Origin of the sequence: Bifidobacterium santillanense (assembly GCF_018555385.1) — a bacterium.
Lineage (GTDB): Bacteria > Actinomycetota > Actinomycetes > Actinomycetales > Bifidobacteriaceae > Bifidobacterium > Bifidobacterium santillanense.
This window is the reverse complement of the sequence record NZ_JAFEJS010000009.1, coordinates 1-57671: the sequence shown is the minus strand read 5'-3', so window position 1 is coordinate 57671 and position 57671 is coordinate 1. Positions and strand designations below refer to the sequence as shown.

Below are 57671 nucleotides of genomic sequence, written 5' to 3'. Positions count from 1 at the left end.
CCTCGCGCAGCGCCCCGACGCCGTAGGTGAACGGCAGGAACGGGTACAGCAGCCGGTAGAAGCGGGGCATCATCTCGATCGGGTACATGCCGCCCGCTCCCGGCACCTGCAGGATCAGGAAGATCACGCTCAGCGCCATGCCGATGTGGCGGAACATCATGACCAGGCCGTACGCGATGGAGATGTAGGTCATCGAACACACCATCGCGCCGAGGTAGTACGCCCACGGCACGTTGCATTGGATGCCGATGAGGAGGTTGCCGGAGGCGATGACGATCGACTGGATCGCCGCGACGGCCATGATCAGCAGCCAGCGTCCGAGGAACGCCTGCTTGGGGGTGAGCCCCTCGATGCCGTCCGAATCCGCGTCGTTCCTGATCAGGGTGAGCGCCACGAACGCGCCCGCCCAGCAGGCGAGGTTCGTGAAGAACGGGGCGATGGCGGTGCCGTAGTTCTTCATCGGGTAGTATTCGCGGCTCTCCATGCCGACCGGGGAGGCGAGGAACGAGGAGACCTGATCGGCGTCCACGTTCGCGAGCCCCTTGACGCCGGCCCATGCCTCGCCCGCGCGCAGTACGGCGAAGTCGGCCTTCGTGCGTTCGACCGAGGCGCTCACCCTCCCGAGCGCCGCGTCGGTCCGCCCCATCACGTCGGATGCCGAGGCGAGGGTCGCGTCGAGCTGGACGAGACCGGAGTCGAGTTGTCTCAGGGATGCCGCGGCGCCGCCCACCGTCCCGGACAGGCCGACGAGTCCGGTGGCGACGCCGGCGAGGTTCCGGTCGATCGATGCCGACGTGTTCGAGGACAGGGTGGACAGCACGTCGGTTCCGGCATCCAACATGCCCAGCGAGTCGGAGAGCTTCCCGTCGGCGGTCCGCATCGCGGCGGGGATCGCGTCGTTGATTCGCCGCATGGAGTCGATGTGCGCGGCGAGATCGTCGTGATGCCGTTTCGCCTGCGCGAGGGCGTCCGATCCGGCGAGCTGCGGATCGGCGTCCATCGCGTCGATCGCGTCGCCCAGGGCGTCGTTCGCCGCCTCGAGCGTGGACAGCGAGGAGTCGACGCGGCCGGAGATTGCCTCGGCGTCGCCGGCGATGCCGGACTGCGCCCCCTCGATCCGTCCGGACAGCGCGCCGAACCCGGTCCTCGCCTGGGCCGCGGACGCGTTCATGGACTGCTGGAACGTCGTCAGCCCCGTCCGGGCGGTGTCGACGGACGACGCCGTGTCGTCGATGCTCGTCGACAGCGTGTCGGCGCGGGCCGCAAGTCCCGCGAGGGTCCGGCGCGCCTGCGCCATGGTCGCGCGCGACTCCCTGATGGCGGATTGGGCGGCGACGATCTTCGCCCGGGCCGACGCGATGCTGGATCGGACTTCATCGAGTTTGACGTCTAACTGCTTTGCCGTCGAATCGAGCGAATCGTTCGCCTTGCCCGCCTCCTTGGCGAGCGTCTTCGTGACGGTAGCGCTGACGGTGGTGACGAACGATGCGTTGATCTGCTGTTCGAGGGCGTTGGCGCCGGACTGCGTCACGCGCGGCGCGAGCGTGTTGACCTTCTCGTTGACGTGGAAGGCGAGTTCGGGGCGGACGAATCTCCCGTTCAGCACGCTGGTCAGGTCCGCGCTGAAGTCCTCGGGGATGACGATGGCGGCGTAGTATTCGCCCGATTCCACGCCGTCGAGGGCGCCCGTCTCGTCGACGAAGCTCCATCCCAGATCATGGTTGCCTTTCAGAGCCTTCACGGTCTGGTCGCCCACGTTGAGTTCGGCGCCGTTCACCGAGGCTCCCCTGTCGTTGTTGACCACAGCGATCGGCACGTTGCCGGTGTTCGCGTACGGGTCGAGGTTCGCCGCGACGTTGAACCACGAGTACAGTCCGGGCACCACCGAGGACGCCAGGACGATGACCACGGCGGCGGGCACCGCGCATATGCGCTTCACGTCGCGGATGAAGACGCGCAGGACGTTGTGCATTGCTTATCCGTCTCCTTGCTGATTCTCGTGTCGTCCGGCCGTTACCGACCGGACACGTCCCGATCCGGTTCCGGGCCCGCGACCGCACCCGCGGCCGCGTCGGAATCGGCCTCCACGGCATCGCCCGCCTCCGCCGAGGCGATGTTGCGGGCGAGCATGCCGAACCCGAGCATGTGCGTGTTGCCGGCCGCGATGTCGGCGGCGAGGTCGACGGGCTCCACGCGCCCGCGTCGGTACCATTCCTTGAGCACGCCGATGACGCCGGCCGCGAGGTAGGCGAAGTGGTAGTCGCGCACGGCCGCCGCGGTCCGGCCGTCCGTCCCGCGATCCGTGTGCGCCGCGGCGATGGGGTCGATGAGTTCGTTGCAGTACGCGCCGATCGCGGCGATGAGGTCGCCGGAGAGCGTGTCGCCCGACCTGCCGACGACCAACAGGGACGTGGACTCGTCGGTGGCGGCGAACGTGAAGATGTCCCGGATGAGCGGCGCGTAGTCGTCGCGGAGGATCTCCTCGCGATGGCGGGCGATGATGCCCTTGTACGAGTCGACGAGCTCGCGTTTGATCTGCTCGAAGATGGCGTAGATGTCCGTGTAGTGCACGTAGAACGTGGCCCTGTTGACGTCCGCCAGTTCGGTGAGCTCACGCACCGAGATCCTGTTGAGCGGCTTGGTCTCCAGCAGCTTGAGCAGTGCGCTTTGCAGCAGCGTCTGCGTGCGCCGCGACCGCCTGTCCAGGGGCTTGCCCGCCGGTCCGTTCTGGGATCTCCCGCCCCGATCCCCCACGGTTGCGCCGTTGCCCGTCGCAATGTCCGATTCCGTCATGCCGATGCCTCGATTCGTTGCCGTCCCGCGCGGGCGGCGGCTTGCGATGGCCGCCGACGCCTGCACGTGTTCCTCATGTCGCCGACATCATAGCAGACATTCATCGACAAGTGTCGATAAACCATATTACTGTCGAAGATTGTCGACGGTCGGAGAGAGTAGTCGGGAACCGTTCCGGAAGGCCCGCGAAGGCCCGAAAACGCGCGAAACCCCAGCCGAATGGGCTGGGGTTTCGCGCGTTTTCGGTCCGGAACGACGATCCTCACCGTCGCGTCAATCGGATCGGACGGAAGCCGGGCCGGGGCGTCATTGCAAACGCTTCGTTCGGGGCTCAGGCGCCGTACTGCTCGAGGTAGGCGTCGGCGGCGGCCTTGATCTCCGGGGTCACGTACGGTTCGCCGGAGGCCGTCTCGATGTGCTGTCCGGCCTCGAAGATCTCGCGCACGTTGGCGATGGCGAACACCGGGAAGCCGAACTCGGCCTCGACGGCCTTGACGGCGGAGGTGTCGGAGTCCTTGGTCTTCTCCATGCGGTCGACGGAGAGCACGAGGCCCACGACCTCGACGTCCGCCTCGGCCTTGAGCTTCGGGATGACCTCGCGCACGGCGGTGCCGGCGGTCATCACGTCGTCGACGAGCAGCACCTTCATGCCGTCCTTGAGCTGGGTGCCGACCATCATGCCGCCGTCACCGTGGTCCTTCTTCTCCTTGCGGTCGAAGGTGTAGCCGATCTCCATGCCGTGCGCGGAGGTGAGTGCGATGGCGGTGGACACGGCCAGCGGGATGCCCTTGTATGCCGGGCCGAACACGGTGTCGATGTCCTTCGGCAGGCGTCCGGCCTCGATCTCGGCGGCGACCTTCTCGGCGTAGAACGCGCCGAGCGTGGCGATCTTGGTGCCGTCGTTGAACGCGCCGGCGTTGATGAAGTACGGGGACTTGCGGCCGGACTTCAGCGTGAACTCGCCGAATTTGAGGGCCTTGGCCTCGAGCAGGAACTGCGTGAAGCGGATGTCGAGCGATGCGGTGTCAGTCATATCAATCCTTCCTTGGTTTCACAGAGATCGACGCACGTGGGTCAGCGCCAGGTCTCGCCCGCGGCGAGCTTGGCGGCGAGCTCCGGGCGATCGTCGAGCAGGTCGTCGAGCTCGCGCGCGACGCGCAGCGGCGCGACCGGGTCGAACAGCGCGGCGGCGCCCACCTCGACAGCGTTCGCGCCGGCGTACAGGTATTCGAGCGCCTTCTCGCCGGAGTCGACGCCGCCGATGCCGATGATCGGGATCTCCGGCAGCGCGGTGCGCGTGCGGTACACGGCCACGAGGCCGACCGGCAGCACGGCTGGGCCGGACACGCCGCCGGTGACGTTGGCGATGATCGGCTCGCCGGTGCGGATGTCGATGCGCATGCCGAGCAGGGTGTTGATCATGCTCAGCGCGTCGGCGCCGTGCTCGACGGCCGCGCGCGCCGGCACGGTGATGTCGGTGACGTTCGGTGTGAGCTTGATGATCATCGGCTTGTCGGTCATCGGGCGCAGACGGTCCATGAGCTTGGCGAGGGCGACCGGGTCGGTGCCCACGCTCATGCCGCCGTGCGTCACGTTCGGACAGCTCACGTTGATCTCGAGCATGTCGGCGTCGGAGTCGGCGAGTTTGGCGACGACGGCCGCGTAGTCGTCGTCGCTGTGGCCGGCCACGTTGGCGACGACCGTGGCGCCCGCCTTCTTGAGCTTGGGCAGGTCGTCGGCGAGGTAGTGGTCGACGCCCGGGTTCTGCAGGCCGACCGCGTTGATGTTGGAGGCGGGGCCCTCGGCGGTGCGCGGCGAGGGGTTACCCTCCCACGGAATCGGCGAGCAGCCCTTGGTGGAGACGGCGCCGAGCTGGCTCACGTCGTAGAACCAGCGCACGGCCGCGTACTGGAAGGTGCCGGAGGCGGTGCCGACCGGGTTCTTCCACGTGACGCCGGCCACCTGGGTGGGATGCTTCCACTCGTGCGCCTCATACAGGTTGATGTGCTTGTCGTTGACGTCGGCCATGTTCACTCCCCCCATCCGAGCTGTTCGCGGGTGAACACCGGTCCGTCGGCGCACACCTTGAGACGGCCGTCGACGGTGTCGACGGTGCACAGCACGCAGGTGCCGTAGCCGCAGCCCATGCGCTGCTCCATGCTCAGCTGGCAGGCGAGGTCGCGCTTGGCGGTCCAGGCGGCGACGGCCTTCATCATCGGCAGCGGACCGCAGGAGAGGATCACGGTCTCGAGCCCTTCGACGTGCAGCGCGCCGGAGGCCTCGAGACGGTCGAGCAGCGTGATGACGTTGCCCTCGGACTCGTCGATGCTCACCGCGGCGTCGGCGAACGGCTCGACGAAGCGGTCGGCGAAGTGCTCGTCGCGGTAGCCGAAGACGGCGGTGGTGCGGGTCGCCGGGTCGCCGGCGAGGCACTGCGCGGCGTAGATGAGCGGCGGCACGCCGAGGCCGCCGGCCACCAGCACGTAATGGGCGGCCTGCTTGGTCCTGAACGGGCGGCCGAGCGGGCCGAGCACGTCGATGGAGTCGCCGGCGGCGAGTCGCGCGAATCCGGCGGTGCCCTTGCCGACGACCGCGAAGATCACGCTCACCTCGTCACCGTGGACCTCGCTCACGCCGAACGGGCGCGGCATCGGCATCAGGGGGTCGTCGGTGAACAGGTTCACGAACTGGGCGGGGCGCGCGTGCTTCGCGATATAGGGGTCGCGGAAGGTCAGGCGCACCACGCGGTCGGCGAGCTTCTCGACTGCGGTGATCAGGGCGGGGTGGCGCGGCGGGAAGTATCCGGCCGCGACGGCCTCGTCCACCACGTCGTAGGTCGGGGTGAAGGTGGCGGTCATCATGCTCCTTGGTCGAAGAACGGATTGGGATGCGGCGTCACGGCCGCGGGTCACAGCACGGCGCGCAGATCGTCGCGCATGGCGACGGCGGCCTCGCGCGCGGTGTCGAAGACGAGGGCGAGCGCGTCGTCGGCGGACATGGACTTGGAGTAGCCGCCGTTTTTCTTCCACGCGCCGATGATGCCGCGCGAGGAGTTGACGATGGCGCCGGAGCCGTCCCGGTCGAACATGCCGCGCACGTCGGCGGCGGTGCCGCCCTGCGCGCCGTAGCCGGGCACGAGGAAGAAGGTGTGCGGCATGCGCGCGCGCAGCGCCCTGCCTTCCTCGGGGTGGGTGGCGCCGACGACCGCGCCGACGCGCGAGTAGCCGTGGGATCCGATGGTGTCGGCGCCCCAGCCCTCGACGAGGTCGGCGACATGCTCGTACACCTTGGAGCCGTCGGCGAGGTCGAGCATCTGCAGTTCGCTCGACGACGGGTTGGAGGTGCGCACCAGCACGAACAGGTCCTTGTCGCTCTCCTTGGCGGCGTCGACGAACGGGGTGATGCCGTCGGTGCCGAGGTACGGGTTGACGGTCACGGCGTCCACGTGCCACGGGTCGTGGCCCTCGACGCCGGAGAGCATGTGCGCGTAGGCGGCGGCGGTCGAGCCGATGTCGCCGCGCTTGACGTCGGCGAGCACGTACAGGCCCTGGGCCGCCGCGTATTCGCAGGTCATCGTGTACACGTCGACGCCGGCGGGGCCGAGCGCCTCGTACATCGCGATCTGCGGCTTGACGGCGGGCACGATGCCGCGGATCGCGTCGATGATCGTGCGGTTGAATTCGTAGAAGGCGACGGCGAGCTGCGCGGCGGGCACCTCCTCGGGGGTGTCGACGGAGTCGCGCACCTCCTCGGCGAAGCTCGCGACGACCTGCGGCGGCACCAGCGCCTCGGTGGGGTCGAGTCCGACGACGCTGGGGTTCTGCGTCGCCTCGATCGCGTCGATCAGACGGTCCATGATGTTCCTTCCTTCGTGAAAAACTTCGCGGGTGCGGGCCGGGGCGAAGACCGGGACCCACACCATGGTCCGGCCCCGTGGCCGGTGTCTACAGACGGCTGAACGCGAGGTTGCGGCCGATGATGGTGGCGAGCGGGAGGCCGGTGACCTTCCATCCGCCGAACGGGGTGTTGCGCGCCTTCGAGTGGAAGCGTTCCGGGTCCACGGTCCATTCGGCCGCCGTGTCGAGCACGACCAGTCCGATGCCGTCGGCGGTCTCATCGCGTACGGCCGACAGGTCGAGCACACGCTTGGCGTCCGGCTCCTGCGAGGCGTCGGTCTCGCGGTCGAGCAGCGCGGTCACGTCGGTGGGCTCGTGGCCCATCAGGCGCATCGGCTCGACGCTCATCAGCTCGATCAGGCGCTTGTCGGAGATGAAGCCGCCGTCGACGAGACGCGAATGGCACACGCCGTACGCGCATTCGAGGCCGATGATGCCGTTGGGGGCCTCGAGGAAGCCGAGGGCCTTCTCCTCCATCGTGTGCGGCGCGTGGTCGGTGGCCAGCAGGTCCACCGTGCCGTCGGCGATGGCCGCGACGGTGGCCTTGCGGTCGGCCTCCGAGCGCAGCGGCGGGTTCATCTTGGCGAGGGTGCCGTATTCGAGCAGCGCCTCGTCGCTCAGGGCGAGGTAGTGCGGCGCGGTCTCGCAGGTGATCGGCAGGCCCTCGGCCTTGGCGGCGCGGATCGCCTCGAACGAGATCGCGGTGCTCACGTGCTGGAAGTGGACGTGGACGCCGGTCTCGCGGGCCTTGGCGATGTCGCGCGCGACGACCTTGAGTTCGGTGTCCTCGGGGATGCCGGGCACGTTCAGCTCGCGCGAGACCGGTCCCTCGTTGACGGCGCCGGTGTCATGGTGCTCGCAGTGCTCGATGAGGGTGAGGCCGCTCGCCTTGGCCAGCGCGAATACGTCGTCGAGGATCTCGGGGGTGACGGCGGAGCCGTCGTCGCTGATCGCGGTGACCGGATGCGCAAGCTGGTACGTGTCCTTCGACCCGTCGTCGACGCCCGGCATGTAGCGGCGCCAGTGCTCCAGATCGGTGGCCTCGCGGCCGGCGCGGCCCTTGGACGCGCACACGCACAGGTCATAGCGCACCGGCAGGGTCACGTCATGGGCGGCCCCGTAGTGCTGGAGGTAGTCGATGACGCTGTCGTAGCCGGCGTCGAGCACCTCCCTCGCGCCCGGCGCGCCCGGGTCGGCGATCGTCTCGCCGTCCATCGCCGGCACGGTGTTCGGCATGATGAGCACGTCGGTGTAGCCGCCGGAGGCCGCCGCCGCGCAACCCGAGACCATCGACTCCTTGTAGGTCTGGCCGGGATCGCGGAAGTGGACGTGCGGATCGGCGAAGCCGGGCGCGAGCGTCAGTCCGGTGGCGTCGATCTCGACGTCCCCGGAAACGGCCGAGCCGTCGGCGCCCCTCGCGCCGTCCTCGAACAACGTTCCGTCCGCGGGCACCTTCAGGTCGATGATCTCGTCGGTGTCCCACACCTTGATGTTGCGCAGCGTGAGCATTGGGTCTCCTTAGCGGTCCCCGGGCATGCGCCCGGAATCGGTCTTACAGCTTGGCTTCCTCGTCGCAGTAGTCGCAGCGGTACTCCTGGCGCTCGGAGTGCGTCAGGTGGAACATCTGGTCGATCCCGCGCTCGGTGGTGGTCACGCAACGGGGGTTGCGGCAGGTGAGGATGTTCACCACGTGCTCGGGCAGCGTCGGGGTCTTCTTCTCGACGATGTGGCCGCCGCGCACGATGCCGACGGTCGCGGTGCGGGCCACGAGACCGAGCACGTCGAGGTCGATGCTCGGGTTCTCCTCGCCGTCGCGGTCCTCGATCTTGATGATGTCCTTCGAGCCGTACAGATGGCTGTCGGTGTTCATGATCAGGGCGAGCTTGGTCTTGGCCGGATCGATCTTGAGGTAGTCGAGCACCTTGAGCGCGGTGCCGGCCGGCACGTGGTCGATGATGATGCCGTTGACGATGCTGGTGACTTCCATCAGGCCTGGACCTCCTTGGTCTCGAGCGGTTCGTATCCGGGCAGTTCGTCGCCCACCACGGTGCTTTCCAGGGCCATGCGCATGAGCATGCCGTTCTTGACCTGCTCGAAGTACGCGGCGCGCGGGTCGTCGTCGACCTCGACGGCGATCTCGTTGACGCGCGGCAGCGGGTGCAGCACGGCCATGTCCTTCTTGGCGTGGGAGAGCTTGTCCTCGTCGAGGATGTAGGTGTCGCGCAGACGCAGGTAGTCGTCCTCGTTGAAGAAGCGCTCCTTCTGCACGCGGGTCATGTACAGCACGTCGAGGTCGCCGATCACGGAGACGAGGTCCTTGACCTCCACGTAGGAGCAGGACGGGGTGGCGTCGATGCGGTCGAGCACGTACTGCGGGGTCTTGAGCTCGTCGGGGCTGATGAGCACGAAGTTCACGTTGCCGAAGCGGCACAGCGTCTCGATCAGGGAGTGCACGGTGCGGCCGAACATGAGGTCGCCGCACAGGCCGACGGTCAGGTTGGTGACGCGGCCGAAGCGCGACTGCAGGGTCGCGAGGTCCGCGAGCGTCTGCGTGGGGTGCATATGGCCGCCGTCGCCGGCGTTGATGACCGGCACGCTCGCGGCGCGGGAGGCGACGAGGGCCGCGCCCTCCTTCGGGTGGCGGATCGCGACCACGTCGACGTAGTTGGAGACGGTCTTGAGGGTGTCGGCGATGGACTCGCCCTTGGTGACGGACGCGAGCTGCGCGCCGGCGAAGCCGATCACCTTGCCGCCGAGACGCAGCATCGCGGTCTCGAAGCTCAGACGCGTACGGGTCGAGGGCTCATAGAACAAAGTGGCGAGCACCCTGCCGTCGCAGGCGTGCGCCACTTCCCTGCGGTGGGAATCGATGTACTGCGCCTTGTGCAGCAGGTCCTGGATCTTGGGGATGGAAAGGTCATCGAGGGAGATGACGCTCTTACCGATCATCGGCGTCTCCGCCGGCTCTTGTGGAGTTGACACGGCTCACCTTTCGTGCGTTGAAGCTGTTGAAGGTGGCCACTAACGTGACCTATCCGACTATAGACCATTTCGAAGACTCGCGCCGCACCTCCCGTTCCCCGCGCGTCACCCTCCGTTCATCTTCGGCCCGACCCTCAGCCGGCCAGCCGTCGGCCGATGACGTCGAGGAAGGCGTCCGCGCCGGCCTGTCGTCGCGACGCATCGGGACGGGACGGGGTGTCGTCGAACACGTAGACGTCGAAGGTGGGCAGCGTCGCCCCCGTCACCGGCATGAACGCGATGCGCCCGTCCCGCTCGACGGCGACGGACGCCATCAGCCCGACGGCGATGCCGGACGCGATGATCGACCTCATCGTGCCCACGTCGGCGACCTCGATGATGTCCGTGGGATCGATGTGCGAGCGGATGAACGCGCCGGCCGCCTTCGAGTGCACGAAGTCGTCGGACAGGGTGACGAAGCGCATGCCCTTCATCGCCTTCCCGTCGGACAGGTCGAACGTCATCCTGCCGGCGAGCGCCGCCGCGGCCGCCCCGGCCTTCGCGTAGGCGAGTCCGAACGGGCACGAGGCGATGCGGAACGTGCGGGCGCCGCCGAACGTCGGCGACGCTTCGACGGCGGCGACCGCGCCGAAATCGACCTCATGCCGTTCGATCTCGTTAAGAAGCCGCCGCGAACCGACGGACTGCACGGCGACGTCTCCGTCGAGTTCGCCGGACAGGGTGCACGCCAAGGCGTCGATGGTCTCGTCGCCCAGCAGGTATGCGGAGATGATCGGCGGCAGTCCCACGGAGTAGGAGACGGTCCGCTCGCCGCGCACCGGAGCGTCTTTCCGCCCGGCGCGCGCGATCTCGTCGGGCAGACGGTTGATCTCATCGAGGATCGCGGCGGTATGGCGGATGAGGGCGAGGCCGGCCGGCGTGAGCGTGGCCTCTCCCCCGGCCCCGAACCGATGTCGTTCGATGAGCGTCGCGCCGAGCCGGCGTTCGAGGCGTTTGACCGCCTGCGAGACGGTGGGCTGCGAGACGCGGGCGGCCGCGGCCGCGTCGGTGAAGCTGCCGAGCTCGGCGACGAGCTGGAAGAACTCCAGATCGCGGATGTTGTCTATCGATGCCATAAGCCGCCTTGCCTCAGGGGAACGATGCACCATTGTATCGTGAGTCCACGGGGCAGGGCGGCTTGGCCGGGGCGGACGGATGGCGGGCGGATGACGCCGACGGCTCAGTCGATGCGCCAGGTGTTCGCCTCGACGGCGGCCTCGACGTCCGGCACGGGTTCGCGGTTGAGCCCCTCCGCGATGGCCTGCTCGGCGACGGCGACGGCGACCCTGCGCGAGATCTCCTTCAGGTCGCTCACGGGCGGCAGGACGGCGGCGCCCGGTTCGTCCACGTCGATCATGCCGGAGATGGCGTGCGCGGCGGCGAGCAGCATGCGGTCGCTGACGAGACGAGCCTTGCCGACGATGGCACCGAAGCAGATGCCCGGGTACATGAGCGCGTTGTTGCCCTGTCCGATGCGGTAGGTCACGCCCTCGTACTCGACGGGCTCGGACGGGGTGCCGGTGATGACGAACGCCTTGCCTTCGGACCATCGGATCACGTCGGCGGCCTTCGCCTCGGCCAGTTCGGTCGGATTGGAGATCGGGCACAGCAGCGGACGCTCCACGTGGGCGCACATGGCGCGCACCACGCGCTCGTCGAACGCTCCGGGACGGGTGGAGGTGCCGATGAGCACGCTCGGTCGGAACGCGTCGACCACGGACGCGAGGTCGGTCGGGTTCCCGAGCGACGGGAATTCGCCGGCCTGGCGCGCGTACTTGCGCTGGCCTTCGGTCAATCCCTCCTGGCCTTCGACGACGAGGCCGTACCGGTCGACGAGCGCGACGCGGCCCATCGCTTCGGCGCGGTCCATGCCGCCGTTGACGACGAGATCGTCGACGAGCTGGTCGGCGATGCCGACGCCGGCGGTGCCCGCGCCGAAGACGAGGATGCGCGTGTCGTCGTAGGAGGTGCCGGCGATGCGGCGGGCGGCGACGAGCGCGGCGAGCACGGTCACTCCGGTGCCCTGGATGTCGTCGTTCAAGGTAAGCACGTCATTCCGGTAGCGTTCGAGGATCGGCGCGGCGGTGGGACGTCCGAAGTCCTCCCAATGCAGCAGCGCGTCCGGATAAAGCTCGAGGCAGTCGTGGACGAACGCGTCGATGAACGCGTTGTAGCGTTCGCCGCGCACGCGCGGGAAGCGGTTGCCGACGTAGCGCGGATTGTCGAGGAGCTCCCGGCGGTCGGTGCCCACGTCGATCATGACGGGCAGCACGCGCGAGGGGTCGATGCCGGCGGCGGCCGTGTAGACGGCGAGCTTGCCGGTGAGGATCTCCGCGCCCTGCGCGCCCCAGTCGCCGATGCCGAGAATGCCTTCGCCGTCGGTGGCGACGATCAGGTCGATGTCGCGGCCCTCGGCGTACTGGCGCAGCGCGTCCTTGATGCGCTCGGGGTGCTCGATGGACACGTAGGCGACGTCGGATCCGAAGTAGTACTCGTCGTACCGCATGATCGACTGGGCGACGGTGGGCGCGTAGACGATCGGCATGTATTCGGTCAGATGCCTGGACATGCCGCGGTAGAACAGACGGCGGTTCTCGCGGCACACGCCCATCAGGAACAGGCGCCTGCCGAGGTCGTCCGGAATGGACCGGAAACGCTCGTATACGGTCTCCTCCTGCATGTCGAGCGACTGCACGGCGGCGGGCAGCAGGCCGTCCACGTCGGCGGCGACCCGCTCGTCGATCGTGGCGGCGAGTCCGCGGGTGGTGAAGGAATCCTTGAGTGTGGCGAATCCGGTCATGATGTCGTTCCTTATGCTTGGACGTCGATTCGGGGCGCGGCGCCGTCGATGTCGTCGTCGTGCCGTCTCACACGATAGAGGCGAGTCGACGTCCCCTCAAATAAACGAAACCACTATGACAACACGCCTTGTCCTCCAACGCTTCCGATGATTCGCGGCCGCACGCCGACCCGTGGCGGAACCCGATGGGCGGCATTCATGCGAGGCTGCGACGACGCCCGCCGCATCTCTGTCGCATCGGTCGCATCTACACTGGAGGAGGATGAAGGAGACCGGGTGAGACGGAAAGGAACGACCATGCGTCTGAGCTCAGTGAACCGGATCGAGACGGATATCGCGGTCGACGACCGGCTGTTCGTCATGTTCCACGGGTACGGCAACGACGAACGGGAGATGGTCCGCGTCATCGACGCCGTGTACGCGGGAACCGGCCGCGAGGCGAGCTACCTGTCGTTCCACGGCACCTATGACCGCAGGTACATGGGCGGAGCCTACTGGTATCCGGACGGCTGCGGCGTCGACGAGCGCCGGCGCGAGTGCTCGGCCGTCGGCGACGCGGTGGCCGGACTGCTCGATTCGCCGATGTTCGCCCCGCGCCGCAGGATCCTCGTCGGCTTCTCGCAGGGCGGCTACATGTCGTACCGCATCGTGCGCGAGCATCCCGACATATTCGACGCGGCGATCCTGATGAGCCCATCGTTCAAGGGCGAGGAGGAGACGGACGGCGCTTCGATCGAAGGGGACACGCGGTTCCTGCTGCTCTACGGCTCGCGCGACCGCACGATTCCGCTCGACGATCAGCGCACCGCGCATCGCGCGCTCGGGGAGACCGGCCGTCTCGAGTCCCGCGAGTACGCGGGGATGGACCATGCCATCGCCGACGCGGAGATCGCGGACATCCGCGCGTTCGTCGGACTCGACGCGCACTGACGTTCGACACCATCCGACACGGGATCATTCGCATCGCGGTCCCTCCCGTCCTTCGCGCCGATCGGCGGAACCGGACCTTCCTCAGATCAACCCGAAGTGACGGAACGCGACGGCGATGCCGTCGGCGTCGACCGGCGCCGTGGTCCAGTCGGCGATGGCCTTGATGCCGTCGGTGGCGTTGCCCATAGCGACGCCCACGCCGGCGGTCTCGATCATCTCGGTGTCGTTCTCCGAGTCGCCGATGGCGATGGTGTCGGCGATGTCGACGCCGTAGAGGTCGGCCACGTACTTGAGGCCGGTCCCCTTGTTGACGCCCGGCGTCATGCCCTCGCCGTTGGTGGGAGCCTCCAGTCCCATCGATCCGCTGACGATCTGCAGGTCCGGACCGATCGCCTCGCGGATGTCGTCGAGCGTGAGACGCGACGAGGCCGGAGCGAAGAACGTGCACTTCGAGCCGGGCACGAGTTCGCCCAGCGGCACCTTGTCCAGCCAGGCCGCAGCCTTGGCATCCTCGAGCACACGCCACCAGTCGCCGCCGTAGCTCGCATGCATGGTGCGACGCACCCATTCGACGTGCGCCATGTACCCGGCCGACGCCCACAGACCCTTCGACGACTGCCACATGTAGTTGACGCCGATCTCGTCGAAGACGCGGCACGCCCGGGTCACGACGCCCGGGTCGATGAAACGGTCGAGCAGGACCTTGCCGTCGATCTCGACGTACGCGCCGATCGCGCCGACGATGCCGTCGAAGCCCGGGTAGAGCACCTCGTCGTCGATCTCCGGACGGGAGCGCCCGGTGTCGATGAACACGAGATGCCCGTTGCGCTGTGCGGTGTGGATCGCGTCGAGCGTGGACGGCGCGATCACATGGTCGCGTCCGAACAGGGTGCCGTCGATGTCGAGAAAGACGATTCTGCGGTTCACATGTGCTCCTTCGTTCGTGTTCCGTCTCCTGATTTCCGTGTCCTACGATACGACGAAATCCTCCCCTCGCATGCGCGTGAGGGGAGGATTCCTTCAGCCCTTCGGAACGGTCGCGCTCACGCGGTCACAGCTCCTCGCCGTTGGTCTCGATGACCTTCTTGTACCAGTAGAAGGACTTCTTGCGGCTGCGCTTGTATGAGCCGTGTCCCTCGTCGTCGCCGTCGACGTAGATGAGACCGTAGCGCTTCTTCATCTCGCCGGTGGTGAAGCTCACCACGTCGATGCAGCCCCAGACGGTGTAGCCCATGACCGGCACGCCGTCGAGGTCGATGGCCTTCCTGACCTCCTCGATGTGGCTCTTCAGGTACTCGATGCGCGAGTCGTCGGCGATGTAGCCGTCGGCGTCGGGCGTCTCGTACATGCCGACGCCGTTCTCGACGATGAACAGCGGCTTGTTCCAGCGCTCGTACATCTCGCACAGCGAGTAGCGCAGGCCGACCGGATCGATCTGCCAGCCCCAGTCGGTGGCCTTGATGTACGGGTTCGGCACCAGACCGTCGAGGCCGTGCTCCATCGCATCGAGCTTGGAGCCCTGGGAGCTGACCGCCACGGACATGTAGTAGCTCAGCGAGATGAAGTCGACGATGCCTTCCTTGATGACGTCGAGGTCGCCCGGCTCCATGTGGATGTCGATGCCCTCTCGCTCCCAACGCTTCCACAGGTAGCGCGGGTACTCGCCGTGGACGTACACGTCGCCGAACAGGTAGCGGTTGCGCATCTCGGTCTGGGCGAGCATGACGTCGTCGGGACGGCAGGTCTCCGGGTAGATCGGCACGAAGGAGAGCATGCAGCCGATCCGGAAGTCCGGGTTGATCTCGCGGCCCTGCTTGACGGTGAGCGCGGCGGCGACGAACTCGTTGTGGATCGCCTGCCAGACCTTCTGCTCGACGGTGTGCGGATCGTCGTCCGGGTTCGGGATGATGCCGGAGTTGGTGTACGGGAAGATCGGGGTGTGCATGTTCATCTGGTTGTCGACCTCGTTGAAGGTCAGCCAGTAGGTCACCAGATCCTTGTAGCGCTCCATGACCGTGGTCGCGAACTTCACGAAGCAGTCTACGACCTTGCGGTTGGTGAAGCCGCCGAGCTTGGCCAGGTGCAGCGGCATCTCGAAGTGCGAGAGCGTGACGACCGGCTCCATGCCCTTGGCGCGGTAGTCCTTGAACAGCTCCTCGTAGAACTTGAGGCCCGCCTCGTTCGGCTCCTCCTCGTCGCCGTTGGGGAAGACGCGCGACCACGAGATGGAGGTGCGGAAGCACTTGAAGCCCATCTCCTGGAACAGCATGTCATCCTCGCGGAACGTGTGGTAGTAGTCGATGCCGCGATGGTTCGGGTAGTTGAGGCCTTCGACCACGCCGTCGGTGATCTTGCGGGCGACTCCGGCGGCGCCGCCGGTCAGCACGTCGCAGATGCTCGGTCCGCGGCCGTCCTCGTTCCATGCGCCTTCGAGCTGGTGCGCGGCGACCGCGCCGCCCCACAGGAAGTTATCGGGGAATCCCATCGTTCGTGTCCTTTGTTGCGTTTGCGTTCTTGTCGACGATGCCGCGCGGCCGTCGCGCCGCCCACGGCATCGTCCCGGGTGAGACGGCCGGGGCCGGCCCGCCGATGTCCCCCATGGAACGTTCAGCGGGCCGGCCCCGGTGCGGGGCGAGGAATCAGACCTCCTCGCCGTTGGTCTCGATGACCTTCTTGTACCAGTAGAAGGACTTTTTGGGCTTGCGCTCGAAGGTGCCGTGGCCCTCGTCGTCGGCGTCGACGTAGATCATGCCGTAGCGCTTCTTGAACTCGCCGGTGCCGGCGGAGACCAGATCGATGCAGCCCCAGACGTAGTAGCCGCGCACGTCCACGCCGTCCTCCTCGACCGCCTTCTTCATCTCCTTGATGTGGGCGGACAGGTATTCGATGCGGTTGTCGTCGTGGACGGTGCCGTCCTCCTCGACCTTGTCGTAGGCGCCGAAGCCGTTCTCGACCACGTAGATCGGCATCGCATAGCGGTCGTAGAGGCGACGCAGCACGTAGCGCAGGCCCTGCGGGTCGATGGTCCAGCCCCAGTCGGTGGCCTTGAGGTACGGGTTGGGGACCTCGCCGGCCACTTGCGTGGTGGGCGTGATCTCCTTGGAGGCCGTCGCGGAGACGGTGGCGGACATGTAGTAGCTGATGGAGATGAAGTCCATGATGCCGCCGGCGATGATCTCCTCGTCGCCGGGCTCCATCTCGATGGTGATGCCCTCGTTCTCCCAGCGCTTACGCAGGTACTCGGGGTACTTGCCGTGCGCGTAGACGTCGGTGAACAGGAACTTGTCGCGCATGCGCTCCTCGGCGTAGATGGCGTCCGCCGGGTTGCAGGTGGCCGGGTAGACCGGGGTGAACGCGATCATGCAGCCCATCTGGAAGTCCGGGTTGATCTCGTGCGCCTTCTTCACGACCAGAGCGGAGGCGACGAACTCGTTGTGCACGGCCTGCCAGATCTTCTGCTTGCGCTCCTGCATCGGGGTGTTCTCATCGAAGTACACACCGGAGTTGGTCCAGCCGAAGAACGGCATGCCCATGTTCATCTGGTTGTTGACCTCGTTGAAGGTCAGCCAGTACTTGACCTTGTCCTTGTAGCGCTCCATGACCGTGGTCGCGAAGCGGACGAAGCAATCGATCGCCTTGCGGTTGGTGAAGCCGCCCATCTTGGCCAGGTGCAGCGGCAGCTCGAAGTGCGAGAGGGTGACCAGCGGCTCGATGCCCTTGGCGAGCATGTCGTCGAACAGGTCGTCGTAGAACTTGAGGCCCTCCTCGTTCGGCTCGGCGTCGTCGCCGTTGGGGAAGATGCGGGTCCAGGCGATCGAGGTGCGGAACGACCTGAAGCCCATCTCCTGGTAGAGGGAGTGGTCCTCCTGGTAGTGGTGGTAGTAGTCGTTGCCCCAGTGGTTCGGGTAGATCTTGCCGTCGACGATGCCGTCGGTGATCTCGCGCGGCACGCCGTGGCGGGCCGCGGTCATCACGTCGGCGACGGACATGCCCTTGCCGCCCTCGTTCCATGCGCCCTCAAGCTGGTGGGCGGCCACCGCGCCGCCCCAGAAGAAGTTCTTCGGGAAAGCCATCGTTCAGTTCTCCTTGTTCTCGAGCTTCTTGTAGACGTCGATGAGCTCGAGCACCATGGTGCGGATCACCTCGGCGCTCATCATCTGGTCCTCGACGTGGGTCATGAGCAGGGTCGGGGTGATCGGGTTGCCGGCGGCCTCCTGCTGGACCATCGCGGAGTGCGCCTCGTGACCGCCGTTGTAGCTTTCCAGACCGCTGGCCAGCAGCTCCTCGGCCTTGGCGTAGTCGCCGGCCTTGGCGGCGCGCAGGGCCTCGATGTAGTCGGACTTCGCGGTGCCCGCGGCCGTGATCATCTGGAAGCAGGTCATCTCGTATTCTTCTTGCGTCATTGCAGTCATGCCTTCTTTGTCGTTGTCTGTATGGTGGTTCTCGATGTTTGCATGCCCGGAAACGGTCCGGTGAGCAATCCGGCCGGGGACGGACTGGACCGCGTTCGTCGCGTCGCGTCCGTCGCCGGCCGGAGGTTCGTTCTCGTTACTTGGCGATCTCGATGGCGTGGGCGAGGACCTTGTCGCCGCGCATCATGCCGTAGTCGCGCGGATCGATGGCGTCGACGCCGGCGCGGTCGCCGAAGTTGGACTTGACGTTGGCGAGCTCGTAGCGCACCTGCGGGCCGAGGAGGATGACGTTGGCGTCGGAGGCCTTGACGTCGAGCTCGGTGACCGGGCAGGCGCTGATGTTCACGTCGACGCCCTTCTTGACGGCGGCTTCCTGCATCTTCTTGACGAGCATGCTGGTGGACATTCCGGAGGCGCAGCACAGGACGATCTTCATGGTGGTTTTCCTTTCGGTTTCGGCCGTCATCGGCCGGTTTGGTTGATTGGGGGTATTGGTGTTGTGGTGTGTTGAGTTATGGATGGAAGTGTGGGCGATCTATCAGGCCTCGGCCTCGGCGGCGGCCATCTCGGCCTCCTCCTTGACGTAGATGCGGTCCTGCATCTTGACGAACGGCAGGTAGATCAGCGTGGACATGGCGGTGATGAGGATCTGCAGCAGCGAGCCCTTCCAGCCGGCGACGATGAAGCCGGAGATGATCGGCGGGGTCGTCCACGGCACCTGGACGGCGCCGAACGGGGCGATGAAGCCGGTGATCTGCACGAAGTACATCACGACGATCGCGGCGAGCGGGGCGAGGATGAACGGCGCCAGGAAGTACGGGTTGAAGCAGATCGGCAGACCGAAGATGACGGGCTCGTTGATGTTGAACAGGCCGGGCACGAAGGACATCTTGGAGACCTCGCGCAGCTGCTGGGAGCGGCCGACGATGAACACGGCGATGAGCAGGCCGAGGGTCAGGCCGCAGCCGCCGAACTTGTTGAACAGGTCGTAGAGCTGCGGGGTGATGATGTGGGCGCCGTTGTCGCGGGTGAGGGCGACGCCGGAGTCGATGAGCTGCTGGTTGGCCAGGGAGTTGGCGGTGGCGAGCGGCAGCAGGATGCCCTGCATGACGTTCGGGCCGTGGATGCCGCACCAGAACATGAGCGGCGGCAGGATGGCGAAGATGATGGCGCCGGCGAGGTTGTCGGTCAGGCCCTGCAGCGGGGACTGGATGACCTTGAAGATCATCTCGGTCAGGGACACGCCGCCGAAGATCTCGCACAGCTGGTAGGCCAGGGCGGACGCGCACAGGACGATGAAGCCGGGGATGAGGGCGGAGAACGCGTTGGACACGCCTTCGGGCACGGAGTCGGGCATCTTGATGCGCACGTTCTTCTTGATGCACTTGGTGAAGACCCAGGCGGAGAACAGGCCGCAGATGACGGCGGAGATGATGCCGTTGCCGCCGACCCACGTCAGCGGGATGACGTTGGCGACCTCGGCGGAGGAGCCCTTGGGCAGGGCGTCCACGGTGCTGTGGTCGATGCCGAACGACGACGGGGAGACGCAGAAGAACGAGACCATGGCGAGGATGGCGCCGGAGATGCCGTCCAGCTTCTCGTTGTGCACGTAGGAGTAGCCGACGCCGACCGCGACGACGATGGCCAGGACGTTGAAGGTGGCGGAGTACGCCTGGTTGAGTCCGATGGCCCAGTTCTCGGTCAGGTACTTCGACATGAAGTCGGAGTAGCCGTTAATCGGGATGTTGGCCACGAGCAGGAAGATCGAGCCGAGCAGGGTGACCGGAAGCGTCAGGATGAACGCGTCCTTCAGGGCCACCACGATCTTGAAGGTGCTGAACCGAGCGAAGCCCTTCATCATGGCATCGCCGGCAGCTTGGAAATGCTCCTTCATTGGATTTCTCCTTGTTCCTCCCGTCCCACATCGCTGTGAGGCGGTTTCCATTCCTTTTCAGCAAGTTCGATTTTTCTTAAGTTGTTCGAACTTCTTGGCTATAGTATGCACTTGTTCGAATAACTTGTCAACATCGCGACACGCCGGGAATTACGGCGTTTCTTTAACTTCATCGCAGCAACTATTAACTTCGTTAACGCTCACAACGGCGAAAACTGGCCAAAGTTGTACGAATAACTTTTTCTGATATCGAACAACATGAAAGTGCAACTTTTTTCGTCGGGCCCCGAAGCCGCGGAACATCCCGACAACGGGCGGCACGCGGGGCGCCCCGCACCCACCTCACCGGACCCCACGCGCAACGCAGAACGGCACCGCCCCATCGGGGCGATGCCGTCACGTCCTCACGATCGCGGCCGACCGCGGATCGGACGCCGATCCTCTCGGACGACCGCGCTCAGCTCACGTCGTACATGCTGAAGAACTTGCCGAGCCGGTAGTTGTAGTAGCTTCTCGACACGTCGAACACCACCCCGCCCATGCTGTATACCTCGTCCTCCACGACCAGCGTGGGCTCGCCGGGCGTCAGCCCCATCGCGCGCGCCACGCCCTCGGGCAGCGCATCGGCGCGGAACGACTTGTCCACGAACCGCACCGCGACGTCCTGGCTCTCCTTGAGGTACTTGAAGATGGATCCGGCGGCGATGTGTTCGTCGAGGTACTTCACCACGGATTGCAGGAAGAAGGCGTGCTCCAGCAGCATCGGCTCGCCCTTGAGCGAGCGCAGACGCAGCAGTTCGTACACGCGGTCGCCGGGATCGCACTTGAGCCGCTTCGCGACCTCGTCGCCCGCGTCGCGCAGCCCGATCGAGAGCACCCGGGAGGTCATGTCGCCCGGGGCGAACGACGCGGACAGGCCGCTCACGTTGACGCTCACGTATCCCTCGCGGAATCGTTCGTGCACGTACATGCCGCCGCCGCGCACCGAATAGACGCGCCCCTGGGTGACCAGTTCGGCGATGGCCTTGCGCACGCAGTACCTCGTGACGCCGTACTGCTGCATGAGTTGGTTCTCGGTGGGAAGCTTGCCGTCGGGAAACGCCTTCGCGTCGATCGCCTCGGCGATCGCGACCGCCAGTTCATGGGACTTCATCGTTGTTGCCCTCCTTCGTATGCCGCGTTGCGCACGTCAGACCAGTCCGAGCCGTTCGAACGCGTGCGCCAGTCCGTCGTCCTCGACGTCGTCGGTGACGAGGTCCGCCGCCGCCTTCACGTCCTGGGACCCGTTGCCCATCGCGACGCCGTAGGCGCAGTAGTCGAGCATCGGCACGTCGACGGTCGCGTCGCCGAAGGCGATGGTGTCGGCGCGGTCGGCGCCGAGATGCGCGAGCAGCTCGTCGATGGCATGCGCCTTGGTGATGCCCGGGACGCCGAAATCCCCGAACAGTGCGGTCGCTCCCCTGCCGCCCCATGTGCCGTTCTGCAGATCGGGGAACGCCTCTCTCGCGTCGAGGAAGTCCCGATACGAACCGAGCACGTAGCTGATCTTGTTCACGTCGTCGCGGTACAGGTCACCGTCGAAGACCATGTCCGGGAAGTGGTCCCGTATGGTCTTGTCCGGCGTGGCGTCGCCCTTGCGCGCGGAGTACTCGCGGAAGGCCCGCAGCGCGCCGGTTTCGAAACGCTCGCTTGCATACAGGCCGCTGTTGCTTTCCAGATAGAACTCCAACCCGCGGTCATGCAGCCAGTCGACCGCACGACGGCACTGGTCGAGCGTGAGCGTCCGGTGCATCACCACCTCGCCGCCGCTCTCCACGTAGCTGCCGTTGCCGCCGATCATGCCGTCGAGGCCGATGTTCCACAGCGACGGGTAGATCTCGGCCCTGCTGCGTCCGGTGCAGATGTAGACCCTATGACCGTTGGCCCTCGCCGACCGGACGGCGCCGACCGCGGAATCGGGCAGACGCCCCTCATAGTCGACCAGCGTGCCATCGATGTCGAGCAGGATGATTTTGGACATCGTCGTCCCTCCTTGTTGTTTCACGTCGCGGTCCGCGTCCCCGCGTCAGTCCACCGAGGACCTGGCGAAGAACTTGACCTTGCGGTAGTCGCCGATGGTGACCGACGAGTTGAACAGCCTGCCGCTGTCGAGGAAGGCGTCCGTGCTCAGACACGGGGCGAGCTGCCCCTCCTCGAGCCCGAGCTCCTTCGCGGTGTCGGCGTCGAGCTCGCACACCTCGAACACCTTGTCGGCGTAGCCGAAGTGAAGACCGAGCACGTTGCGCGCGTAGCCGAACAGCGACCCCTCGGCGATGCGCAGGTCCAGATACGGCACCACGTCCTTGGGGAACCACGATCGCTCATAGAATCTCGGCTCGCCGTCGATCAGGCGGATCCTGACCACCTTCCACACCTGATCGCCCTCATTGCAGCGCAGCTGCTGGGCGATGTCCGGCGTGGCGCGCAGGAGGGACAGCTCCCGCACGATGGACTCCACCTTGCGCCCGGCGTACTCGGACGACAGGCCCCGCATGCTGTTGATCGGCATGTAGTCGTCGTTCTCGCGACCGTCGCGCACGTACACGCCGCTGCCGCGCATCGCGAACACGACGCCCGTGTCCGCCAATACGCCCAGCGCCTTGCGTATGCCGTACCGGCTGGAGCCGTACTGCTCCATCAGCTGCTCCTCGGTGGGCAGCTTGCCGTTCCTGCCGAACTCGCCGGCCTCGATGCGCGATCGGAGATGCCCGACGATAACGCGGTAGTCGCGTGCCATCGCTCCTCCTTTCGCCCGTGGGACCGGGAATACGACATCCTCATCGTCGTAGCCGGAGGCACCCGCCGCCGACCACATTCATCATAGTTCATGATATCTCATAACTGGAATGTGTTCGAACTTCTTGAAGTTGTCGGCGTGTACATTCGTACGCATCGGTTCCGATACGGGCGCCACGGAGGCGCTGCGGGAGGCATCGTCCGAATCTCACCCCTCCAGCTGCGCGATCCTGGCGCGGACCTTGTGCAGCTTCGCGTAGATCTCGTTGCGCCGGGCGGGATCCCTCACCCGCTGATGGTCCTTCGCGAGCTTCGCCTCGTCGGCCTTCAGCCGCGCGAGCTCATCCCGACGGGCAATGCGCGCGTCGAGCCCCGAGCCGTCGATGTCATCCAGGATCGCCTGCGCGCACAGCGAATCCCACAGCTCGTCCATCGTCTCGCCGAACGGCTCCAGCTGCGCCTCGCCGGCCGGACGCCACCGACCCGCGTACACCTTCGTCACGGCGGGACGCCCCGGCTTGACCGGCACGTTGCGTCGCACCGCGAACGCGCATTCCTCGCGCGTCGACCCCTCGTACGGGACCTCGCGCACGCAGGCGAACACGATGCCCGACCTGGAGCGGATCGACGAGATCAGCTCGACGAGCTCGGCCGGCACCGCGTCGGTCCTGCCCGTCAGCCGCAGGCCGATGACCAGGATCTCCGGCGTCCTGCCGCCGTCGGCCGCGGTCCCCGTGTTGGCGGGACGCAGCAACGCGAGCATCGTGATCGACTCGACCTCGGTCTGCAGCCGCTGCTTGAGCTTGGCTGAGATCGGCAGTTTCAGGAACATCGCCTTCGGCAGCGTTCCCTTCGCCTCCGGCACCGCCATCGAGACGGGCAGACCCAGCGTCAGCGCGGACACGGAACCGCAATGCGCAACGGCAACGGTCATCATCGACCTTCCTTTCACTGTTGGATGTCTCGTATCGGCCCGTTCATCACGCCAGACCGAGCGTCGCGAACGCGTTCGCCAGCCCGTCGTCGTGGATGTCGGTGGTGACGATGTCGCAGAAGTCCTTGATGCCGTGGATCGCGTTGCCCATCGCGACGGATGTGCCGGCGGCTTTGAGCATCGCGGTGTCGTTGTCGGAGTCGCCGATGGCGATGGTGTCGGCGATGCCGACCCCGAGCGCGGCCGCCACGTCACGCACGGCGGTGCCCTTGTCGACGCCGTTGATGAGCAGTTCGCCGTTGTTCGGCGAGATCGCGTCGTACGAACCGTGCACGGTCTCGAACCACGGCGACAGGTCGCGCTTGGTCTGCTCGAACGTCACGTCCGGGTCGGGGCCGGTGAAGTACGATCCCTTGCTCACGTGCAGCACCTCCCCCAGCGTCGACCCGCGCGGCACCTCGATGTCGTCGATGAGGTGCCAGAACTGCGCGAACTCGCCGCGGTTGAACGCCTTGCCCTTCGATTCGAGGTGACGGCGGTAGCCTTGCGAGATGTACATGCCCGAGGCGCCCTGCCACTGGTAGCTTGCGATGCCATGCTCGCGGAAGTACGCCATGGCCGCGTCGATCGCCTCGGCCGGCACCTCGTGGCGGAACAGTTCGCGGTCTCCGACGTTCGCCTGCGCGCCCGCGACGGACACGACGCCGTCGAAGCCGAGATCGAGGATGCTCCGCTCGATCTTCGGCATGGAGCGTCCGGTGCAGATGAACAGCCGGTGCCCGTTCGCCTGCGCCCTGCGGCACGCGGCCTTGGCCGATTCCGGCACGACGTGGTTCTCGTCCGCCAGCGTGCCGTCGATGTCGATGAACACCAGTTTGCCCGTGTTCGCGCTCATGTCCTCTCCCCCGGTCATTCGTCGTATATACGTATGTATGAGTCCGCCGCGGCCGCCGCTCAGCGCCCGTAGAACAGACGGTCCGTCACCTCGCGCGCCTTGCGCATCACGGCGAGCAGGTCGTTCTCGAAGTGCTGTCCGCGGTTCGCGTCGTACCCCAGATACACGGCGATGCCACCGAGCGAGTACATGTCGTCGGGCAGGATGTCCGCCTGACGCGCGCGTCCGCTCCACAGGTAGTTGCCGTTGCGGGCGGCCGTGCACATCGTCCAGGCGCGACGCAGCGTGAACGCGTCGGCCGCGGAGATGATCCTCCTCGACTCCAGCACGTCCAGCGCCGGCAGGGTGCCGTTGACCCGCAGGTCGGCGATGTCGCCGGCGTGCTCGAGCTGCATGAGCTGGATGGTCCATTCGACGTCGGACAGGCCGCCCTTGCCGAGTTTCAGGTGCCGGTCGCGGCGCACGCCGCGCGGCAGGCGTTCGGCCTCCATGCGCGCCTTGAGCTTGCGGATGTCGCCGATCTCGACGTCGGTCAGGTCGACGTGCGGGTAGCGCAGCGGATCGGCGATGTTCGTCAGGAAGTCGTGCGCGAGGACGGCGTCGCCGGCCGCGTACCGGGCGCGCAGCAGCGCCTGGTGCTCCCACGTGCTCGCCCACGAGCGGTAGTACTCCTCGCACGAGGCATAGGAGCGCACGAGCGGGCCGTTCTTGCCCTCGGGGCGCAGGTCCAGATCGAGTTCGATCTGCGGCTCGAGCGTGGTGGGCCCCTGCAGGATGGCGCGCAGGTCCTCGATCACCTTGCGGGCGAACAGGTTCGCCGCCCCCTCGTCGGCGCCGTCGGCGGGACGGTAGATGAGGATCGCGTCGGCGTCGGAGCTGAAGTTGACCTCGCGTCCGCCGTAGCGGCCCATGCCGATGACGGCCAGCGTCGCCGGCGCCTCGGCGAGTCCGCCCTCACGCACGCGGCGGGCGACGGCCCAGGTGAGCGACGCCTCGATGATCGCGTCGTACACGTCGGTCATGCCGTTGAGGGAGGCGGCGTCGTCCAGCACGCCGCTCATCCACGCGAGGCCTATGCGTTCGATCTCGTGGCGGCGCATCGCGCGCATCGAGGTAGCGAAGTCGTTGATGTTCTCGGCGTTGCGTTCGAGCGACGAACGGCACTGCACGTCGAGGCTCGCCCGCGTGCGCGCCTTGAGCCGGTCGTCGTTGCCGAGCCAGGTGACCGATTCGACGGACTTGTTGAGCGCGTCGCCGAGGAACCTCGAGTTGGACAGCACGTGGCACAGGCGCTGTGCGGCGGAGTTGGAGTCGCGCAGGAAGCCGAGGTACTCGTTCTCGGTGCCGAAGTTCTCCTCGAGCTTGCGCCAGTTCAACAGGCCCATGTCCGGGTTCTGCCCCTGTCCCAGCCATTCGAGCACGGCGGGCAGGATGATGCGGTTGATCTTGGCGGCACGGCCGATGCCGGCGGTCAGGGCCGTGACGTGGCGGATGGCGGCGTCCGGGTCGCCGAATCCGATGGAGCTGAACCGCTCCTGCGCGGCCTGCTTGCTCAGGTCGATCTGGTCGTCCTCGAGCTGCGCGGAGACGGGCAGCATCGGACGGTAGTAGATGTCGAGGTGCAGGTGGCGCACCTCGCGGCGGGTCTCGTCGTAGCGTTCGACGAGCTCCTCCGGATGCATATGGAATGCGCGCGCCACGCGGCGCAGCTCCTGGTTCTGGTTGAGCAGGTCGACGTCGACGTCGCGCTTGCGCTCGAGACCGCCGAGGTTGGCGGCGGCGCCGAGGTCCGGGAACAGATGGGTGCGCTTGAGGGCCCACATCTGCTGGCGGTGCTCGAGCACGCGTTCGAAGCGGTAGTCGGCGGACATCCTCACCGCCTGCTTGCGCGACACGTAGCCGCCTTCGGCGAGCCTCGCCAGCGACTCCAGCGTGGAGCGGGTGCGCAGCGTCTCGTCGGAGCGGCCGTGGACGAGCTGGAGCATCTGCACGGTGAACTCGACGTCGCGCAGACCGCCCTTGCCGAGCTTGATCTCGCGGTCCTTGAGCGGCGCGGGGATCAGGTCCTCGACGCGTTTGCGCATCTGCTGGCAGTCGTAGACGAAGTTGTCGCGCTTGGAGGCGCTCCACACGAACGGACGGGTCATGTCCATGTACTCGCGGCCCAGTTCGGGATCGCCGGCCACGGGGCGGGCCTTGAGCAGCGCCTGAAACTCCCAGTTCTCGGCCCACTGCTCGTAGTAGCCCTGGTGGGAGGCGATGGTGCGCACGAGCGGGCCGTCCTTGCCCTCGGGGCGCAGGCCGCCGTCGATCTGCCACAGGACGGGTTCGGCGACGCCCATGATGACGGACTGGCACACGCGCTGGAGCGTGGTGGCCATCTTGGTGCCGGTGCGCAGCAGCGTCTGGCGGTCGACCTCCCTATCGGCCGGCTCGACCGCGTAGATGAGGTCGACGTCGGAGACGTAGTTGAGCTCCTGGGCGCCGAGCTTGCCCATGCCGATGATGACGAAGCGCACGTGCTCGCTGCCGGGCACCTCGCGCCGGGCGATGGCCAGGGCGCCCTCGAGCGCCGCGTCGGCCAGATCGGACAGCCCGCGGCTGATGACCGGCTGGATCTCGCACGGGTCCGGAGCGGTCGCGTCCTGGGCCATGATGGCGGCGAGCTGGCGGCGATAGGTGCCGCGCAGGGCCGTGGCGGCCTCGGCCAGCTCCTTCGTGGCGACGGGCGCGACGGGATCGTCCGGATCGGCGCCGACGGCCCTGAGGATGTGGGCGCGACGCTGCGCCTTGTTGTACAGGTGGCTGTTGCAGGAGTCGATGGACGCGGCCTCGACGAGCTCCGGGCGGAAGCGCATGAGCTTGCCGAGTTCGTCGGAGACGCCGAGCACGGTGATGAGCCGTTCGAAGGCCGCGGCGTCGGGGACGATGCGGTCGAGGTCGCGCCCCTGGCTCTGCACGGCGTTGGTGATGCTCACGAGGTTGGCGAGCGCGCCGTCGGGATCGCACGCCTCGGCGAGCGCCTTGAGGACGAACCGCAGACGATCGGCGGGCACGCCGTCGGCGGCGAGGCGGTCGAACATGCCGCGGGCTTCGTCGAGGTTCTGCAGTCCCGCGCGGATCAGGTCCATCGCGGAGGGTCGGAAGGCGTCACTTGCGTTCATACTTAGCTAATGTACACGGTCCGGGCGGGATACGGGCGGCTTATTTCTTAGCGTTTCCGGCGTTCCCGGAGCCTTCGTCGCCGTCCTCGTCGTCGTCCTTGGCGTTCCATCCGGTGATGGCGTTGTAGGAGGTCCATCCGATGACGACGAGCAGGCACAGGGAGAAGACGATGGTGGCCCAGTTGGTCAGGGATCCGTCGGCGTTGGCCTCCATGAGCGACTGGACGAGCCATGCGGCGCAGGCGACCGCGGTCACGGCGTAGAGGCGCGCGGAGGATTTCTTGTTGAGGTTCATTGCAGTGGTTCCCTTCTGGCTGCGGACATGCAGGGCCGGTCGTCCGGAACCGGCCGCGAGACGGAAGAATGGGGCCCGCGGACGGACCGAAGCCCGGGCGCGGACCCCATTCTAGGAGGAGGAGTGGGATGAGGTTATGCGGTTCAGCTCTTCTTCTTCTTGGACATGATGTCCACGGCGACGGCCAGCAGGAGCACGAGGCCCTTGATGGTCTTGACGACCGCGGTGTCGACGCCCATGATGGACAGGCCCTGGTTGATGACGCCCATCACGAACGCGCCGACCACGGCGCCCGGGATGGTGCCGATGCCGCCGGTGACGGCCGTTCCGCCGATGAAGCAGGCTGCGATGGCGTCCATCTCGAACTCCATGCCGGCCTGGGCGGTGGCGGAGGCGAGGCGGGAGAGCATGCAGACCGCGGCGACGGCGGACAGGAAGCCCATGTGGACGAAGAGCAGGAAGTCCACGCGGCGGGTGTTGATGCCGGAGAGGATGGCGGCCTTGCGGTTGCCGCCGACGGCGTACACGTGGCGGCCGAAGACCGTCTTCGTCAGGATGAAGTTGTAGACGAAGACCAGCACGCCGACGATGACGAGCATGATCGGGGTGCCGCCCTGGTCGGCGTTGCCGGAGGAGGCGAGCAGGTAGGTGACGAAGAGGATCACGACGGTGGCCAGGACGATCTTGACGATGGTCAGGCTCATCGGCTCGGGCACGAGTCCGACCTTGGCGACGCGGGCGCGCTTGCGCAGCTGGCTCCAGGCGAAGGCGACGATGCACAGGACGCCCAGGACGATGGTCAGGCCGTCGAACGGACCCCACCAGCCGAGGATGTTCGGCAGGTAGTTGCGGGCGATGCCGCGGAACTCGAGGGAGGTGATCGGGACGGACTCGCCGACGATGACGGTGGCGAGGCCGCGGAAGATGAGCATGCCGGCCAGCGTGGTGATGAAGCCCGGGATGCCGACGACGGCGACCCAGAAGCCCTGCCAGACGCCGACGATGAGGCCGACGATCAGGGCCACGAGGATGGCAACCATCCAGTTGACGCCCTGACGTTCCATCAGGAGGGCGCACACGCCGCCGATGAAGGCGACGAGGGAGCCGACGGACAGATCGATGTGCGTGGCGATGATGACCATCACCATGCCGATGGCGAGGATGATCACGTAGGCGTTCTGCTGGATCAGCGACACGAAGGAGTTCGGCTTCAGAAGCACGCCTCCCGTGAGGATCTCGAACGCGACGACGATGACCAGCAGCGCGCCGACGATGCCGTACTGGCGGGCGTTGTTGGCGACGGTGGCCAGCAGGCCGACCTTCTCTTCCTTCTTAGCAGGTGTTGCGGTTGCGGCGCTCATCAGGCTGCCACCTCCCTTTCCTTGGTCATACCCTTCATCAGGTATTCCTGGGTGAATCCATTCTTCTCAACGTTGTCGGTGACTACACCGTAGGAGACCGTGTAGATGCGGTCGCAGATGCCGATCAGCTCGGGCAGCTCGGAGGAGATCACGATGACGGCCTTGCCGGCGTCGGCCAGCTGGTCGATGATCTCGTAGATCTCGTACTTCGCGCCGACGTCGATGCCTCGGGTAGGCTCATCGAGGATGAGGATGTCCGGCTGCGAGATGACCCACTTGGCGAGCAGCACCTTCTGCTGGTTGCCGCCGGAGAGGGTGGCGACGTTCACATCGATGTCGTGGCACTTGATGTTGAAGTCCTTGCGGTACTGCTCCACCTCCTTGCGCTCGATGTTGTCGTCCATCACCCCGTGCTTGCTCATCTTCTTGAGGCTCGCCAGCGAGGCGTTCTCGCGGATGTTCTGCAGGAGGTTCAGGCCGTTGCCCTTGCGGTCCTCGGTGGCGTACGCGAGACCCGCGTCGATCGCGGCCTGCACGTTGGGCAGGTGGACCTCCTTGCCCTTGACGAAGACCTTGCCGGAGATGTTGGAGCCGTAGGAGTGGCCGAAGATCGACATCGCCATCTCGGTGCGGCCCGCGCCCATGAGGCCCGCGAGGCCGACGATCTCGCCGGCGTGGACGTTGATGTTCGCGTGGTCGACGATGACGCGTTCGGAGTCGAGCGGGTGGTGGACGGTCCAGTCCTCGACGCGCAGGAACTCGGCGCCGGGCTTGTTGGACGGGTGGTCCGGGTAGAGGTTGTGCAGCGGGCGGCCCACCATCTTGCGGATCAGCTCGTCCTGGTCGAGCGGCGTCTCCGGGGTGACGTACATGACGCCGACGGTCGATCCGTCTCGGATGATGGTGACGTTGTCCGCGATGGCGGCGACCTCGTTGAGCTTGTGCGTGATGATGATGCTCGTCACGCCCTGCTTGTCGCGCAGCTGGCGCACCAGATCGAGCAGGTGGGCGGAGTCCTCGTCGTTCAGGGCCGCGGTCGGCTCGTCGAGGATGAGCAGCTTCACGTCCTTGGACAGGGCCTTGGCGATCTCGACGAGCTGCTGCTTGCCGACGCCGATGTCCATGACGCGGGTGTCCGGGTCCTCCGGAAGGCCCACGCGGTCGAGCAGCTTCTTCGCCTCGGCGCGGGTCTCGTCCCAGTCGATCACGCCGGCCTTGGCGCGCTCGTTGCCGATGAAGATGTTCTCGGCGATCGACAGGAACGGGCTCAGGGCGAGCTCCTGGTGGATGATCACGATGCCGTCGGCCTCGGAATCGTTGATCGTGTGGTACTTGCATTCCTTGCCGTCAAAGGTGATCCTGCCGGAATAGCTGCCGTAGGGGTAGACACCCGAAAGCACGTTCATCAGGGTCGATTTGCCCGCGCCGTTCTCGCCGCAGATGGCGTGGATCTCTCCGCGCCCCACTTCGAGGTTCACGTTGGTGAGGGCCTTGACCGGTCCGAACGTCTTCGTGATGTTCTCCATCGTCAGAATGGTGTCGTTGGCTGACATGCCATCACTCCTCGTTCAATGCTGGTTTCATGGGACACGCGACGCGGGGCTCGGCCTCACGCCGCGTGTCTCGTTGGGTTGGGAATCGGTCTCGGACGCTACTACTTGGTCAGCGTGTCGAAACGCTCCTGGGTGATGTAGTTGGCCTTGACGAGGTCGCTCAGGTTGTCCTTGGTGATGTTCTGCGGGTCGAGCAGCTTGGACGGCACGTCGATGTTGTTGTTGTTGAACTTGCCGTTGATGCCGGTGACGTCCTTGTTCTCCGCGATCTCGACGATCATGTCGTACACCGCGTCGGCCAGCTTGTTGACGTCCTTGAACACGGTCTCGCCCTGCTTGTCCTTGGCGATGTTGGCCACGGCGATCTCCATGGCGTCCTGGCCGGTGATGTAGGGCCAGGTGTCGGTGCCGGGCTTCATGTCCGGACGCTTGGACTCGATCGCGTTGATGACGCCCTGGGCGATGCCGTCGTACGGGGTGAGGACCGCGTCGAGCTTCTCACCGTGCGCGTAGGTGGAGTCGAGGATGGACTCCATGTCCTTCTGCGCCTGCTCGGTCTTCCAGCTCATGACGGAGATCTTCTGCCAATCCTCGACGGTGAAGTCCTTGGTCACGCCGCCCTGGCCGTGCTGGGACGGGGAGACGAGGACGCCCTTCTCGAAGTAGGGCTGGAGCAGATCCCACGCGCCCTTGAAGAAGTACTTGGCGTTGTTGTCGTCCGGGGAGCCGGTGAAGAGCTCGATGTTGAACGGGCCGGTGGCGCCGTCCTTGAGGCCGAGCTTGTCGATCAGGTAGTTGGCCTCGAGCACGCCGACCTGCTCCAGCTGGAAGGTGGCGTAGTAGTCGACCGCGTCGGTGTTCATGATCAGGCGGTCGTAGGCGATGACCTTGGCGCCGGCGTCGCGGGCCTTCTCGACCGCGGGGCCGACGGCGGTGCCGTCCTTGGAGGCCACGACGACGATCTTCGCGTCGTTGTTGACCATGTTCTCGATGTCGGCGTTCTGCTGGGCCGGCTTGTCGTCGGCGAAGGAGAGGATGACCTTGTATCCGGCCTTCTCCAGCTTGGCCTTGAGGTTGTTGCCGTCCTTGTTCCAGCGCTCCTCGGACTTGGTCGGCATGGAGATGCCGATGGTGGCGCCCTTCTCGATCTTCTCGTCGCCGGTCGACTGTCCGGTGCGGCTGCCACCGCAGGCCGCGAGTCCGGCCATCATGGCGACGCCGGCCGCCAGGGCCACGATCTTCTTGGTGAACTTCATGTGCTCTCCTTCTTCGTTGAGGGCGGGTGAACATCCTTTGTTCTCCCGAACCTGAGTGTTGCCTCAGGTTCATGTAAAAGAATACTCAATTGCGTTAAGTTGTCAAACTCATAAACCCAAGATTCAGGGAATTTGAGTTTGAGACTTGAATTCAATGTCGGAAATCCGCCATTTCCCGCCAATTACGTTGCGACACGCCGTGAACGTTCACACACCCTCCTCCGCCCACCCCTCGCGGCGAGTCCGCGGCCCCGTGACTACACTGGGGGCGTATGGCAACAAGGTTATTCGGTTCACAGACCTCGCTGCGAGAAGCGAATCGCGCCAAGCTGCTGGACAGTCTCCACAAGTTCGGCGCCATGACGCAGGTCGAGCTGGCGGAGGTGACGGGGCTGTCGACGGCGACGGTCTCCACGCTCGTCCATCAGCTCGTCGATGAGGAGCAACTCGAGACGAAGAGCACCACGCGCAACGGCCGCAGGGCCACGCTGGTCGCTCTCGCCCGCCATCAGGGTCTCGGGCTGGGTTTATGGGTCGAACGCAGGCAGCTGACGCTCGTCATCGTCGACTTCGCGAAGTCGATCATCGCCAAGCACACGCTGCCGCTCCCCTTCGGCCACAAGGCCGACGTCACGCTGGACCGGGCGATGGTGCTCGTCAACGAGACGCTGAACAACATCGACGCCGACGTCAACGAGCTGGTCGGCATCGGCGTGGCCGTGGCGGCCCCGGTCGCGACGGCCGACCGCATGATCGCCATCCCCGGCATCCTGCCCGGATGGGACGGCGTCGACATCAGGACGCCGCTGAAGACCGCGTTCGGATGCCCGGTGTACGTCGACAACGACGCGAACCTGTCGGCGTTCTGCGAGTCGCGCATGGGCGTCGCGGTCGGCAAGCGCAACTTCGTGTACATCGGCACCGGCGACGGCGTGGGCGCCGGCATCACGATCGGCGGCACGCTGCTGCACGGCGTGACCGGCCTGGCCGGCGAGATCGGCCATATCCAGGTCGATCCGCTGGGCTCGATCTGCGCGTGCGGCAACCGCGGCTGCCTCAACACCGTGGTCTCCGAGGAGCGTCTGGTGCAGCTGCTGAGCGTGACGCACGGCAACATGACCCTCGAGGATCTGGTCGCCAAGGCCAACGACGGCGATCCCGGATGCCGACGCGTCATCGCCGATGCGGCCGTGCGCATCGGCCAGGTGGTGGCCGACCTGTGCATCAGCGTCGACCCCGAGATCGTGGTGCTCGGCGGCACGTTGTCGCTGGCCGGCGACATCTTCTCCCAACCCTTCGATGAGGCGCTGCAGCGCATGCTGTTCCCCGACGCGGTGGCACCCATCGACGTGAGGCTGTCGGCGCACCCCACCGACGCGGCCGCACTGGGAGGCGCGCTCGTGGCCGTGGAGTACTCGTCGCGCAACGACATGGCGCGCTGAGCGCACAAGACGAAAGGGAACGAATGAACGGACAACGCGTCAACGCCGGCGGTGCCGGGCGGACGGGCGGATCCTCGAGGCAGCCGTTGCTGCGGCTCGAGAACATCTGCGTCAAATTCGGCTTCGTCGAGGCGCTGAAGTCGGTCAACCTCGACATCGGCCGACAGGAGGTCGTCGCCATCGTGGGCGACAACGGCGCGGGCAAATCCACGCTGATCAAGGTCGTCGCGGGGTTCCTGCAACCGGGGTTCGGCCACATCTACCTCAACGGCGAGGAGGTCGTGATCCCCTCGATCCGCGCGGCCGACCGTCTCGGCATCGCCTCGGTGTTCCAGGGCCAGGAGTTCTGCGACAACCTCAACGTCGCGGCGAATCTGTTCCTCGGCAAGGAGATCAACCTCGGCGGCGTGCGCGACGACGAGTCGATGAACTCCCGGGCGCGCTCGGTGATGAAGACCCTGAGCTCGGCGATCCGCGTGGGCTCCCCCATCTCCTCGCTGTCGGTGGGCCAACGCCAGACCGTGGCGATCGCGCGCACGCTGCTCAACGACCCGAAGCTCATCCTGCTCGACGAGCCGACCGCGGCGCTGTCGGTGATGCAGACCGCCGAGGTGCTCTCCTACATCAAGCGTCTGCGTTCGGAGGGCCGCACGGTGGTGATGGTGTGCCACGACCTGCCGGACGTGTTCGCGGTGTCCGACCGCATCGTCGTCATCCGTCAGGGGCGCATCACCGGCGTGCACCGCACCGTGGAGACCTCGTACGAGGAGATCATCGCCGAGATCGCAGGCGTGGCCACCGAGCACGAGTACGAGGAGATCACCGAGGACCCGAAGTATTCGAGCATGGTCCGTCAGCGCAAGCGCATCGACCGCACGATGAGCGCCGCGCTGGAGGAGAGCCAGGCGGAGGACGACGGCTACTGGGCAGGGAACGAGTAGCCGACCCCGATCGGCCGTTCGAGGTCGGGATCGAGTGCGGGCGCGGAGGGTCCGCCATGATCCGGCCCGCCGCCCGCGCTTCGGCCGGTCGGACCGCCGTGATGCGACGGCGCGCGCCTCATGTGCGTTAGACTGAACGCAGTCGCACGACGGCACGATGATCCGTGCGCGTCATGTCGCCCATGTCTCACGCATGGTTTCACGAATTTACGAAGGGATATCTGCAATGAGCAGTCTGGAAATCACGGTCACCGTCATCGTGGCCATCGTCTCGGTGGTCATCGGCCTGTTCTTCGGTCTGATTCCGATGAAGGTCGACCAGCTCACCGAGGAGCAGAACAAGTATTCGCAGTTCCTCGGCATCATCGGCGTCGGACTGGTGATCGTGCTGATCTTCACCAAGCAGGATTTCGCCTCCTGGGTGGCGATCCTCGCGATGCTGGCCGGCGTGCTGGTCGCCAAGATCCCGCCGCTGCACCGCTGGGGTCTGGAGCGTTTCCCGCAGCTCGCCCCCGCCAAGCCCAAGTCCCCGCTCAAGCGCGCCAAGCCCGCCAAGGGCGGCAAGAAGCACCGGTAGCCCCCAGCCACCACGATCGTCACTCCGGGAACATAACCCTCCACTCCGGGGTTGTCACCCTCCGCTCCGGGATTTGTAACGGAAAAGCGTTACAAATCCCGGAGCGGAGGGTGACAACCCCGGAGTCGGCGGCATGACTGCATGCGAATCGCGCCTCGCCGACGGGTCGCATCTTCCGCTTTGAATCACGCCTCCGTGAACAGCGGGCGCACGTTGCGCCAGATGCGGCGGGTGGTGGCGGGACGGTTCATCGTGTACAGGTGCACGCCGTCGACGCCGTGCGCCACGAGGTCGGTGATCTGCGCGGAGGCGTAGTTGATGCCCGCCTCGCGCAGCGTGGGCACGTCGCTTCCCCACTTGTCGAGCAGCGCCTCGACGACCGCGGGCACGCGCGTGTTGTTCTTCTCGGCCATCGAACGCAGCGACTTGGCACCGGAGATCGGCATGATGCCGGCCTCGATCGGCACGTCGATGCCGGCGGCGCGCGCCTTGTCGAGGAAGCGGTAGAAGTCCTCGTTGTCGTAGAACAGCTGCGAGATCAGATGGCTCGCACCGGCGTCCACCTTGGCCTTGAGATGCTCGATGTCCTTATCGAGGGACTCCGCCTGGATGTGGCCCTCCGGATAGCATGCGCCGAACACCTTGAGGTCGGGCCTGCGTTCGCGGATGTACCGCACCAGATCGATGGCGTGATCGAACACGCCGACCGGCTCCTCGCCCTCGATGTAGTCGCCGCGCAGCGCGAGCACGCCGCCGACGCCCGCATGCTCGAACATCTCCAACGCCTCGTCGACCTTGGCCTCGTCGGAGTAGAGCGCGGTCAGATGCGCCACGGTCGGGATGCGGTACTCCTTGCGGATCGTGTTGGCGATGCGCGCCGTGGCCGTGCGGTCGGCGTGGGTGCCGTGCCCGTACGTCACCGAGATGAAGTCCGGATCGAGCCCCTGCAGCCCGTCCAGCGTGTCGTAGATCGTCCCCACCGGAGCGTCCCTCTTAGGCGGAAACACCTCCAACGAAAACATCGGCTTGTGCATGTCTATCCCTTATCCCTTTCCGCTCAAACGCTGCAAGTGCGCGCCAATGAGCCTCACCACGTCGAACAAAACGCAACATACCAACGGAACGGGGCTGGGCGATATATGCGAAACGCGACCGTAGGCTTGGCCGAACGGCCTTGAGTGTGTCGCGTATCGCATATATCGCCCAGCCCCACCGCTGGAAACTATTTACTTATCCATGACCGGGTTCACTTCGCGAGCTTGGCGCGCACGGCCTTCGCCGCCGCGACCAGATGCTCCAGGCTCGGCCAGGTCTCCGCGTCGCCACGGGTCTTCAGGCCGCAGTCCGGGTTGATCCAGACCTTCTCGACGTCCATCTTCTTGAGGATCTCGCCGATGCGCTCCTCGATCTCCTCCTCGGAGGGGATGCGCGGGGAGTGGATGTCGTAGACGCCCGGGCCGGCCTCGGTCTCGAAGTTGGCCTCGTGGATGGCGTCGAGGACGACCAGGTCGCCGCGGGAGGCCTCGAAGGAGATCACGTCGGCGTCCATCGCGTCGATGTCGCGGATGATGTCGTTGAACTCCGAGTAGCACATGTGCGTGTGGATCTGCGTGGTCGGCTTGACCGCGGAGTGCACCAGACGGAACGCCGGCACGGCCCAGTCAAGGTACTTGGAGTGCCAGTCGGTCTTGCGCAGCGGCAGCTTCTCGCGCAGGGCGGCCTCGTCGATCTGGATGACCTTGATGCCGGCGGCCTCGAGGTCGAGGACCTCGTCGCGGATGGCGAGGGCGAGCTGCTGGGTCTGCTGCTCGTGCGTGATGTCCTCGCGCGGCCAGGACCAGTTGAGGATGGTCACCGGGCCGGTGAGCATGCCCTTCATGACGTGGTCGGTCCTGGACTGCGCGTACGCGGACCACTCGACGGTGATCGGCTTGGCGCGGGAGACGTCGCCCCACACGATCGGAGGCTTGACGCAGCGGGTGCCGTAGGACTGGACCCATGCGTTCTTGGTGAACAGGAAGCCGTTGAGGTTCTGGCCGAAGTACTCGACCATGTCGTTGCGCTCGAACTCGCCGTGGACGAGCACGTCGAGGCCGATCTCCTCCTGATGCCTGATGCAGGCGTCGATCTGGGCCTTGATGAACTCGTCGTAGGCATCCTTGGTGATCTCGCCCTTGCGGAACCTGGCGCGCTCGGCGCGGATCTCGCGGGTCTGCGGGAAGGAGCCGATGGTGGTGGTTGGCAGCAGCGGCAGGCCGAGGGCCTCGCGCTGCAGCTTCTGGCGCTCGGCGCGGGCGGGCTGACGCACGAAGTCGGCGTCGGTGAGGCCGGCGATGCGCTCGGCGACGGCGGCGTCGGGGGCGACGCGGGTGCCGTCGAACAGATCCTGGTTGGCGGCGAGCGCGGCGGAGGCCTTGCGCTCCTCGTCGGAGGAGTCGGCCAGGACCGCGATCTCCTTGAGCTCGCCGAGCTTCTCGACGGCGAATGCGAAGTGCTTGAGGACCTCCGGCTTGAGGGCGGTCTCGCCCTCGGTGCTGAACGGCACGTGCAGCAGGGAGCTGGCGGTGGAGACGGCGACGTTCGGCGTGACCTGCTTGAGCGCATCGACCAGACCGAGGCTCACGGCGTAGTTGTTGCGCCAGATGTTGCGGCCGTTGACCACGCCGGCGAAGATGGTGGTGCCCTCGGCGACGCCGTACTGGGAGACGGCGGCGAGGTTCTCGTCCTTGCCCTCGTTCAGGTCGAGGCCGATGCCGTCGAAGCCGAGGGCGTTGACGGTCTCGTACACGTCGGCGATGTGGCCGAAGTAGGTGTTGAGCAGGACCTTGATCTTGCCGTCGCGCGCGGGCAGGATCCTGGAGTACAGGTTCTTGAAGAGCTCCACGTCGCCCGGCTGCTTGTCGAGCACGAGGAACGGCTCGTCGATCTGGATCCACTCGGCGCCCAGCTCGGCGAACCTGGCGATGACCTCGGCGTAGACGGCGGCCACGGAGGCGACGAGCTCCTCGGAGTAGTCGATCTCCTGGGCGTTGTCGTCACGGGAGAGCTTGAGGAAGGTGTAGGGGCCGATGAGCACCGGCTTGGTGGTGATGCCCAGCTCCTTGGCCTCGTTGAACTCGTCGAACGGCTTGGTGCCGTTGAGCTTGATCTCGGTGGACGGCTCGATCTCCGGCACGATGTAGTGGTAGTTGGTGGTGAACCACTTCTTCATCGGCAGGGCGGTGACGTCGCCCTTGTCGCCCTGGTAGCCGCGGGACATCGCGAACAGCGTCTCCTCCGGCTGCTCGAAGGCGAGGTTGCGGTAGCGCTCCGGGATGACGTTGAGCAGGATGGCGGTGTCGAGCAGCTGGTCGAAGTAGCTGAAGTCGTTGCTCGGGATCAGATCGACGCCGGCCTCGGCCTGGATCCTCCAGTGCTTGGCGCGCAGCTCCTTGGCGGTGGCGTGCACGTCGTCGAGGGTGGCGTTGCCCTTCCAATAGGCCTCGATGATCTTCTTGAGCTCTCGGTTCTGACCGATGCGCGGGAATCCGGACACGGACGTGAGTGCAGTCATGAATCCTCCATACTGCTTCGTTAGCAAACGGCTTTTCAACCCGCCCAGCCTATCAAACACGTCCTAAATCAGGGTCATCAACGACATGGAAGTGTCGCTATAAATCGGCTTTATACCGCCGTTTCATACCCTTCGCAGCACGTGTGGGAGACGATCGGCGGGAAACATCGACGCCAGTATACGAGGAGTGCGCGGGGGCGATGGATGTCGCGCCCATATGCCGGAACGCGACGTCCATCGGTCGTCCCCGATCGGGCCGGCGGACGTCCGGCGACGGACGAGACGGACGGCGACGGCCGAATCAGTCGAAGTCGGAGGAGCTCATCACGGCGAGCAGATCGCCCGAGTGCACCTGCCACTGGTCGAACGGCCTGTCCGAGCCGAAGATCACGATGCCGGCGGTCTGCAGCCCCAGATTGAGCAGGTCGAGACGCTCGGGATCGGAGTCGGACGAGGCGATCCACTGGCTGGCGATCGAGACGGTGGGCTCATGGCCGAGCACCATGAGCACGCGTGTCTTCTCCTTGGCGTGGGAGAGCTCGTCGAACACGGACTGCACGCCGCCCTCGTACAGGCTCTGGTGATAGTCCACCTTGGGCTTGTCCCCGAAGGTCTTGAGCATCTTCCCGCAGGTCTGACGCGCCCTGGCGGCGGCCGAGCAGACGATCATGTCCGGATCGAGCTTCATGTCGGCAAGCCCCTTGGCGACCTTCTTCGCCTGCTTGAGCCCCTTGGACGTCAGCTCACGACCGTAGTCGCCCTCGGCGTGGAAGGGCTCGGCCTTCGCATGACGCATGATGATCAGGATGTGCTTGTAGTCCTTGGCTCGCTTGGCCACCTTGTTTGGATTGGCTCCCATGATGGTCAAGTATAGTCCCGCCCGTATGCCCCCGTCCGGCGCTCCCCCGTCCGGAAGCGCCGGCTCCCGATCACCCGATCAGGATTCGAGCGCGTCGACCATGCGATCCAGATCGCGCAGCACCTTGCGCAGCTTGCGGTCGGAGATGTCGCGCAGTTCGAGGTCCTCGAGCTGCGCCTCGCGCTCCTCGGCGGTCAGCTCGTCCACGTCGGTGACAGTGTCCTTGGTGGCGCGCTCGCGCTTCTTGAGCGCGGTGAAGCCCTCGGCCATCGCGCGCGAGACGACGAGGAAGCCGGTATGACCGATCATCTGATGATCGGGACGCACCGCGAGGCCCTGCGCCTTCCAGCTGCGTTCGAGCGTCTCCTGCACGGCCGGCTCGGTCCACACGCCCGATTCGCGCAGAGCCTCGACCATGCGGCTCATCTGCGTGGTGGTGGTGATGTAGGCGACGAGCACGCCGCCGGGGGCGATCACGCGGTACGCCTGCTCGAGACGGTTCCATGGATCGAGCATGTCCAGCATGATGCGGTCGTAGTGGTGCTCCGGCAGCTCGGCGGCGACCGAGTCGAAGTCGCCGGTCCGCAGGTCCCACCACTCCGGGCGGCGGCCGTAGTAGACCGTCGCGTTGGCCTCGGCCACGCGCGCGAAGTCGGGACGCATCTCGATGGTGGTGAGCCGGCCGCCCTCCCCCACCGCATCGAGCAGATTGAGGCTCATCGCGCCCGATCCGGCGCCGGATTCGAGCACGCGGTGGCCGGTGCGGATGTCGCCCAGCTGGATGACCTGCGCGATGTCCTTGGGGTACATGATCTGCGCGCCGCGGGGCATGGAGAGCACGTAGTCGGCGAGACGCGGACGCATCACCGCGTACTGCCATCCGCCGATCGCGCGCGCCGCCTTCCACGGCTTGGACGCGTCGCGCTCGGGATGCAGCTGGTTGATCTGGGCCTCGCACTTGGCCGTGACCGTGGTGACGACGACGCCCTCGGTCGAACCGATCACGTCGTCGTGCAGGATCAGGCCGTGCTCGGTCTGCGTGGAGCCGCCCGGCACCAGCTGGTCGGTGATCTTCTTGTTCCTGCGGTCGGTGAACTGCACCTTCTCGCCCGCCTGCAAAGGCCCGCGTCGCATCGTTTCTCTCCCATCCCGTGTCCGTACGATGATCGTCCGGCGTCCGGAGGTCCGCCGGAAGCCGGCTTCCCATCCTATCGAAGGCTCGGGAGCGGCGGCGCGGCCTATGTGCGGCCCGGCCGCCAGCCGGTATCGGCCCGCAGCGTACGCAGGGCGGCCGCGTACGAGCCGTCCTCGCGCATGTCCTTGAGCGCCGCCTCGACGTTCTGCGCCAGGGTGTCGGCGCCGGCGGGCAGCGCGACGCCATACCGCGTTCCGCCGTAGGCGACGCCGCTCACCGGTCGCGACAGCCCCGCGCCCTGGGATCGCGCCAGTCCGGCGAGCACGACGTCGTCGCCGGCGATGGCGTCGGCCGTGCCGACCATCAGGTCGGTGACGCACTGCGGGTACGTGTCGCGCTCGCGCGTGTTCGCCTTCGGCTGTTCGGCGAGCAGCGATTCGCCGGAACCGGCGACCACGCACACGTCGCGTCCGGCGAGGGCGGCGACGTCCGTGATCGTCCCGGCGTCGTCGGGACGGACGAGCAGTCCCTGCGAGACGGTCAGATACGGTCCGGCGTAGGCGACGGCGTCCGATCCGTCGTCGGACGTTCCGTCCGTTCCCGCGCCGCCGTCAGCCGACGAATCCGCGTCCGCGTCGTCGGGCATCGGCATGCCGGCGACGACCATGTCGACGGTCCCGTCGTCTAGCAGGTCGAGTCGGTTGGACGGCATCACCTGCTTGAAGACGATCTGCTTGTTCGCGTAGCCGAGCTTCTTGGCCACGTACCGGGCGATCTCCACCTCGAATCCCGCATACGTGCCGTCGTGCCAGCGTGCGAGCCCCGGTTCGTCGGCGGCCACGCCGATCGCGATGGTGGGGCCCTCCGGCTGGATGAACGTCTCCGGGGCGCCGCCGCATCCGGCTGCAGTGGCCGTCAGCGCCGAGACCAGCACCGCGGCGCAGGCGCGGCGCACGGCCGGCGCGACGCGTCCCGCGCTCATCGCCGCACCGCCCGTGCCGCCGTCAGCTCCGTCATCGGGACCGTCACTTGAACATGCGCGAACGGGTGAGGAACCAGGTGACGACCATCGACAGCACGATGGAGATCAGGATGATGGCCGCGAAGCCCCAGGGCTTGTCGCTCAGCGGCATGCCGAGCATGCCCTCCTGGAAGTTCATGCCGTACATCGAGAAGATCAGCGTGGGGATGGACAGCGTGATGGAGATGATCGTGAAGATGCGCATCACGTTGTTCAGGTTGTTGGACACGATCGACGCGAACGCGTCGGTCATGTTCGCGAGGACCCCGCTGTAGATGTTGGCCATCTCGATGGCCTGCTTGTTCTCGGTGATGACGTCGTCGAGCAGGTCCTCGTCGTCCGGGTACTGCTTGATGCGCTGCAGGGTGTTGAGCTTCTCCATCACGATCTCGTTCGATTTGAGGGAGGTGGTGAAGTAGACCAAGGTCTTGGACAGCTCCATGAGCATCACGATCTCGCGGTTCTGCATCGAATGGCGAAGCTTGAGTTCGAGCTTGTCGCTCTCGCGGTCGATGATGCGCAGGTAGCGCAGGTACATCGTGGCGTTGCGGTACAGGATCTGCAGGATGAACCGCGAGTGCATGTACGTGTTGAACCCGCGGATCGTGCCCTCCATGAACGGGTGGAGCACCGGGGTGTCCTGCATGCACACGGTGATGATGAGGTGCTCGGTGACGATGATCGACAACGGGATGGTCTCGTACCAGTCACGTCCGCCGCGCTCCTCGACGGTCGGGATGTCGACGATGACCATCGTGTAGTCGTCCTCGACGTCGACGCGCGACCTCTCCTCGTCATCCAGCGGGGCCCTGAGGTCGGCGAGGTCGACGCCGGTCTCGGAGGCGACGGTGGCGAGCTCGACGTCGGTGGGCTCGCTCAGGCACAGCCAGGAGCCGTTCTCGGGTTTGTCGATGCGTTCCACCTGACCATTCATGGTGCTGAACATCCTCAACATCGTCTTCACCCGCCTTCCGCTGCGCTTATCGTCGTGTCCTCCGGCCGTTCCCGTCCTCGCGCCGGCCCCTGTCGGCGCCACGGGAAAACCTCGACAAGTCTAGTCCCACGTGGGGAGCACCGCCCGCACGGGTCGGCCGTCGGACGCGAATTCACCGTGAATTCACCGCCGCGGCCGCGTCACGGACCACGTCACGGACCGTCACGGCCCACGATGGGGACGATCGCTTCCGGAATGCGGACTCACCAGGTGATCGGCGTCCATTCGGGCATGTGCGGCCCGTGCAGGTCGGCGGGACCGTTCTCCCAATCGCCCTCGGCGGCGATCGCGGGGCCGTGGTTGTGCTCCAGCAGCTCCCACATCGGCGGATCGACGGCCCGCCCGTTGACCGTGTACCGCACCCTGAGCCGGCTCCAGTGGGCGTTGCGCATCGCGCCGAGCGCGTCCATCGCGTCCGGATCGATGCCGAGCAGCTCGCTGATCGTGGCGACGATCCACGATCCGTGGCCGACGATCATCAGCGTCGTGGGCACGTCGTCCGCGTACCGCGGGTCCGCGATGATGTCGAGCAACGCCTTCACGCCTCGCGCGCCGAGCGCCCTGCGGCTTTCGACGCCGTACGCGAGCTCGCCGCCGGTACGGTTCTTCCACGAGTCGTATGCGGCGGCGTCCGACTCCCTGATCTCCTCGCGGGTCATGCCCTCCCACGCGCCGAAGCTGCGCTCGCGCAACCGCGCGTCGGGGATGACATCGAGGCCGAGGAGGTCGGCGAAGGCGTGCGCGGTCTGGAGCGCGCGGAACAGATCGGAGCTTCTGACGACCATCCGTCTGCGGGCGGCGGGCGCCTCGCGGTACTCGTCGATGCTGGTGCGTTCGGCCGCGTCGGGACCGGGCTGCGCGATGTACTCCGGATGCGCGGCGAGACGGGCGACCTTCGCCCAGTAGTAGCGGCCGGCGAGCGCGAGCCCGGACTGGTCGGCCTGCCATTGCCCGACGATGTCGAGCGGCACGTCGATCTGCCCCTGCAGACGCCGGTTCAGGTTGTAGTTCGTGCGCCCGTGCCTGAGCATCACCACTTCGTCGATCATCGTCGATCCCTTCCGTACGGTTCTCGGTTCCGCGTCCAGTCTCCCACATCCGTCGGCCATCACGGCCCGGCACACGCGCCCCGTCTCGTCGGCGATGTCTCCTCGGCCCCGATCGGGGCGGTCGCCCCACGTAGAATGGCATGGTGATGATTTCCGATGAGACGCGCGCGTTCGTCGCCGCGCACCGAGACGAGGACGTGCGCGAGCTGGCGCTGCACGCGGGACGACCCGACGGCGTCGACCTGACGGTCGCGCTGGAGCAGATCGCCGGATGGCAGACGGCCCGCACGAAGCTGCCCGACTGGGCCGCGCACGACGACGTGTGGTACCCGCCGCACCTGTCGATGGAGCAGTGTTCATCCGAGTTCACCGCGCGGTACAAGGCGGATCTGGCACGACGTCTGGTCGGCGGGTCCATGTGTTCCGGTGCACAGGGCACGCCCGGGCACTCGTTTTCGAACGGATGCGTCTGCCCGGATGCGACGGGCACGGGCATGGCCGATACGGATGCGCCCCGCGTGGACGCGGTGGGCGCCCGTCCCTTCCCCGCGACGCTGGTCGATCTGACCGGCGGGTTCGGCGTGGATTTCTCGTACATGGCGCGCGCGTTCGACCGCGCGGTCTACGTGGAGCGACAGCCGCACCTGTGCGCGATCGCGGAGCACAACATGCCCGCGCTGGGACTGCCCCATGCCGAGGTCGTCAACGCGGACGCCGAGGATTTCCTCGACGCGATGCCGGAGGCGACGCTGGTCTTCCTCGATCCGGCGCGACGCGACGCGCACGGCGCGCGCACGTACGCGATCGCCGACTGCACACCGGACGTGCTGGGCATGCTCGACCGTCTCCTCGCCAAGGCCCCGCATGTGATGGTCAAGCTCTCCCCGATGCTCGACTGGCACAAGACCGTCGACGATTTCGCCGGTCACGTCTCCGAGGTGCACATCGTCTCCACCGGCAACGAGTGCAAGGAGCTGCTGCTCGTCGTCGCACGCGACGTGCACGCCGAGCCGCGGGTCACCTGCGTGAACGACGCCCAGCGCTTCGTGTTCGGGGCCCCCGGAACCCCGGGAACGTCCGATTCCGCAGTATCCGACGTTTCAGCCTCCATCCGACCCCGTCAAACGTCCGATACTGCGGGATCGGACGCACTCGGGGCCGTTTCGGGCTCTCAGACATCCGATTCCGCAGTATCGGGCGTTTCCGAAGCCGTTTCCGGCTCCCGGACGTCCGTTCCTATAGGATCGGCCACGGTGGAGGCGGGATGTGACCGGCGCACGGCGCATTCCGCGGGATCCGAGGCACGGCTCCTGCCCGATGCACGGTATCTGTACGAGCCGAACGCCTCGATCATGAAGGCGGGATGCTTCGACGAGCTGTCCGCATGCTTCGGCGTGCGCCGGATCGGGGCGAACAGTCACCTGTTCGTCTCGTCCGAGCCGGTCGCGGATTTCCCCGGTCGTTCGTTCGTCATCGAACGCATCGCCACGATGAACAGGAAGGAACTCAAAACCGCCCTCAACGGGCTCACGCACGCGAACATCGCGACCCGCAACTTCCCGCTTCCCGTCGCCGCCCTGCGCAGAAAACTCAAGCTCAAGGACGGCGGCGACGTCTATCTCTTCGCCACCACCGACGCGCATGGCCGACATCTCGTCATCAGGTGCCGCAAGGCGTAGGACGGGACGGCAACCGGCACGACCGCAACGGCTCGAATCATCTCGAATCCGTCGGGTCGACCTCGACGGCGGTCGAATACGACGAGGGCGGCCCTCCGCTGGGGAGGACCGCCCTCGCATCGCGGCTTCACCGGGCCGGAGGATCCGTTCCCTATCGGCAGGTCGCCGACGGAACCGATCCGGACGGACTCGGAAGCCTCAAAAAATCAGTCCTTGACGATGGTCTTGCCGGCGGTGGGGCCGGAGGCGAGGTTCTGGATCTCGGTGATCTCGAGGACCGGGATCACGGCCGGCTTCTTGGTGCCCTTCTCCTCGGCGACCTTGACCTGCTCCTCGTAGATCGCGTCGTCGGTGTGCAGGGTGACGTTGCCGCGGAAGCGGTAGCCCTTCTTCTCGGCGAGGTTCGCGAAGGCGATGACCAGCGGGGAGCCGTCCTTGAGGTTCTCGTAGGCCTGGCCGGCGGTGCGCTCGTGGTAGGCGATGTGGTTGTCGTCCAGCACGAACAGCGACATCTTCGGACCGAGGTCGAGCTGACCGTCCTTGGAGACGGTGGAGACCCAACCCAGGTTGTTCTCGATGAAGGTCTTCATCTCATCGGTGAGCGTTGCCATAGTGACATCCTTTCGACATGACGTAGGTATCCTTGCACCACCTTACCCAATCGGCCCTCGATCCGCCGCATGACATGGCGAAACTGCGCTGTGAGCATGCTCACCTTCAGGCGGTCCGACAAGGAGCCATCCCATGCACCACGCGCATCCGTCCCGAGCATGTCGCGGCCCGCGCGGCCGTATCGTATGTATGTCGTCATGGAAGCGGAAGGAAACGAGGTTGTCGCCATGGGTCTGGCAGAACGAATCGGCGCGTTGCGCAGTCGCTGGTCGCGCTCCTTCCCGCCGAACCTCGCGCGTCTGATGCTGCTCTCCTGCGCCGCGCTGTGGGGCGGCAGCTATCTGCTCGCCAAATTCGCGATGGAGGCCATCCCGCCGCAGTGGTTGATGGGACTGCGCATGGTGGGCGCGTGCCTGTGCATGCTGGCCCTGTTCCACCGGCACATCGTACCGTTCCTCAGACCGTCGATCATCGTTCCGGCGCTCGTGGTGGGATTGACCTACTGGGGCACGATGGTCACGCAGACCATCGGCCTGCAGACCATCGAGCCGGGCCGAAGCGCGTTCCTGACGGCCGCGTACTGCGTGCTCACGCCGTTCGCCACGTGGATCGTGTCCAAGGTGCGGCCGAAGGCGGTCAATCTGGTCGCCGGCGCGATCTGTCTGGTCGGTGTCGGCTTCGTCTCGCTCAAGGACGGGGCGTCATTGTCCCTGTCGGTCGGCGACTGGCTGACGATCGCGACCGCGGTCGTCTTCTCGTTCAATCTGACGTGTCTCGGCGTATACACCAAGCGCTTCGACCCGATCGCCGTGACGTTCGTGCAGTTCGCCGTGGCCGGCGTCCTGTTTTTGGTCGGGGCGGTGTTCACCGAGCCCATGCCGAACTCCGGATGGCTGGCGCCGTCGGTGGTGGCGAGCGTGCTGTACCTGTTCCTCGGCGCCACGATGGCGGCGCAGATCATGCAGAACATCGGTCTGGCGCACGTGCCGCCCTCGCAGGCGTCGATCATCATGTGCACGGAGAGTCTGTTCGCGGTCTCGTTCTCGGCCCTGTTCTGGGGCGAGCGCATCACGTGGAGCTCGTTGGTCGGCTTCGCGCTGATCTTCGCGGCCGTGCTGCTGTCCGTCATCAAGCCGACGAGGCATTCGCTGCACCGCAACTGATGCCTTGCCGTCCGGGACTTCCCGGCCGCGGAGGAGCCGGTTCGACTACGTCGTCGAGAGGTCGGAGCGGGCCGGAGCGGACGGGAGCCGGCGCTCCTCCGACCCCGTCCGCTCCGTAGTGTCGGCCGATATGTGGAGATTTACACACATCCATGAAAGTATTCGGCATATTTCATGAATGTCCCGGGCGTTCCCTCATCCGACCGGCTATTTTCTACTCTGATGAAGTTTATTAAAGGTCTTTCCATTTCCCAGATCGTGGCGGGTTCGCTCGCCGCGGTCACCTCGTTCCTGTTATCGGCGAAAATCGGCGTCGGCGGCTCGGTGATCGGCGCCGCCGCCAGTTACATCATCTCCACGGTGGCTTCCAACGTCTACAAGAACGTGCTCGAGGCCTCCGGCGAGAAGCTGCAGGCCATCGCCCCGGGCGGCTCGTCGGATGACGAGAAGACGGCCGACGGCGCGACCGACGAAGGCGGAGCCGACGCCTCGGTCGCCGCGAAGACCGCCGATTCCGGCGACGGCGCGTCGCAGTCCGATTCCTCCGATGCCCTCGACGCCGACGCGACGACCATCATCGCCGCTGCCGCCGGCGCCGCGCGCGCCCCGCGTTCGGTCAGCTCGAACGCCCCGACCGCCGACAAGCGCGGTCTGCCGGCCACGAACACCAGCACCTACACGGTCGACGAGATCCGCCGCAAGCGTACCCGCCGCATCGATCCGAAGCGCATGGCGATCATCGTGTCCGTCGTCTCCGGTCTGATCGGCGTGGCCTTCGCAGCCGGTCTGGTGCTGCTGTTCACCAACGGCAACGGCACCGACACGGTCGTGCGCGACGTGGTCCGTCCGACCACCACCACGCAGACGACCACGACGAACGACAACGACACGACCGACGATTCGTCCAACGACACCACGCCGACCGCGCCGGACAAGCCCGGCGACATGAAGGGCCACGACGGCACCGGTTCGACCTCGGAAGACGCCGATTCGAACGAGTCGGGCGGCACTACCGATTCCAATGATTCGAGCGATTCGTCCACGTCCGGTTCCACCGGCAGCTCCTCCGGCGAATCCAGCGGCTCCACCTCCGGCTCCTCGAGCGGCTCGAACTCAAGCTCGAGCGAATCCAGCGGCTCCACCGGCTCGGGCTCCACGTCCGGCTCCACCGGCAGCTCCTCGAGCGAGTCCAGCGGCTCCACCGGCTCGGGCTCCACGAGCGGCTCCACCGGCACCGGCTCCTCCGGCTCGACGGGTTCCTCCGGATCCACGTCGGGTTCCACGAGCGGCTCCACCGGCTCCTCCTCGGGCTCCACGAGCGGCTCCACCGGCACCACCAACTGATTGCCGGTATCCCGCCGATACGATGATGGCTCCAGGCAATGCGCCTGGAGCCATTTTCGTATGGGTTGAGAGCGTACCGACGATCCGGAACGATACGGAGGACGGAGTGGGACCCGAACGCCGTTGGAGCCTGGGACGGGTCCGAACCGGCACGGCATACGAAAAGGGGCTTGGGATTGCTCCCAAGCCCCTTCCGCTAGAACTCTAACGAGATGGAGTCAGCTCACTCGTTGTCGCCGGCGGTCGCGGCGGTGGCGGTGACGGCACCCTTCTCGGAGGTGTTCAGGCCGGAGTACACCCAGTCGGTGTAATCCGGGTGATCGTAGCCGTTGTCGACCGCGAACTGGAAGGCTTCCTGACGGAAGGCCTCGAGCTCGTTGATCTTGTCGGCGTACTTGTCGGCGTCGATCATGCGCAGGGCCTCGGCGGTCAGCTCGTAACGATCGATCTCGTTCACGCGAACCATGTCGTACGGGGTGGTGGTGGAGCCCTCCTCCTCGTAGCCGTGGACGTTGAAGTTGTCGTGGTTCGGGCGATCGTAGATCAGGCCGCGCACGTCGTGAGCGTAGGAGTGGTACGCGAACAGCACCGGCTTGTCGGCGGTGAAGATGTCGGCGAACTCCTCGTCGGTCAGGGCCTCGTCGTTCTCCTTGGCGGACTGCAGAGCGAGCAGGTCAACCACGTTGACGACCTTGAACTTGATGCCCATGGCCTTCAGCTTGTCGGAGGCGGCCATGATCTCCTGGGTCGGGACATCGCCGGCGGCGGCAAGGACGATCTCGGCCTCATCGTTGGACTTCGCGGTGGAGGCCCAATCCCAAGCGGCGGCACCCTTCTCGAGCTCGGCGCGAGCCTCGTCGAGGGACAGCCAGGTGGCGGCCGGCTGCTTGCCGGCGATGATGGCGTTGATCTTGTTGGTGGACTTGTAGCACTTCTCGGCGATAGCCAGCAGCATGTTCGCATCGGTGGCGAAGTAGATGCCGATGACGTGATCGTTGTGGAAGCACTTGTTCAGCAGCAGGGAGGTGACACCCGGATCCTGGTGCGAGAAGCCGTTGTGGTCCTGACGCCAGACGTGGGAGGAGACCAGCAGGTTCATGGACGCGATCGGCTTACGCCACGGGATCTCACGAACGGTGGCCTCGAGCCACTTGGCGTGCTGGTTGAGCATGGAGTCGATCACGTGGACGAAGGACTCGTAGGAGCTCCAGATGCCGTGACGGCCGGTCAGCAGGTAGCCCTCGAGGAAGCCTTCCATCTGGTGCTCGGACAGCTGCTCGACGACCTGGCCGGAGACGTGCATGTGCTCGTCGACCTCGTCGGAGATGTAGCCGGCATCCCACTGCTTGTTGGTGACCTCGTAGGAGGCCTGCAGACGGTTGGAGGCGGTCTCATCCGGTCCGAAGATGCGGAAGTCGTGCGGGTTGTTCTTGATGATGTCGCGGGTGTAGACGCCCAGACGACGGGTGGCCTCGAGCTGGCCCCAGCCGTGGCCGTACTTCTCGACTTCCTTGACGGCGTAGTCCTCGATGTTCGGCAGCTTCAGATCGTCGCGGATCACACCACCGTTGGCGTTCGGGTTGGCACCGATGCGCAGCTCGCCCTTCGGCATGAAGGCGAGGACGTCCTCCTTGACGGCGCCGTTCTCGTCGAACAGCTCCTCCGGCTTGTAGGACTCGAGCCAGTTCTTGAGGACCTCGAAGTGGGCCTCGGTGTCGCGGGCGGAAGCCAGCGGCACCTGGTGGGAACGCCAGGAGCCCTCGGTCTTCTTGCCGTCGATGTACTTCGGGCAGGTCCAGCCCTTCGGGGTGCGGAAGATCAGCATCGGGTAGAACGGACGGTGGACGTTGTCCGTCTGAGCGGTGGCCTTGATGTCGCAGATCTCGTCCCAGATGGACTCCCACAGATCGGCGAAGCGGCGGTGGATGGACATGTGGTCCTCATCGTCGAAGCCGGCGACGAACTCGTACGGCTCGTAGCCCATGCCGTGGAAGAACTCGTGGAGCTCCTCGTCGGAGATGCGGGACAGGATGGTCGGGTTGGCGATCTTGTAGCCGTTGAGGTGCAGGATCGGCAGCACGATGCCGTCGGTGCGCGGGTTCACGAGCTTGTTGGACTGCCAGCCGGTGGCCAGCGGGCCGGTCTCGGCCTCACCATCGCCGACGATGGCCGGGACGAACAGGGACGGGTTGTCCATGATCGCGCCGTAGGCGTGGGACAGGGCGTAACCCAGCTCGCCACCCTCGTGGATGGAGCCCGGGGTCTCCGGAGCGAAGTGGGACGGAATGCCGCCCGGGTAGGAGAACTGGCGGAAGAACTTCTGAAGACCGGCCTCATCCTTGGTGATCTTCGGGAAGGTCTCGGTGTAGGTGCCGTCCAGGTAGGACTGCGAGGTGCCGGCCGGGCCGCCGTGGCCCGGGCCCATGATGATCACGGTGTTCTGGCCGTGGTCAGCGATGAAGCGGTTGATGTGGCCGATCAGGAAGTTCAGGCCCGGGGTGGTGCCCCAGTGGCCGACCAGACGGTGCTTGACGTCCTCGCGGGTGAAGGGCTCCTTCATCAGCGGGTTGCTACGCAGGTAGATCTGGCCGATGGAGAGGTAGTTGGCAACGCGCCAGTACTTGTCAACGCCTTCGAGGGCCTCCTCGGAAACCGGAGCGTTCAGCTTCTTCCAGGGGGTGCCAATAACAGGACTCGTCATGTGTACTCCTGTACTCCTGCGCACGACGGGGGTCGCGCGCGATTGATTATTTCTGTTTCGGTCGCGAGACCTCCATAACCTTGCGGTTACAGGGTTTCCCGCTTCCAATCACCAGTCATGGTACGTGGACAACGCGACTTTTGAACGATTTCTTGCGGGTATGTTCGGAAATGTGCCGAAAATTGCTGGTTTTGTGTGAATTAGCCGGCCGATTGTGCGCATGAAATTTCCACAAACCGACGATGAAAACGTTGGAATTTCGCCGCAATCCGCCATTTTCCAACGAAGCGGCACGTTCGTTTCTTTATGTTCACTGCCGGCGTGTTGGCGAGACACCCCCCTTCGTTTTGTTCGTTTTCCGAACATGAATTGCGCTCGTTTCCCTTGTCTGGCTCGACGGGGATAATCGACGGAACAGTCATCAAGTTACATCCCGATAAACGTTAGGGGAATTTCCATGGCAACAGGTCCTGTGCTCGTCGTCGATTTCGGCGCCCAGTACGCCCAGCTCATCGCCCGCCGCGTGCGTGAGGCCAATGTATATTCCGAGCTCGTGCCCCACTCGATGCCGGTGGACGAGATCCTGGCGAAGGATCCGAAGGCGATCATCCTCTCCGGAGGCCCGGCCTCCGTCTTCGAGCCCGGCGCCCCGCGCGTCGACAGGAAGCTGTTCGAGGCGGGCGTGCCCGTGCTCGGCATCTGCTACGGCTTCCAGGCGATGGCCTACGCCCTCGGCGCCGACGTCGACAAGGCCGCCCTCGGCGAATACGGCAAGACCGAGACCGTCATCGACAGGGCCGAGGGCATCCTCGCCGGCTCCCCGGCCGAGCAGAGCACCTGGATGAGCCACGGCGTGGCCGTCAAGACCGCCCCCGAGGGCTTCGAGGTGCTCGCCCACACCGAGGGCGCCCCCGTCGCCGCGATGGCGGACGAGTCCCGCAAGCTCTACGGCGTGCAGTGGCACCCCGAGGTCAAGCACACCCCGCGCGGCCAGGAGCTCATCGAGACCTTCCTGCACCAGTGCGCCGGTCTGCCCGACGACTGGGACGCCTCCAGCATCATCGAGGATCAGGTCGCCAGGATCCGCGAGCAGGTCGGCGACGCCGAGGTCATCTGCGGCCTGTCCGGCGGCGTGGACTCCGCCGTCGCCGCGGCCCTCGTGCACAAGGCCATCGGCGACCAGCTCACCTGCGTGTTCGTCGACCACGGCCTGCTGCGCAAGGGCGAGGTCGAGCAGGTCAAGCACGACTTCGTCGAGGCCACCGGCATCCGCCTGATCACCGTCGACGCCGCCGACGACTTCCTCGACGCCCTCAAGGGCGTCTCCGAGCCGGAGCGCAAGCGCAAGATCATCGGCGAGAAGTTCATCCGCACCTTCGAGAAGGCCCAGCGTCAGGTCCTCGAGGAGGCGGGCGCCCGCGGCAAGGAGGTCAAGTTCCTCGTGCAGGGCACCCTCTACCCCGACGTCGTCGAGTCCGGCGGCGGCGACGGCGCGGCCAACATCAAGAGCCACCACAACGTCGGCGGTCTGCCCAAGGACATCAAGTTCCAGCTCATCGAGCCGCTGCGCACCCTGTTCAAGGACGAGGTGCGCGCCATCGGCACCGAGCTCGGCCTGCCCGACGAGATCGTCTGGCGCCAGCCGTTCCCGGGCCCGGGCCTCGGCATCCGCATCGTCGGCGAGATCACCCGCGAGCGCCTCGACGTGCTGCGCGAGGCCGACGCCATCGCCCGCGAGGAGCTCTCCAAGGCCGGCCTCGACCGCGAGATCTGGCAGTGCCCCGTCGTGCTGCTGGCCGACGTCCACTCCGTCGGCGTCCAGGGCGACGAGCGCACCTACGGCTCGCCGATCGTCCTGCGCCCCGTCTCCTCCGAGGACGCCATGACCGCCGACTGGTCCCGTCTGCCCTACGACGTGCTCGCCACGATCTCCACGCGCATCACCAACGAGTGCCGCCAGATCAACCGAGTCGTGCTGGACTGCACCTCGAAGCCCCCGGCAACCATCGAATGGGAATAATCGGCTGATGGAGCGTATGCCGCCTTTCCTCGGCGCTCGACGTACCTTCGTACGCCTTCGGCCTCGGACGGCGGCCTCCGCACGCATCATCCGATTATTCGGCGTCTGATTCGAACGATGAAGGGGCATCCCATATCCGCATGGGATGCCCCTTCATCGTTCCCGTATCCGCTCGTCGAGGGGATCCGTCCGCGAACGCGGGCCGAGGGGAGCCAGCCGTCCCACCGCTTCCGGCCATCCGCGACGTCCCACGGTCGGCGTTGGCCATTACACTGGATGACGCAAGCGAAAACTTCAAATGACGTTTGGGAGATACGGTGAGCGCAATCCTCGAAGGGAAGCCCGACAAGAACCTGATACTCGTTACGGGAAGGGTTCATCCGAAACTCGCGCAGGACGTCGCCGAACAGCTCGGCATCGACCTGCTGGAAACCACCGCCTATGACTTCGCCAACGGCGAGATGTACGTGCGCTACACCGAATCGGTGCGTGGTGCCGACGTGTTCGTGCTCCAGAGCCATTACAAGCCGATCAACAAGGCCATCATGGAGCAGCTCATCATGATCGACGCGCTCAAGCGCGCATCCGCCCGCTCCATCACCGCCGTGTGCCCGATGCTGGGATACTCCCGTCAGGACAAGAAGCACCGCGGCCGCGAGCCCATCTCCTGCCGTCTGGTCTTCGATCTGCTCAAGACCGCCGGCGCCGACCGCATCATGTCCGTGGACCTGCACGCCGCGCAGTCCCAAGGCTTCTTCGACGGTCCGGTCGATCATCTCATCGCCATGCCGGTGCTCGTCGACTACATCCGAGACCGTTTCGAGGGCCAGCTCGACAACGTCGCCGTCGTCTCCCCCGACGCCGGCCGCATCCGCGTGGCCGAGCAGTGGGCGCAGCGCCTCGGCGGCGGCCCACTCGCCTTCGTCCACAAGACCCGCGACATCACCCGTCCGAACCAGGCGGTCGCCAACCGCGTCGTCGGCGACGTCAAGGGCAAGGACTGCGTGCTCGTCGACGACCTCATCGACACCGCCGGCACCATCGCCGGCGCGTGCAACGTCCTGAAGGAGGCGGGTGCCAAGTCCGTCACCGTCGTCGCCACGCACGGCGTGCTCTCCGGCCCCGCCGTCGAGCGCCTGAAGGAGTGCGGCGCACGCGAGGTCGTCCTGACCGACACCGTGCCGATTCCCGAGGAGAAGCGCTGGGACGGTCTGACCGTCCTGTCGATCGCGCCGCTGCTGGCGAGCGCCATCCGCGCCGTGTTCGAGGACGGTTCCGTGGCCGAGCTGTTCGACACGTACCCCGAACACCACGGTCAGGGTTTCCTCTTCGCCTGACCTTATGGTATAAATGAACACTTGGCGGACATCGCTCCGCCGCTCCCCCATGGTGTAATGGCAGCACACGGGCCTTTGGAACCCTTTGTCTTGGTTCGAATCCAGGTGGGGGAACATCCCTTAGACGGCCGACCGGTACTCATCCGGTCGGCCGTCTATTGTTAGGTGCTTGGACAAGCACATCATCATCCAGCCAGTGAAGGGAAACGACACGCTCATGGCATCCTCGGCATTGACCGCCGCAATCATCCTCGCCGCGGGAGAAGGCACCCGCATGCGTTCCAAGAAGCCGAAGGTGCTGCACACCTTCGCCGGCAAGACCTTCCTCAACCGCGTGATGGACTCCGTCAGGGCCCTCGACCCCGCCACCCTGGCCGTGGTGGTCCACTTCCAGGCCGAGCGCGTGGCCGCCGCCGCCCGCTCCTACGACGAGTCGGTCACCATCGTCAATCAGGACGACATCCCCGGCACCGGCCGCGCCGTGCAGTGCGCGATGGCTCAGCTGACCGCCGACGGCCCGATCTCGGGCCCCGTGCTCATCGCCGCGTCCGACATGCCGCTGCTCGACGCCGACACGCTCGAGAGGCTCGTCGCCTTCCACACCGAGTCCGGCAACGGCGCCACGGTCCTGACGACCGTGCTCGACGACCCGACCGGCTACGGCCGCATCATCCGCGACCGCGACGGCAACGTGCTGCGCATCGTCGAGCAGAAGGACGCCAACCGCAGCGAGCTGGCCGTGCAGGAGGTGAACACGTCCGTGTACGTGTTCGACGCCGAGCTGCTCACCCGCGCCATCGCCGATCTCAAGTCCAACAACGCGCAGGGCGAGTTCTACCTGACCGACGCGCTCGAGACCGCACGCTCGGCCGGCACCGTCGGCGCGTTCACCGCGCCGGATCCCCTGAGCGTCGAGGGCGTGAACGACCGCGTGCAGCTCGCCGCGCTCGCCAAGGCGCACAACCGCCGCATCTGCGAGGCGTGGATGCGCGGCGGCGTCACGATCCTCGATCCGGAGACCACGTGGATCGAGGACGACGTCGAGATCGGCCGCGACGCCGTGATCCTGCCCGGCTGTTTCCTGCAGGGCCACACCGTCATCGGCGAGGAGGCCGTCGTCGGCCCGTACACGACGCTGATCGACGCGACCATCGACGCCGAGGCGACGGTCGAGCGCTCCCGCGTGCAGGAGTCCCACATCGGCCGCGCCGCCAACATCGGCCCGTGGACCTATCTGCGCCCCGGCAACGAGCTGGGCGAGGAGTCGAAGGCCGGCGCGTTCGTCGAGATGAAGAAGGCGCACATCGGCAACGGCACCAAGGTGCCGCACCTGAGCTACATGGGCGACGCCACGCTCGGCGACCACACGAACATCGGCGGCGGCACCATCACCGCCAACTACGACGGCGTGCACAAGAACAAGACGCGCATCGGCGCCGGCTGCCACGTCGGCGCGGGCAACCTGTTCGTCGCGCCCGTCGAGGTCGGCGACAACGTGACCACCGGCGCCGGAAGCGTGATCCGCCACGCCGTGCCCGACGACACGATGGTGTACTCCGAGAACACGCAGCACAACGTCGAAGGCTGGAAGCCCGCCTGGGAGCGCTGAGCCGTCCCGCCCCGCCCTCCGCTGGCGTGCCGCCGCGCGAACCGCAAGGCGGCACGCCCGGTTCCGTCACGGCCCGGCCGTGAGACACCACAGACACAACCACAACGCATACACGCATAGAGGAGATCCATGCCCGCACTGCAGTCATCCATCGACGACATCCGCATCGCCGCCCAGGCGGCCGACCGCGTCAAGGCCACCGACATCGTGGCCTTCGACGTCACCGTCCCGCTCGGCATCACCGACATCATGATGATCGCCGGCGCGTCCAACGAGCGCCAGGTGCTCGCCGTGGCCGAGGAGATCGAGAAGGACCTCTACCTCAAGTGCGGCGGACGCCAGCCGCGCGAGCGCGAGGGCCTGACCGAGGGCCAGTGGGTGCTGCTCGACTACGGCGACTACGTGATCCACGTCATGCACGAGGAGTCGCGCGAGTTCTACGGCCTCGAGCGTCTGTGGCGCGACTGCCCGCAGATCGATCTGGAGCTCGAGCACCCGGAAAGCGCCTCGGAAAGCGCGCAGCGATGACCCGGCACGTTCGCTCCGTCTTCCTCGTGCGCCACGGGCGCACCTCCTACAACGCGGCCCACAAGCTGCAGGGACAGGTCGACATCCCGCTCGACGCCGTCGGCGAATGGCAGGTGCGCCAGACCGCCGCATGGCTCAAGTCCACGTACGTCGACCAGCGTCCGGAGGTCACGGGCCGTCTGATCGTCAGCTCGGACCTCTCCCGCGCCCACGCCACCGCGCAGGCGTTCGCCGACGTGCTCGGCGGCGCCGCGGCGGGTGTCGAGGTGCATGACGATCCGCGCGTGCGCGAACGCAGCTTCGGCGACTGGGACGGCCACGCGGTCGGCGAGCTGGCCGAACGCTACCCGGAGGACTTCCGCTCGTGGATGCACCACACCGGAGGCGAGCTCAAGTACGGAGCCGAACCCAAGGAGCACGTGGGCGCACGCGGCGTCGAGGCGATCGAGGACTGGTCGACGCGTGCCGGCGACGACACCGACCTGTTCATGTTCTCGCACGGCGCGTGGATCGCCCAGACGCTGCAGACGCTGCTGGGCCTGAGCAAGGTCGACCCCACGTTCGCGACCATCTCCTCGATGCGCAACGCCCATTGGGTGCGTCTGGTGCCGATGGACATGCCCGACGGATCGGTCAGATGGCGTCTCGCGGACTACAACCACGGTCCTGCCGCGGCCGACACCCCCGAATGGGAGCGCGAGCGCTAAAGACGCGACCCCACGGTCCGAGAACGGCAGTCGATAACTGAAAAACGTTGGAATTCCGGGCGTAAGTGCGGATTCATGGCATGTGGTTCACACGCAGGACACGTGCGCGACACGCCGTATTTGCCATAATCCGCACGCCGTCGTAATGTATACGAGGCTCAACGAGCAAGGCAAAAACCGAATACGGGGCTATGGCGCAGCTGGTAGCGCATCTCCATGGCATGGAGAGGGTCAGGGGTTCGAATCCCCTTAGCTCCACGAAACAAGCCGCAGGGCTTGTTCACCACATAACTCAATACGGGGCTATGGCGCAGCTGGTAGCGCATCTCCATGGCATGGAGAGGGTCAGGGGTTCGAATCCCCTTAGCTCCACGAAACAAGCCGCAGGGCTTGTTCACCACATAACTCAATACGGGGCTAT

48 protein-coding genes and 3 tRNA genes (1 of these 51 running past the window's edge) are annotated in these 57671 nt (G+C 66.1%); 15 read left to right on the top strand and 36 right to left on the bottom strand.

What is annotated here, in order from left to right:
- From JS528_RS08550 to JS528_RS08500, 11 genes are all read right to left on the bottom strand, one after another.
- Positions 1–1972 carry the 5' portion of a YhgE/Pip domain-containing protein gene (locus JS528_RS08550; RefSeq protein WP_214358648.1) on the bottom strand. The gene continues 605 nt to the left of window position 1, outside the view, so the window shows 1972 of its 2577 coding nt (coding positions 1–1972); it begins with the start codon at positions 1970–1972; its stop codon lies beyond the left edge, outside the window.
- Between the two features lie 41 nt (positions 1973–2013).
- On the bottom strand, positions 2014–2793 hold the full coding sequence (locus JS528_RS08545) for a TetR/AcrR family transcriptional regulator (RefSeq protein WP_214358647.1): 780 nt from the start codon (positions 2791–2793) through the stop codon (positions 2014–2016).
- Between the two features lie 331 nt (positions 2794–3124).
- Entirely contained in the window at positions 3125–3826 is a 702-nt protein-coding gene (pyrE, locus tag JS528_RS08540) for an orotate phosphoribosyltransferase (protein ID WP_214358646.1), read from the bottom strand.
- A 41-nt stretch (positions 3827–3867) separates the two neighbouring features.
- Positions 3868–4821 (bottom strand): dihydroorotate dehydrogenase, encoded by a 954-nt coding sequence (locus JS528_RS08535; protein ID WP_240541419.1) that lies wholly within the window; start codon positions 4819–4821, stop codon positions 3868–3870.
- 2 nt (positions 4822–4823) lie between these two features.
- Complete coding sequence (locus tag JS528_RS08530; RefSeq protein WP_214358644.1) at positions 4824–5654, bottom strand: dihydroorotate dehydrogenase electron transfer subunit; 831 nt, start codon at positions 5652–5654, stop codon at positions 4824–4826.
- Between the two features lie 47 nt (positions 5655–5701).
- A complete protein-coding gene (pyrF, locus tag JS528_RS08525; RefSeq protein ID WP_214358643.1) occupies positions 5702–6649 on the bottom strand; it encodes an orotidine-5'-phosphate decarboxylase in 948 nt (315 codons plus the stop codon).
- A gap of 88 nt (positions 6650–6737) precedes the next feature.
- Positions 6738–8198 carry a dihydroorotase gene (locus JS528_RS08520; protein WP_214358642.1) on the bottom strand — a complete coding sequence of 487 codons (1461 nt, stop codon included), beginning with the start codon at positions 8196–8198 and terminating at the stop codon, positions 6738–6740.
- A gap of 43 nt (positions 8199–8241) precedes the next feature.
- A complete protein-coding gene (locus JS528_RS08515) occupies positions 8242–8676 on the bottom strand; it encodes an aspartate carbamoyltransferase regulatory subunit (protein WP_214358641.1) in 435 nt (144 codons plus the stop codon).
- Complete coding sequence (gene pyrB / locus JS528_RS08510) at positions 8676–9638, bottom strand: aspartate carbamoyltransferase (RefSeq protein WP_214358691.1); 963 nt, start codon at positions 9636–9638, stop codon at positions 8676–8678. The genes JS528_RS08515 and pyrB overlap by 1 nt, the downstream gene beginning before the upstream one ends.
- Positions 9639–9805: 167 nt before the next feature.
- A complete protein-coding gene (locus tag JS528_RS08505; protein WP_214358640.1) occupies positions 9806–10786 on the bottom strand; it encodes a LysR family transcriptional regulator in 981 nt (326 codons plus the stop codon).
- A gap of 104 nt (positions 10787–10890) precedes the next feature.
- Complete coding sequence (locus JS528_RS08500) at positions 10891–12510, bottom strand: NAD-dependent malic enzyme (RefSeq protein WP_214358639.1); 1620 nt, start codon at positions 12508–12510, stop codon at positions 10891–10893.
- A gap of 297 nt (positions 12511–12807) precedes the next feature.
- Between JS528_RS08500 and JS528_RS08495 the strand changes: the two genes are divergently transcribed.
- Entirely contained in the window at positions 12808–13440 is a 633-nt protein-coding gene (locus JS528_RS08495) for an alpha/beta hydrolase (RefSeq protein WP_214358638.1), read from the top strand.
- An 81-nt stretch (positions 13441–13521) separates the two neighbouring features.
- On the opposite strand, the gene JS528_RS08490 is transcribed toward JS528_RS08495, so the two are convergent.
- From JS528_RS08490 to JS528_RS08415, 16 genes are all read right to left on the bottom strand, one after another.
- Complete coding sequence (locus JS528_RS08490; RefSeq protein ID WP_214358637.1) at positions 13522–14367, bottom strand: HAD family hydrolase; 846 nt, start codon at positions 14365–14367, stop codon at positions 13522–13524.
- Between the two features lie 124 nt (positions 14368–14491).
- Positions 14492–15925, bottom strand: a complete 1434-nt coding sequence (locus tag JS528_RS08485) for a 6-phospho-beta-glucosidase (RefSeq protein WP_214358636.1) — start codon at positions 15923–15925, stop codon at positions 14492–14494.
- A gap of 154 nt (positions 15926–16079) precedes the next feature.
- The gene (locus tag JS528_RS08480) at positions 16080–17513 is read right to left on the bottom strand and encodes a 6-phospho-beta-glucosidase (protein ID WP_214358635.1); all 1434 of its coding nucleotides are present in this window, start codon (positions 17511–17513) and stop codon (positions 16080–16082) included.
- Between the two features lie 3 nt (positions 17514–17516).
- Positions 17517–17843 carry a PTS sugar transporter subunit IIA gene (locus JS528_RS08475; protein ID WP_240541418.1) on the bottom strand — a complete coding sequence of 109 codons (327 nt, stop codon included), beginning with the start codon at positions 17841–17843 and terminating at the stop codon, positions 17517–17519.
- A gap of 145 nt (positions 17844–17988) precedes the next feature.
- Positions 17989–18288, bottom strand: coding sequence for a PTS sugar transporter subunit IIB (locus JS528_RS08470; protein ID WP_214358633.1), 300 nt, complete (start codon positions 18286–18288; stop codon positions 17989–17991).
- Between the two features lie 102 nt (positions 18289–18390).
- Positions 18391–19746 carry a PTS sugar transporter subunit IIC gene (locus JS528_RS08465; protein ID WP_214358632.1) on the bottom strand — a complete coding sequence of 452 codons (1356 nt, stop codon included), beginning with the start codon at positions 19744–19746 and terminating at the stop codon, positions 18391–18393.
- 457 nt (positions 19747–20203) lie between these two features.
- Positions 20204–20899 (bottom strand): GntR family transcriptional regulator, encoded by a 696-nt coding sequence (locus JS528_RS11750; protein ID WP_214358631.1) that lies wholly within the window; start codon positions 20897–20899, stop codon positions 20204–20206.
- A 36-nt stretch (positions 20900–20935) separates the two neighbouring features.
- A complete protein-coding gene (locus JS528_RS08455) occupies positions 20936–21766 on the bottom strand; it encodes a Cof-type HAD-IIB family hydrolase (protein WP_214358630.1) in 831 nt (276 codons plus the stop codon).
- A 45-nt stretch (positions 21767–21811) separates the two neighbouring features.
- Positions 21812–22522 (bottom strand): GntR family transcriptional regulator, encoded by a 711-nt coding sequence (locus JS528_RS08450; RefSeq protein WP_214358629.1) that lies wholly within the window; start codon positions 22520–22522, stop codon positions 21812–21814.
- Positions 22523–22729: 207 nt separating this feature from the next.
- The gene (locus tag JS528_RS08445) at positions 22730–23458 is read right to left on the bottom strand and encodes a DUF4391 domain-containing protein (RefSeq protein WP_214358628.1); all 729 of its coding nucleotides are present in this window, start codon (positions 23456–23458) and stop codon (positions 22730–22732) included.
- A 43-nt stretch (positions 23459–23501) separates the two neighbouring features.
- On the bottom strand, positions 23502–24350 hold the full coding sequence (locus tag JS528_RS08440; RefSeq protein ID WP_214358627.1) for an HAD family hydrolase: 849 nt from the start codon (positions 24348–24350) through the stop codon (positions 23502–23504).
- Positions 24351–24409: 59 nt separating this feature from the next.
- Complete coding sequence (locus JS528_RS08435) at positions 24410–27514, bottom strand: bifunctional [glutamine synthetase] adenylyltransferase/[glutamine synthetase]-adenylyl-L-tyrosine phosphorylase (protein WP_214358626.1); 3105 nt, start codon at positions 27512–27514, stop codon at positions 24410–24412.
- A gap of 40 nt (positions 27515–27554) precedes the next feature.
- The gene (locus JS528_RS08430; protein ID WP_214358625.1) at positions 27555–27809 is read right to left on the bottom strand and encodes a hypothetical protein; all 255 of its coding nucleotides are present in this window, start codon (positions 27807–27809) and stop codon (positions 27555–27557) included.
- Positions 27810–27952: 143 nt separating this feature from the next.
- Positions 27953–29170, bottom strand: a complete 1218-nt coding sequence (mmsB, locus tag JS528_RS08425; protein ID WP_214358624.1) for a multiple monosaccharide ABC transporter permease — start codon at positions 29168–29170, stop codon at positions 27953–27955.
- Positions 29170–30723, bottom strand: a complete 1554-nt coding sequence (locus tag JS528_RS08420; protein ID WP_214358623.1) for a sugar ABC transporter ATP-binding protein — start codon at positions 30721–30723, stop codon at positions 29170–29172. The genes mmsB and JS528_RS08420 overlap by 1 nt, the downstream gene beginning before the upstream one ends.
- 101 nt (positions 30724–30824) lie before the next feature.
- Positions 30825–31979: a substrate-binding domain-containing protein gene (locus tag JS528_RS08415; RefSeq protein WP_214358622.1), complete on the bottom strand. Its 1155-nt coding sequence runs from the start codon at positions 31977–31979 to the stop codon at positions 30825–30827.
- A 272-nt stretch (positions 31980–32251) separates the two neighbouring features.
- Between JS528_RS08415 and JS528_RS08410 the strand changes: the two genes are divergently transcribed.
- The 3 genes from JS528_RS08410 to JS528_RS08400 all read left to right on the top strand — a co-directional run bounded on the left by JS528_RS08410 (position 32252) and on the right by JS528_RS08400 (position 34939).
- Positions 32252–33421: an ROK family transcriptional regulator gene (locus JS528_RS08410; protein ID WP_214358621.1), complete on the top strand. Its 1170-nt coding sequence runs from the start codon at positions 32252–32254 to the stop codon at positions 33419–33421.
- A 23-nt stretch (positions 33422–33444) separates the two neighbouring features.
- A complete protein-coding gene (locus JS528_RS08405; RefSeq protein WP_214358620.1) occupies positions 33445–34362 on the top strand; it encodes an ATP-binding cassette domain-containing protein in 918 nt (305 codons plus the stop codon).
- A 226-nt stretch (positions 34363–34588) separates the two neighbouring features.
- Entirely contained in the window at positions 34589–34939 is a 351-nt protein-coding gene (locus JS528_RS08400) for a hypothetical protein (protein ID WP_214358619.1), read from the top strand.
- A gap of 185 nt (positions 34940–35124) precedes the next feature.
- Here JS528_RS08400 and metF read toward each other — a convergent pair whose 3' ends face one another.
- From metF to JS528_RS08365, 7 genes are all read right to left on the bottom strand, one after another.
- Positions 35125–35973 (bottom strand): methylenetetrahydrofolate reductase [NAD(P)H], encoded by an 849-nt coding sequence (gene metF / locus JS528_RS08395; protein WP_214358618.1) that lies wholly within the window; start codon positions 35971–35973, stop codon positions 35125–35127.
- A gap of 212 nt (positions 35974–36185) precedes the next feature.
- Complete coding sequence (gene metE / locus JS528_RS08390; RefSeq protein WP_214358617.1) at positions 36186–38492, bottom strand: 5-methyltetrahydropteroyltriglutamate--homocysteine S-methyltransferase; 2307 nt, start codon at positions 38490–38492, stop codon at positions 36186–36188.
- 301 nt (positions 38493–38793) lie between these two features.
- A complete protein-coding gene (locus tag JS528_RS08385) occupies positions 38794–39351 on the bottom strand; it encodes a SixA phosphatase family protein (RefSeq protein WP_214358616.1) in 558 nt (185 codons plus the stop codon).
- Positions 39352–39429: 78 nt separating this feature from the next.
- Positions 39430–40485, bottom strand: coding sequence for a tRNA (adenine-N1)-methyltransferase (locus JS528_RS08380; protein WP_214358615.1), 1056 nt, complete (start codon positions 40483–40485; stop codon positions 39430–39432).
- Between the two features lie 104 nt (positions 40486–40589).
- Positions 40590–41468, bottom strand: a complete 879-nt coding sequence (locus JS528_RS08375) for a transporter substrate-binding domain-containing protein (RefSeq protein WP_214358614.1) — start codon at positions 41466–41468, stop codon at positions 40590–40592.
- Between the two features lie 43 nt (positions 41469–41511).
- Positions 41512–42462 carry a magnesium transporter CorA family protein gene (locus JS528_RS08370; protein ID WP_214358613.1) on the bottom strand — a complete coding sequence of 317 codons (951 nt, stop codon included), beginning with the start codon at positions 42460–42462 and terminating at the stop codon, positions 41512–41514.
- A gap of 242 nt (positions 42463–42704) precedes the next feature.
- Positions 42705–43550: a histidine phosphatase family protein gene (locus JS528_RS08365; protein ID WP_214358612.1), complete on the bottom strand. Its 846-nt coding sequence runs from the start codon at positions 43548–43550 to the stop codon at positions 42705–42707.
- Between the two features lie 143 nt (positions 43551–43693).
- On the opposite strand from JS528_RS08365, the gene JS528_RS08360 reads away from it, so the two are divergent.
- Positions 43694–45229 (top strand): THUMP-like domain-containing protein, encoded by a 1536-nt coding sequence (locus tag JS528_RS08360; protein WP_420838209.1) that lies wholly within the window; start codon positions 43694–43696, stop codon positions 45227–45229.
- Between the two features lie 206 nt (positions 45230–45435).
- Here JS528_RS08360 and JS528_RS08355 read toward each other — a convergent pair whose 3' ends face one another.
- On the bottom strand, positions 45436–45840 hold the full coding sequence (locus JS528_RS08355; RefSeq protein ID WP_214358610.1) for a pyridoxamine 5'-phosphate oxidase family protein: 405 nt from the start codon (positions 45838–45840) through the stop codon (positions 45436–45438).
- A 228-nt stretch (positions 45841–46068) separates the two neighbouring features.
- Between JS528_RS08355 and JS528_RS08350 the strand changes: the two genes are divergently transcribed.
- Positions 46069–47004 carry a DMT family transporter gene (locus JS528_RS08350; RefSeq protein WP_214358609.1) on the top strand — a complete coding sequence of 312 codons (936 nt, stop codon included), beginning with the start codon at positions 46069–46071 and terminating at the stop codon, positions 47002–47004.
- A 222-nt stretch (positions 47005–47226) separates the two neighbouring features.
- Positions 47227–48348: a hypothetical protein gene (locus tag JS528_RS08345; RefSeq protein WP_240541417.1), complete on the top strand. Its 1122-nt coding sequence runs from the start codon at positions 47227–47229 to the stop codon at positions 48346–48348.
- Positions 48349–48571: 223 nt separating this feature from the next.
- Here the strand turns inward: JS528_RS08345 and JS528_RS08340 are convergent, their stop codons facing one another.
- Entirely contained in the window at positions 48572–51049 is a 2478-nt protein-coding gene (locus JS528_RS08340) for a phosphoketolase (protein ID WP_214358608.1), read from the bottom strand.
- A 457-nt stretch (positions 51050–51506) separates the two neighbouring features.
- On the opposite strand from JS528_RS08340, the gene guaA reads away from it, so the two are divergent.
- The 8 genes from guaA (at position 51507) to JS528_RS08300 (ending at position 57622) form a co-directional block, all read left to right on the top strand.
- Positions 51507–53069, top strand: a complete 1563-nt coding sequence (gene guaA / locus JS528_RS08335) for a glutamine-hydrolyzing GMP synthase (protein ID WP_214358607.1) — start codon at positions 51507–51509, stop codon at positions 53067–53069.
- A gap of 317 nt (positions 53070–53386) precedes the next feature.
- A complete protein-coding gene (locus tag JS528_RS08330) occupies positions 53387–54406 on the top strand; it encodes a ribose-phosphate diphosphokinase (protein WP_214358606.1) in 1020 nt (339 codons plus the stop codon).
- A gap of 43 nt (positions 54407–54449) precedes the next feature.
- A tRNA-Gln gene (locus tag JS528_RS08325) sits at positions 54450–54520 on the top strand.
- A 103-nt stretch (positions 54521–54623) separates the two neighbouring features.
- Positions 54624–56015, top strand: a complete 1392-nt coding sequence (glmU, locus tag JS528_RS08320) for a bifunctional UDP-N-acetylglucosamine diphosphorylase/glucosamine-1-phosphate N-acetyltransferase GlmU (RefSeq protein WP_214358689.1) — start codon at positions 54624–54626, stop codon at positions 56013–56015.
- Between the two features lie 129 nt (positions 56016–56144).
- Positions 56145–56543 carry a ribosome silencing factor gene (gene rsfS / locus JS528_RS08315; protein WP_214358605.1) on the top strand — a complete coding sequence of 133 codons (399 nt, stop codon included), beginning with the start codon at positions 56145–56147 and terminating at the stop codon, positions 56541–56543.
- On the top strand, positions 56540–57250 hold the full coding sequence (locus tag JS528_RS08310; protein WP_214358604.1) for a histidine phosphatase family protein: 711 nt from the start codon (positions 56540–56542) through the stop codon (positions 57248–57250). The genes rsfS and JS528_RS08310 overlap by 4 nt, the downstream gene beginning before the upstream one ends.
- A 185-nt stretch (positions 57251–57435) precedes the next feature.
- Positions 57436–57508 (top strand) — tRNA-Ala (locus JS528_RS08305).
- A gap of 41 nt (positions 57509–57549) precedes the next feature.
- Positions 57550–57622, top strand: a tRNA-Ala gene (locus JS528_RS08300).
- The last annotated feature ends 49 nt before the right edge of the window (positions 57623–57671 follow it).

Coding starts and splice junctions, on each gene's coding strand:
- JS528_RS08545 (WP_214358647.1), bottom strand. CDS start 2,793: ATGACGGAATCGGACATTGCGACGGGCAACGGCGCAACCGTGGGGGAT.
- pyrE (WP_214358646.1), bottom strand. CDS start 3,826: ATGACTGACACCGCATCGCTCGACATCCGCTTCACGCAGTTCCTGCTC.
- JS528_RS08535 (WP_240541419.1), bottom strand. CDS start 4,821: ATGGCCGACGTCAACGACAAGCACATCAACCTGTATGAGGCGCACGAG.
- JS528_RS08530 (WP_214358644.1), bottom strand. CDS start 5,654: ATGATGACCGCCACCTTCACCCCGACCTACGACGTGGTGGACGAGGCC.
- pyrF (WP_214358643.1), bottom strand. CDS start 6,649: ATGGACCGTCTGATCGACGCGATCGAGGCGACGCAGAACCCCAGCGTC.
- JS528_RS08520 (WP_214358642.1), bottom strand. CDS start 8,198: ATGCTCACGCTGCGCAACATCAAGGTGTGGGACACCGACGAGATCATC.
- JS528_RS08515 (WP_214358641.1), bottom strand. CDS start 8,676: ATGGAAGTCACCAGCATCGTCAACGGCATCATCATCGACCACGTGCCG.
- pyrB (WP_214358691.1), bottom strand. CDS start 9,638: ATGATCGGTAAGAGCGTCATCTCCCTCGATGACCTTTCCATCCCCAAG.
- JS528_RS08505 (WP_214358640.1), bottom strand. CDS start 10,786: ATGGCATCGATAGACAACATCCGCGATCTGGAGTTCTTCCAGCTCGTC.
- JS528_RS08500 (WP_214358639.1), bottom strand. CDS start 12,510: ATGACCGGATTCGCCACACTCAAGGATTCCTTCACCACCCGCGGACTC.
- JS528_RS08495 (WP_214358638.1), top strand. CDS start 12,808: ATGCGTCTGAGCTCAGTGAACCGGATCGAGACGGATATCGCGGTCGAC.
- JS528_RS08485 (WP_214358636.1), bottom strand. CDS start 15,925: ATGGGATTCCCCGATAACTTCCTGTGGGGCGGCGCGGTCGCCGCGCAC.
- JS528_RS08480 (WP_214358635.1), bottom strand. CDS start 17,513: ATGGCTTTCCCGAAGAACTTCTTCTGGGGCGGCGCGGTGGCCGCCCAC.
- JS528_RS08475 (WP_240541418.1), bottom strand. CDS start 17,843: ATGACGCAAGAAGAATACGAGATGACCTGCTTCCAGATGATCACGGCC.
- JS528_RS08470 (WP_214358633.1), bottom strand. CDS start 18,288: ATGAAGATCGTCCTGTGCTGCGCCTCCGGAATGTCCACCAGCATGCTC.
- JS528_RS08465 (WP_214358632.1), bottom strand. CDS start 19,746: ATGAAGGAGCATTTCCAAGCTGCCGGCGATGCCATGATGAAGGGCTTC.
- JS528_RS11750 (WP_214358631.1), bottom strand. CDS start 20,899: ATGAAGTCCCATGAACTGGCGGTCGCGATCGCCGAGGCGATCGACGCG.
- JS528_RS08455 (WP_214358630.1), bottom strand. CDS start 21,766: ATGTCCAAAATCATCCTGCTCGACATCGATGGCACGCTGGTCGACTAT.
- JS528_RS08450 (WP_214358629.1), bottom strand. CDS start 22,522: ATGGCACGCGACTACCGCGTTATCGTCGGGCATCTCCGATCGCGCATC.
- JS528_RS08445 (WP_214358628.1), bottom strand. CDS start 23,458: ATGATGACCGTTGCCGTTGCGCATTGCGGTTCCGTGTCCGCGCTGACG.
- JS528_RS08440 (WP_214358627.1), bottom strand. CDS start 24,350: ATGAGCGCGAACACGGGCAAACTGGTGTTCATCGACATCGACGGCACG.
- JS528_RS08435 (WP_214358626.1), bottom strand. CDS start 27,514: ATGAACGCAAGTGACGCCTTCCGACCCTCCGCGATGGACCTGATCCGC.
- JS528_RS08430 (WP_214358625.1), bottom strand. CDS start 27,809: ATGAACCTCAACAAGAAATCCTCCGCGCGCCTCTACGCCGTGACCGCG.
- mmsB (WP_214358624.1), bottom strand. CDS start 29,170: ATGAGCGCCGCAACCGCAACACCTGCTAAGAAGGAAGAGAAGGTCGGC.
- JS528_RS08420 (WP_214358623.1), bottom strand. CDS start 30,723: ATGTCAGCCAACGACACCATTCTGACGATGGAGAACATCACGAAGACG.
- JS528_RS08415 (WP_214358622.1), bottom strand. CDS start 31,979: ATGAAGTTCACCAAGAAGATCGTGGCCCTGGCGGCCGGCGTCGCCATG.
- JS528_RS08410 (WP_214358621.1), top strand. CDS start 32,252: ATGGCAACAAGGTTATTCGGTTCACAGACCTCGCTGCGAGAAGCGAAT.
- JS528_RS08405 (WP_214358620.1), top strand. CDS start 33,445: ATGAACGGACAACGCGTCAACGCCGGCGGTGCCGGGCGGACGGGCGGA.
- JS528_RS08400 (WP_214358619.1), top strand. CDS start 34,589: ATGAGCAGTCTGGAAATCACGGTCACCGTCATCGTGGCCATCGTCTCG.
- metF (WP_214358618.1), bottom strand. CDS start 35,973: ATGCACAAGCCGATGTTTTCGTTGGAGGTGTTTCCGCCTAAGAGGGAC.
- metE (WP_214358617.1), bottom strand. CDS start 38,492: ATGACTGCACTCACGTCCGTGTCCGGATTCCCGCGCATCGGTCAGAAC.
- JS528_RS08385 (WP_214358616.1), bottom strand. CDS start 39,351: ATGGGAGCCAATCCAAACAAGGTGGCCAAGCGAGCCAAGGACTACAAG.
- JS528_RS08380 (WP_214358615.1), bottom strand. CDS start 40,485: ATGCGACGCGGGCCTTTGCAGGCGGGCGAGAAGGTGCAGTTCACCGAC.
- JS528_RS08375 (WP_214358614.1), bottom strand. CDS start 41,468: ATGAGCGCGGGACGCGTCGCGCCGGCCGTGCGCCGCGCCTGCGCCGCG.
- JS528_RS08370 (WP_214358613.1), bottom strand. CDS start 42,462: ATGTTGAGGATGTTCAGCACCATGAATGGTCAGGTGGAACGCATCGAC.
- JS528_RS08365 (WP_214358612.1), bottom strand. CDS start 43,550: ATGATCGACGAAGTGGTGATGCTCAGGCACGGGCGCACGAACTACAAC.
- JS528_RS08355 (WP_214358610.1), bottom strand. CDS start 45,840: ATGGCAACGCTCACCGATGAGATGAAGACCTTCATCGAGAACAACCTG.
- JS528_RS08350 (WP_214358609.1), top strand. CDS start 46,069: ATGGGTCTGGCAGAACGAATCGGCGCGTTGCGCAGTCGCTGGTCGCGC.
- JS528_RS08345 (WP_240541417.1), top strand. CDS start 47,227: ATGAAGTTTATTAAAGGTCTTTCCATTTCCCAGATCGTGGCGGGTTCG.
- JS528_RS08340 (WP_214358608.1), bottom strand. CDS start 51,049: ATGACGAGTCCTGTTATTGGCACCCCCTGGAAGAAGCTGAACGCTCCG.
- guaA (WP_214358607.1), top strand. CDS start 51,507: ATGGCAACAGGTCCTGTGCTCGTCGTCGATTTCGGCGCCCAGTACGCC.
- glmU (WP_214358689.1), top strand. CDS start 54,624: ATGGCATCCTCGGCATTGACCGCCGCAATCATCCTCGCCGCGGGAGAA.
- rsfS (WP_214358605.1), top strand. CDS start 56,145: ATGCCCGCACTGCAGTCATCCATCGACGACATCCGCATCGCCGCCCAG.
- JS528_RS08310 (WP_214358604.1), top strand. CDS start 56,540: ATGACCCGGCACGTTCGCTCCGTCTTCCTCGTGCGCCACGGGCGCACC.